The sequence below is a fragment of the Candidatus Pelagibacter communis genome, assembly GCF_001179845.1.
Lineage (GTDB): Bacteria > Pseudomonadota > Alphaproteobacteria > Pelagibacterales > Pelagibacteraceae > Pelagibacter > Pelagibacter ubique_Q.
The window spans coordinates 115,343-164,562 of sequence record NZ_CVSB01000029.1 but is presented as its reverse complement, the minus strand read 5'-3'; the positions used below and the strand labels follow the sequence as shown (position 1 = coordinate 164,562).

At 27.6% G+C, this 49,220-nt stretch carries 60 protein-coding genes, 2 tRNA genes and 1 riboswitch (1 of these 63 cut by a window edge); of the genes, 39 read left to right on the top strand and 23 right to left on the bottom strand.

All coding sequences use genetic code 11. The annotated features are described in order from the left end of the window. Positions 1–1,926 (bottom strand): transglycosylase SLT domain-containing protein (locus tag AMN81_RS03005; protein ID WP_072090645.1); only part of this gene is annotated, 1,926 nt, incomplete at its 3' end. 43 nt (positions 1,927–1,969) lie between these two features. Between AMN81_RS03005 and dapA the strand changes: the two genes are divergently transcribed. The 10 genes from dapA to recO are packed head-to-tail and all read left to right on the top strand — an operon-like array spanning position 1,970 to position 9,297. Then, on the top strand, positions 1,970–2,845 hold the full coding sequence (gene dapA / locus AMN81_RS03000; RefSeq protein WP_072090644.1) for a 4-hydroxy-tetrahydrodipicolinate synthase: 876 nt from the start codon (positions 1,970–1,972) through the stop codon (positions 2,843–2,845). Between the two features lie 4 nt (positions 2,846–2,849). Beyond that, entirely contained in the window at positions 2,850–3,320 is a 471-nt protein-coding gene (gene smpB / locus AMN81_RS02995) for an SsrA-binding protein SmpB (protein ID WP_072090643.1), read from the top strand. Then, positions 3,247–3,804: a 2-amino-4-hydroxy-6-hydroxymethyldihydropteridine diphosphokinase gene (folK, locus tag AMN81_RS02990; RefSeq protein ID WP_256998211.1), complete on the top strand. Its 558-nt coding sequence runs from the start codon at positions 3,247–3,249 to the stop codon at positions 3,802–3,804. Before smpB ends, folK begins: the two co-directional genes overlap by 74 nt. 21 nt (positions 3,805–3,825) lie before the next feature. Continuing rightward, positions 3,826–5,571, top strand: coding sequence for a RelA/SpoT family protein (locus AMN81_RS02985; RefSeq protein WP_072090641.1), 1,746 nt, complete (start codon positions 3,826–3,828; stop codon positions 5,569–5,571). Continuing rightward, positions 5,528–6,115 carry an orotate phosphoribosyltransferase gene (gene pyrE, locus AMN81_RS02980; protein ID WP_072090640.1) on the top strand — a complete coding sequence of 196 codons (588 nt, stop codon included), beginning with the start codon at positions 5,528–5,530 and terminating at the stop codon, positions 6,113–6,115. Before AMN81_RS02985 ends, pyrE begins: the two co-directional genes overlap by 44 nt. Then, on the top strand, positions 6,112–6,831 hold the full coding sequence (locus tag AMN81_RS02975; protein ID WP_072090639.1) for a pyridoxine 5'-phosphate synthase: 720 nt from the start codon (positions 6,112–6,114) through the stop codon (positions 6,829–6,831). The genes pyrE and AMN81_RS02975 overlap by 4 nt, the downstream gene beginning before the upstream one ends. Then, complete coding sequence (gene acpS, locus AMN81_RS02970; RefSeq protein ID WP_072090638.1) at positions 6,832–7,218, top strand: holo-ACP synthase; 387 nt, start codon at positions 6,832–6,834, stop codon at positions 7,216–7,218. Beyond that, positions 7,215–7,952: a signal peptidase I gene (gene lepB, locus AMN81_RS02965; protein WP_072090637.1), complete on the top strand. Its 738-nt coding sequence runs from the start codon at positions 7,215–7,217 to the stop codon at positions 7,950–7,952. Before acpS ends, lepB begins: the two co-directional genes overlap by 4 nt. Continuing rightward, positions 7,952–8,620, top strand: a complete 669-nt coding sequence (rnc, locus tag AMN81_RS02960; protein ID WP_072090636.1) for a ribonuclease III — start codon at positions 7,952–7,954, stop codon at positions 8,618–8,620. The genes lepB and rnc overlap by 1 nt, the downstream gene beginning before the upstream one ends. Beyond that, the gene (recO, locus tag AMN81_RS02955; protein WP_072090635.1) at positions 8,617–9,297 is read left to right on the top strand and encodes a DNA repair protein RecO; all 681 of its coding nucleotides are present in this window, start codon (positions 8,617–8,619) and stop codon (positions 9,295–9,297) included. The genes rnc and recO overlap by 4 nt, the downstream gene beginning before the upstream one ends. Here the strand turns inward: recO and hemB are convergent, their stop codons facing one another. Beyond that, positions 9,298–10,287: a porphobilinogen synthase gene (gene hemB, locus AMN81_RS02950; protein ID WP_072090634.1), complete on the bottom strand. Its 990-nt coding sequence runs from the start codon at positions 10,285–10,287 to the stop codon at positions 9,298–9,300. 87 nt (positions 10,288–10,374) lie between these two features. On the opposite strand from hemB, the gene AMN81_RS02945 reads away from it, so the two are divergent. The 11 genes from AMN81_RS02945 to AMN81_RS02895 all read left to right on the top strand — a co-directional run bounded on the left by AMN81_RS02945 (position 10,375) and on the right by AMN81_RS02895 (position 19,860). After that, positions 10,375–10,965: an aspartyl/asparaginyl beta-hydroxylase domain-containing protein gene (locus AMN81_RS02945; protein ID WP_072090633.1), complete on the top strand. Its 591-nt coding sequence runs from the start codon at positions 10,375–10,377 to the stop codon at positions 10,963–10,965. 1 nt (position 10,966) lies between these two features. Beyond that, positions 10,967–11,392 carry a ribose 5-phosphate isomerase B gene (rpiB, locus tag AMN81_RS02940; RefSeq protein WP_072090632.1) on the top strand — a complete coding sequence of 142 codons (426 nt, stop codon included), beginning with the start codon at positions 10,967–10,969 and terminating at the stop codon, positions 11,390–11,392. 2 nt (positions 11,393–11,394) lie between these two features. Further along, positions 11,395–12,702 (top strand): serine hydroxymethyltransferase, encoded by a 1,308-nt coding sequence (glyA, locus tag AMN81_RS02935; RefSeq protein ID WP_072090631.1) that lies wholly within the window; start codon positions 11,395–11,397, stop codon positions 12,700–12,702. A gap of 3 nt (positions 12,703–12,705) precedes the next feature. Continuing rightward, a complete protein-coding gene (gene nrdR, locus AMN81_RS02930; protein WP_072090630.1) occupies positions 12,706–13,164 on the top strand; it encodes a transcriptional regulator NrdR in 459 nt (152 codons plus the stop codon). Then, positions 13,145–14,248 (top strand): bifunctional diaminohydroxyphosphoribosylaminopyrimidine deaminase/5-amino-6-(5-phosphoribosylamino)uracil reductase RibD, encoded by a 1,104-nt coding sequence (gene ribD, locus AMN81_RS02925; RefSeq protein WP_072090629.1) that lies wholly within the window; start codon positions 13,145–13,147, stop codon positions 14,246–14,248. Before nrdR ends, ribD begins: the two co-directional genes overlap by 20 nt. 5 nt (positions 14,249–14,253) lie before the next feature. Continuing rightward, the gene (locus AMN81_RS02920) at positions 14,254–14,847 is read left to right on the top strand and encodes a riboflavin synthase (RefSeq protein ID WP_072090628.1); all 594 of its coding nucleotides are present in this window, start codon (positions 14,254–14,256) and stop codon (positions 14,845–14,847) included. After that, the gene (gene ribB, locus AMN81_RS02915; RefSeq protein ID WP_072090627.1) at positions 14,834–15,934 is read left to right on the top strand and encodes a 3,4-dihydroxy-2-butanone-4-phosphate synthase; all 1,101 of its coding nucleotides are present in this window, start codon (positions 14,834–14,836) and stop codon (positions 15,932–15,934) included. The genes AMN81_RS02920 and ribB overlap by 14 nt, the downstream gene beginning before the upstream one ends. Beyond that, positions 15,934–16,323 (top strand): 6,7-dimethyl-8-ribityllumazine synthase, encoded by a 390-nt coding sequence (gene ribH / locus AMN81_RS02910; RefSeq protein WP_072090626.1) that lies wholly within the window; start codon positions 15,934–15,936, stop codon positions 16,321–16,323. The genes ribB and ribH overlap by 1 nt, the downstream gene beginning before the upstream one ends. Then, complete coding sequence (locus AMN81_RS02905; RefSeq protein WP_072090625.1) at positions 16,320–16,724, top strand: transcription antitermination factor NusB; 405 nt, start codon at positions 16,320–16,322, stop codon at positions 16,722–16,724. Before ribH ends, AMN81_RS02905 begins: the two co-directional genes overlap by 4 nt. After that, positions 16,717–17,676: a thiamine-phosphate kinase gene (thiL, locus tag AMN81_RS02900; RefSeq protein WP_072090624.1), complete on the top strand. Its 960-nt coding sequence runs from the start codon at positions 16,717–16,719 to the stop codon at positions 17,674–17,676. Before AMN81_RS02905 ends, thiL begins: the two co-directional genes overlap by 8 nt. Positions 17,677–17,754: 78 nt before the next feature. Beyond that, complete coding sequence (locus AMN81_RS02895; RefSeq protein ID WP_072090623.1) at positions 17,755–19,860, top strand: sodium-translocating pyrophosphatase; 2,106 nt, start codon at positions 17,755–17,757, stop codon at positions 19,858–19,860. Positions 19,861–19,920: 60 nt separating this feature from the next. On the opposite strand, the gene bamE is transcribed toward AMN81_RS02895, so the two are convergent. After that, positions 19,921–20,376: an outer membrane protein assembly factor BamE domain-containing protein gene (gene bamE / locus AMN81_RS02890; RefSeq protein WP_072090622.1), complete on the bottom strand. Its 456-nt coding sequence runs from the start codon at positions 20,374–20,376 to the stop codon at positions 19,921–19,923. Here bamE and AMN81_RS02885 point away from each other — a divergent pair. The 6 genes from AMN81_RS02885 to AMN81_RS02860 are packed head-to-tail and all read left to right on the top strand — an operon-like array spanning position 20,375 to position 22,894. Beyond that, entirely contained in the window at positions 20,375–20,842 is a 468-nt protein-coding gene (locus tag AMN81_RS02885) for a ubiquinol-cytochrome C chaperone family protein (RefSeq protein ID WP_072090621.1), read from the top strand. The genes bamE and AMN81_RS02885 overlap by 2 nt on opposite strands. 2 nt (positions 20,843–20,844) lie before the next feature. Beyond that, a complete protein-coding gene (rpmF, locus tag AMN81_RS02880; RefSeq protein ID WP_072090620.1) occupies positions 20,845–21,027 on the top strand; it encodes a 50S ribosomal protein L32 in 183 nt (60 codons plus the stop codon). A gap of 19 nt (positions 21,028–21,046) precedes the next feature. After that, entirely contained in the window at positions 21,047–22,048 is a 1,002-nt protein-coding gene (plsX, locus tag AMN81_RS02875) for a phosphate acyltransferase PlsX (protein ID WP_072090619.1), read from the top strand. Position 22,049: 1 nt separating this feature from the next. Further along, entirely contained in the window at positions 22,050–22,349 is a 300-nt protein-coding gene (locus AMN81_RS02870) for an HU family DNA-binding protein (protein ID WP_072090618.1), read from the top strand. Next, complete coding sequence (locus tag AMN81_RS02865; protein ID WP_072090617.1) at positions 22,342–22,725, top strand: MerR family transcriptional regulator; 384 nt, start codon at positions 22,342–22,344, stop codon at positions 22,723–22,725. The genes AMN81_RS02870 and AMN81_RS02865 overlap by 8 nt, the downstream gene beginning before the upstream one ends. After that, positions 22,703–22,894, top strand: coding sequence for a 50S ribosomal protein L33 (locus AMN81_RS02860; RefSeq protein ID WP_023853780.1), 192 nt, complete (start codon positions 22,703–22,705; stop codon positions 22,892–22,894). Before AMN81_RS02865 ends, AMN81_RS02860 begins: the two co-directional genes overlap by 23 nt. Here AMN81_RS02860 and AMN81_RS02855 read toward each other — a convergent pair whose 3' ends face one another. Next, on the bottom strand, positions 22,895–23,185 hold the full coding sequence (locus AMN81_RS02855) for a chorismate mutase (RefSeq protein ID WP_023853781.1): 291 nt from the start codon (positions 23,183–23,185) through the stop codon (positions 22,895–22,897). It abuts the gene before it with no gap. 88 nt (positions 23,186–23,273) lie between these two features. Here AMN81_RS02855 and AMN81_RS02850 point away from each other — a divergent pair, with 88 nt between their 5' ends. Then, positions 23,274–24,254: a COX15/CtaA family protein gene (locus tag AMN81_RS02850; RefSeq protein WP_256998210.1), complete on the top strand. Its 981-nt coding sequence runs from the start codon at positions 23,274–23,276 to the stop codon at positions 24,252–24,254. Positions 24,255–24,283: 29 nt separating this feature from the next. On the opposite strand, the gene AMN81_RS02845 is transcribed toward AMN81_RS02850, so the two are convergent. After that, positions 24,284–25,612 carry an O-acetylhomoserine aminocarboxypropyltransferase/cysteine synthase family protein gene (locus tag AMN81_RS02845; protein WP_072090615.1) on the bottom strand — a complete coding sequence of 443 codons (1,329 nt, stop codon included), beginning with the start codon at positions 25,610–25,612 and terminating at the stop codon, positions 24,284–24,286. 2 nt (positions 25,613–25,614) lie between these two features. Continuing rightward, positions 25,615–25,681, bottom strand: a riboswitch (SAM riboswitch). Between the two features lie 143 nt (positions 25,682–25,824). Between AMN81_RS02845 and rplM the strand changes: the two genes are divergently transcribed. Genes rplM through AMN81_RS02810 form a run of 7 tightly spaced genes read left to right on the top strand, consistent with a single transcriptional unit; the run spans position 25,825 to position 31,061 of the window. Beyond that, entirely contained in the window at positions 25,825–26,283 is a 459-nt protein-coding gene (gene rplM / locus AMN81_RS02840; RefSeq protein ID WP_072090614.1) for a 50S ribosomal protein L13, read from the top strand. A 1-nt stretch (position 26,284) separates the two neighbouring features. Beyond that, on the top strand, positions 26,285–26,722 hold the full coding sequence (rpsI, locus tag AMN81_RS02835; RefSeq protein ID WP_072090613.1) for a 30S ribosomal protein S9: 438 nt from the start codon (positions 26,285–26,287) through the stop codon (positions 26,720–26,722). Between the two features lie 33 nt (positions 26,723–26,755). Then, complete coding sequence (gene argC / locus AMN81_RS02830) at positions 26,756–27,778, top strand: N-acetyl-gamma-glutamyl-phosphate reductase (RefSeq protein ID WP_072090612.1); 1,023 nt, start codon at positions 26,756–26,758, stop codon at positions 27,776–27,778. Beyond that, positions 27,775–28,002 (top strand): hypothetical protein, encoded by a 228-nt coding sequence (locus AMN81_RS02825; protein ID WP_072090611.1) that lies wholly within the window; start codon positions 27,775–27,777, stop codon positions 28,000–28,002. Before argC ends, AMN81_RS02825 begins: the two co-directional genes overlap by 4 nt. Further along, positions 27,999–29,291: a homoserine dehydrogenase gene (locus tag AMN81_RS02820; protein WP_072090610.1), complete on the top strand. Its 1,293-nt coding sequence runs from the start codon at positions 27,999–28,001 to the stop codon at positions 29,289–29,291. Before AMN81_RS02825 ends, AMN81_RS02820 begins: the two co-directional genes overlap by 4 nt. Beyond that, the gene (locus AMN81_RS02815) at positions 29,291–30,193 is read left to right on the top strand and encodes an AEC family transporter (protein WP_072090609.1); all 903 of its coding nucleotides are present in this window, start codon (positions 29,291–29,293) and stop codon (positions 30,191–30,193) included. Before AMN81_RS02820 ends, AMN81_RS02815 begins: the two co-directional genes overlap by 1 nt. 16 nt (positions 30,194–30,209) lie before the next feature. Next, complete coding sequence (locus AMN81_RS02810; protein WP_072090608.1) at positions 30,210–31,061, top strand: DMT family transporter; 852 nt, start codon at positions 30,210–30,212, stop codon at positions 31,059–31,061. A 545-nt stretch (positions 31,062–31,606) separates the two neighbouring features. Here AMN81_RS02810 and AMN81_RS02805 read toward each other — a convergent pair. Then, on the bottom strand, positions 31,607–31,885 hold the full coding sequence (locus AMN81_RS02805) for a methylated-DNA--[protein]-cysteine S-methyltransferase (RefSeq protein WP_072090607.1): 279 nt from the start codon (positions 31,883–31,885) through the stop codon (positions 31,607–31,609). 80 nt (positions 31,886–31,965) lie between these two features. On the opposite strand from AMN81_RS02805, the gene AMN81_RS02800 reads away from it, so the two are divergent. After that, positions 31,966–32,919: a site-specific integrase gene (locus AMN81_RS02800; protein ID WP_072090606.1), complete on the top strand. Its 954-nt coding sequence runs from the start codon at positions 31,966–31,968 to the stop codon at positions 32,917–32,919. Here the strand turns inward: AMN81_RS02800 and AMN81_RS02795 are convergent. The 10 genes from AMN81_RS02795 to AMN81_RS02750 form a co-directional block, all read right to left on the bottom strand. Beyond that, positions 32,909–33,763 carry a glycosyltransferase family 2 protein gene (locus AMN81_RS02795; protein WP_072090605.1) on the bottom strand — a complete coding sequence of 285 codons (855 nt, stop codon included), beginning with the start codon at positions 33,761–33,763 and terminating at the stop codon, positions 32,909–32,911. The two genes, AMN81_RS02800 and AMN81_RS02795, sit on opposite strands and share 11 nt — an antisense overlap. After that, positions 33,763–35,880, bottom strand: a complete 2,118-nt coding sequence (locus tag AMN81_RS02790; protein ID WP_072090604.1) for a glycosyltransferase — start codon at positions 35,878–35,880, stop codon at positions 33,763–33,765. The genes AMN81_RS02795 and AMN81_RS02790 overlap by 1 nt, the downstream gene beginning before the upstream one ends. Next, positions 35,864–36,109, bottom strand: a complete 246-nt coding sequence (locus AMN81_RS02785; protein ID WP_080986897.1) for a GIY-YIG nuclease family protein — start codon at positions 36,107–36,109, stop codon at positions 35,864–35,866. Before AMN81_RS02785 ends, AMN81_RS02790 begins: the two co-directional genes overlap by 17 nt. Before the next feature lie 24 nt (positions 36,110–36,133). After that, positions 36,134–36,208, bottom strand: a tRNA-Glu gene (locus tag AMN81_RS02780). Between the two features lie 46 nt (positions 36,209–36,254). Beyond that, a complete protein-coding gene (gene glpX, locus AMN81_RS02775; protein WP_072090602.1) occupies positions 36,255–37,196 on the bottom strand; it encodes a class II fructose-bisphosphatase in 942 nt (313 codons plus the stop codon). Next, on the bottom strand, positions 37,196–38,188 hold the full coding sequence (locus AMN81_RS02770) for a putative transporter (RefSeq protein WP_072090601.1): 993 nt from the start codon (positions 38,186–38,188) through the stop codon (positions 37,196–37,198). Before AMN81_RS02770 ends, glpX begins: the two co-directional genes overlap by 1 nt. A 3-nt stretch (positions 38,189–38,191) precedes the next feature. Beyond that, complete coding sequence (locus tag AMN81_RS02765) at positions 38,192–38,473, bottom strand: ETC complex I subunit (RefSeq protein WP_072090600.1); 282 nt, start codon at positions 38,471–38,473, stop codon at positions 38,192–38,194. A 194-nt stretch (positions 38,474–38,667) separates the two neighbouring features. Beyond that, on the bottom strand, positions 38,668–39,486 hold the full coding sequence (locus AMN81_RS02760; protein ID WP_072090599.1) for a PrsW family intramembrane metalloprotease: 819 nt from the start codon (positions 39,484–39,486) through the stop codon (positions 38,668–38,670). 9 nt (positions 39,487–39,495) lie between these two features. Continuing rightward, positions 39,496–40,416, bottom strand: a complete 921-nt coding sequence (locus AMN81_RS02755; protein ID WP_072090598.1) for a DUF2167 domain-containing protein — start codon at positions 40,414–40,416, stop codon at positions 39,496–39,498. Between the two features lie 141 nt (positions 40,417–40,557). Then, positions 40,558–40,634, bottom strand: a tRNA-Pro gene (locus AMN81_RS02750). A 93-nt stretch (positions 40,635–40,727) separates the two neighbouring features. Here AMN81_RS02750 and AMN81_RS02745 point away from each other — a divergent pair. The 3 genes from AMN81_RS02745 to AMN81_RS02735 are packed head-to-tail and all read left to right on the top strand — an operon-like array spanning position 40,728 to position 42,924. Continuing rightward, entirely contained in the window at positions 40,728–41,195 is a 468-nt protein-coding gene (locus AMN81_RS02745) for a zinc-ribbon domain-containing protein (protein WP_072090597.1), read from the top strand. Positions 41,196–41,203: 8 nt separating this feature from the next. Continuing rightward, entirely contained in the window at positions 41,204–42,385 is a 1,182-nt protein-coding gene (gene nhaA, locus AMN81_RS02740) for a Na+/H+ antiporter NhaA (RefSeq protein WP_072090596.1), read from the top strand. Further along, entirely contained in the window at positions 42,382–42,924 is a 543-nt protein-coding gene (locus AMN81_RS02735) for a glutathione peroxidase (RefSeq protein WP_072090595.1), read from the top strand. Before nhaA ends, AMN81_RS02735 begins: the two co-directional genes overlap by 4 nt. Here AMN81_RS02735 and AMN81_RS02730 read toward each other — a convergent pair. The 7 genes in view from AMN81_RS02730 to AMN81_RS02700 are tightly spaced (at most 5 nt apart) and all read right to left on the bottom strand, a layout consistent with a single transcriptional unit that may run on beyond the window. Beyond that, positions 42,919–43,689, bottom strand: coding sequence for an MBL fold metallo-hydrolase (locus AMN81_RS02730; protein WP_072090594.1), 771 nt, complete (start codon positions 43,687–43,689; stop codon positions 42,919–42,921). The two genes, AMN81_RS02735 and AMN81_RS02730, sit on opposite strands and share 6 nt — an antisense overlap. Positions 43,690–43,694: 5 nt before the next feature. Next, positions 43,695–44,456, bottom strand: a complete 762-nt coding sequence (locus AMN81_RS02725) for a TatD family hydrolase (protein WP_072090593.1) — start codon at positions 44,454–44,456, stop codon at positions 43,695–43,697. Further along, positions 44,449–45,990: a methionine--tRNA ligase gene (metG, locus tag AMN81_RS02720; protein WP_072090592.1), complete on the bottom strand. Its 1,542-nt coding sequence runs from the start codon at positions 45,988–45,990 to the stop codon at positions 44,449–44,451. Before metG ends, AMN81_RS02725 begins: the two co-directional genes overlap by 8 nt. After that, on the bottom strand, positions 45,983–46,912 hold the full coding sequence (locus AMN81_RS02715; RefSeq protein ID WP_072090591.1) for an nSTAND3 domain-containing NTPase: 930 nt from the start codon (positions 46,910–46,912) through the stop codon (positions 45,983–45,985). The genes metG and AMN81_RS02715 overlap by 8 nt, the downstream gene beginning before the upstream one ends. Further along, positions 46,909–47,523, bottom strand: coding sequence for a dTMP kinase (gene tmk, locus AMN81_RS02710; RefSeq protein WP_072090590.1), 615 nt, complete (start codon positions 47,521–47,523; stop codon positions 46,909–46,911). The genes AMN81_RS02715 and tmk overlap by 4 nt, the downstream gene beginning before the upstream one ends. Then, the gene (locus AMN81_RS02705; protein ID WP_072090589.1) at positions 47,516–48,667 is read right to left on the bottom strand and encodes a D-alanyl-D-alanine carboxypeptidase family protein; all 1,152 of its coding nucleotides are present in this window, start codon (positions 48,665–48,667) and stop codon (positions 47,516–47,518) included. The genes tmk and AMN81_RS02705 overlap by 8 nt, the downstream gene beginning before the upstream one ends. Further along, positions 48,660–49,220: the 3' portion of an SPOR domain-containing protein gene (locus tag AMN81_RS02700; RefSeq protein ID WP_072090588.1), read on the bottom strand. It continues 201 nt past the right edge of the window; 561 of the gene's 762 nt are visible here — the last part of the coding sequence; its start codon lies off the right edge, out of view; its stop codon occupies positions 48,660–48,662. The genes AMN81_RS02705 and AMN81_RS02700 overlap by 8 nt, the downstream gene beginning before the upstream one ends.

The following is a 49,220-nucleotide window of genomic DNA, read 5'->3' as shown; positions in this document are numbered from 1 at the left end:
TTCTGGATCAGTGGTTAATCTTGATTTTGAATAAGGAAGTTTGGCTTGTTTTGAAACTAATTTTGCTGTGTAAGGCATCAATTGCATTAATCCTTTTGCACCTGCATGACTGTTAGCCTCTAAATCAAATTCACTTTCTTGTCTAATTATAGATAAGATCAAAGCACTTTCTGGAATTTTTCTTTTATTAATATATTTAGGAGTACTAATTATTGGATAATTGTATTTATTATGAAATCTTTTTTGGTAAGAAGCAATTTTTGAAACCTGAATAGCAAAATCATATCTGGTTATACTTGTAGCTAATTCTGCAGCCAAAACTTCACTACCTTTAGCTATATTGTCGTTAGCTAAATGTCTTAAAATATGTTTTGTGTATTTATCTTTCTTTAGTTCATCTAGAAGATAAGAAATTTTTACAAGCTCTTTATTAAAAAATTGAATTCTATATTTTGGATCAATTTCCATATCTTTTTCTAACTCAAATTTTCCATTTGGATTTAATTTTAAAAAAGCTAGCTGACCATAGTAAGTAGTAAGATATTTTGTAGCTTCTCTGTACCAATTATTTGATTGTTCATTTTCGCCTATTTTTTCATAAGCTCTTCCAAGCCAATACGCACCTCTAGATAAACTTATTGGATAACTAACATTTTCATAAAAATTTTTAAAATGATTTTTAGCAGTCAAAGGATCGTTTAAAAAACTTAATGCTATCCATCCACTCATCCATTCAGCAGCCGCATATTCAGATCCTTCAGTCATTCCATGATTGCTTGAAATTTTATATGAAACTTCATATTTCTTTTTATAAAGCAATGCTCTTGAGATAATTTCTCTTTCTTTCCACCATTTATCTGGTCTAACTAAATACTCTTTATCATTTCTTATTTTCAGTAATATTTCAGTTGAAGAATCTACACGTCCTTTTTTTCTTCTCCATTTCAATCGATCATAGTTTAAACCTGCGTCATTCTTAAATTTTTGTGGAACATTTGCTATAGCCTGGTCAACTCCATAGCCTTTACTCATTAAAAGGTATCTTGCGTTATATAAAAGTTCGTAATCTTTTGGAAGGTATCTTATTAATCTTTGTAAATCCCAACGATCTCCGTTCCAAGCCAAATAATCAGCTCGTTTAATATAGTCATCTGCATTTAAATATTTTTTATATTTTTTTCTAAAATATTTTAATTCGGTTTTAGATAAATCTGCTGTTACCCAACCCTCTTTAATTAGTTTTATACCCTTATTTTTGTCTCCAATTAAAATATGGCTTTCTCCAAGTATCATTTTCCCAAAACCACTTAATGGATCTTTTTCTCCAAACCAATTTATTATTTTTTTAGGAGAAACACTTTCTGTTGATAGTTTGTGTTCAGCTAGATATCTAATTCTGTCTATTCTAGGATAATCTGAATTTTTATTTAAAAAAACTTGATAATCGTAAAATGACGCCTGGTTACCAGACGTTAAAAGATGTCTCCATTGTATAAAATTATAAATAGAGTTGTCTTTTGCTTTTTTTGCTATTTTAAGTGCAGATGTCCATTTACTTTTCTGCATTTCTGAAATTGCTTTTTTAGCTAACCCGAAGTCTTTTTTACTAAAATATCTTGAAATCTTTACATTCTTAGCTGTGCTAGTACCAGCTATAGTTGGTTTTTTCTTTGGTATTTTAAAACTCAATTTTTTTTCTTTTAAAACCAACTCTTTTTTAACAATCACTTCTTTGATTTTAACTTCTTTGGTTTTCGTTGGCTTCTTTAATGGCTTAAGGATATTTATAGATATTTTCTTTTGAATTTCTTCTTTACTTAAAATAGGTTTTTTTAAAGGTACAACTGAGTTTATTTCAGCAAAGAGATTATTTGAAAATATCAATATGAATACTGTGAAACCTAAAAATAATATTTTTTTGAGCATAATCTTTTAGTATATGAATCTTTAAACTATGTTATAAGTATTTATGTTCAAAGGATCAAATGTTGCTTTAATTACACCATTTAAAAATAATGGTCTAGATGAGGAAGCATATATAAAATTAATCCATTTCCACATCGATAATGGTACTAATGGACTTGTGCCAGCTGGTACAACTGGTGAATCCCCTACGCTAAGTCATGATGAGCATCAAAGAGTAATAGATTTATGTATAAAAGAAAGTAATGGAAAAATTCCAGTTATTGCTGGTACGGGTTCCAACTCAACTGAGGAGGCCATTTCATTAACCACACATGCAGAAAAAGCAGGAGCTAATGGAGCTTTGATAGTTACACCTTATTACAATAAACCAACCCAAGAAGGCTTGTATCAACATTATAAAGCAATTAACGACAAGTGTGGCATTCCAATTATAATTTATAATATTCCTGGTAGATCTGTGATTGATATGTCAGTGGATACAATGGCCAGACTCTATGAATTAAAAAATATAGTTGGTGTTAAAGATGCAACAGGTGATTTAGATAGAGTTAATCAGACACTAAAAAAAATGGGCAAAGATTTTATTCAATTAACAGGTAATGATGATAATGCTTTTGAATTTAATAAACGTGGTGGGGTAGGTACTATTAGTGTAACAGCTAATATTGCACCTAAACTTTGTTCAGATTTTCAAAAATTCTCCAAATCAGACACCGATAACGAAATGAAAGAAGCAGAAAGATTAGATAAAATATTACAACCAGTTCATCACTCAATGTTTGTTGAGAGCAATCCTAGTCCTGTAAAATATGCTGCAAAACTTTTAGGACTTTGTGATGACAACGTAAGACTACCACTTGTAAAAGTAACAGACGCAACAAAAGAAATTGTAAAAAAGCTCTTCAGTCTGCTAAGTTAATTTAATGAACAAAAAAACCAATCCTGGTTTGAAAATCATTTGTTTAAATAGAAAAGCTAGTTTCAACTATTTTTTCGAAGATCTTTTTGAAGCTGGAATTGTTTTAAAGGGATCAGAGATTAAATCAGTAAGAGAGGGCAAGGTTAATATTGCTGAGTCTTATGCTGTTGAAAAGCGAGGTGAAATAGTTTTAATTAATTCACATATATCTCCATACAAGCAAGCCAGTTACTCTAATCACAACCCAACAGACGATAGAAAATTGCTTCTTAATAAAAAAGAAATAAATAAATTGATAGGTAAAATGCAAAGAGATGGTTTCACATTAGTTCCTACAAAAATGTATTTTAAAAAAGGAAAGGCTAAAATAGAACTAGCTGTTGCAAAAGGGAAAAAGCAATATGATAAAAGAGCAACTAAAAAAAGTAGAGATTGGAATCGTGAAAAGGCAAGATATATTAGAAAATCAAGCTAAAATTGTTTTTTTAGGAATAGGTTCAAATTTAGGTATAAGAAAAAGAAATATAGAAAAAGCAAAATTTTTATTAGCAGAACATAACTTAGATGTTCTCTCGGTATCTAGTTATTATGAAACCCCTTCCTGGCCTGACCCACGAAAACCTAAGTTCTTAAATATAATTTTAAAATTAAAATGTTATTACAGTCCTCAAGAACTATTAAAAATATGTAAATTTATAGAAAATCAATTAGGTAGAAAAAAAGCGAAAAAAAATGCTCCTCGTACATGTGATTTAGATATAATCGATTTTAATAATTTGGTATCAAAAAAAAACTCTAAGATTAATTTACCTCATAAAATGATGCACAAAAGAAACTTTGTGTTATTTCCATTATTTGAGATTCAAAAGAATTGGATCCATCCTGATAAACAAATTGATGTTAAAACCTTGATTTCTCTGCTTCCTAATAGAGACATTAGATCTATTAAACAAATTTGATTTAATGGTATAATATCAATTATGCTTAATTCAAATGAACTTATAAATAAAGTTAAGGATTACAATAAATTTCTTAATCCTGAAAAATTGGATAAAGCATATAATTTTGCTGTTAAAGCACATAAGAGTCAAAAAAGAGCTTCGGGTGATCCTTATTCTGTTCATCCAATTGAGGTAGCAAATATTTTAACTGACTTAAAATTAGATAGCGCTACAATTACAACTGGTCTATTGCATGACACTATAGAAGACACTTTTGCAACTTATGAAACTATCAAACAAGAATTTGGTGATGAGGTTGCTGATTTAGTTGATGGTGTAACAAAAATTTCAGCATTTGAAAATTCAGCTGGAGCTAATTCTAAAGTTGAGAATTTCAGAAAATTAATTTTAGCAACATCAAAAGACATCAGAGTTCTGTTAGTGAAAATTGCCGATCGACTACATAATATGAGGACCATTAAAGCAATTACAAAAGAAGACAAAAGAAAAAGAATAGCTCAAGAAACTATGGAAATTTATGCCCCATTAGCTGATAGAATGGGAATGCATAGAATAAGAGATGAACTTGAGGATTTATCTTTTGAAATTTTAAATAACGATGCAAGAAAATTAATAAAAAAAAGACTTGATGAAATAAAATTGGATAGAAAAGATTTATTTGAAGAACAATCTTTTGAGTTAAGTGAAATATTGAATGATAATGAGATTAATGCAGAGATTCATGGTAGAGAAAAAACACCTTTTTCAATTTGGAGAAAAGTCCAAAAAAAAAGAGTCTCCCTTGAACAAATAACAGACATTATTGGATTTAGGATAATTTTAAAAAACGTAGACGATTGTTACAAAACCCTAGGGATTTTTCATAAAAAATGGAATTGTATACCGGGAAAATTTAAAGATTATATTTCATCTCCAAAAATCAATGGTTATAAATCTATTCATACTTCTGTAATTGGTTCAAATAAAAAACCAATAGAAATTCAAATTAGAACACATGAAATGCACGAATTTGCAGAAAGAGGCGTTGCATCTCATTGGCAGTATAAATCTTCTGAAAAATTTAATTCTTTAAGTTGGAAGGAGTATGATTGGTTAAAAGATCTTGTTGAGATTATAGAAAAAAATGAAAACCCTGAAGACTCATATGAGTATACAAAACTACAAATGTTTCAAGAAAACGTATTTTGTTTCACACCAAAAGGTTCAGTAATTAAATTACCTAAAGACGCAACAGCCATAGATTTTGCATATGCTGTTCATACTAAAATTGGTAATTCAGCAGTTGGTTGTGAAATTAATGGAAACAAAAGTGAATTACAAACTATTTTAAGAAATGGTGATCGAGTAAATATTATAACATCTAAAAATAATTCACCGTCGCTTCACTGGATACCAACAACTAAAACAGGTAAAGCTAGAGCAGCAATAAGAAGATATTGGCACGATAAAGGAGAGCAAAAGGAGGAAAAAACAAAAAAATACAATACTACTCTATGGATGTCATTACCTGATAAGCCAGGTCAATTAGGAGATATAAGCTCACTAATTGGAAGTCATAAATTAAATATATCGAGCTTAGAAATGGTTGGTAAAAATCCCAATTATATTAATTTTAAATTTAAATTAATTATTAGAAACCTTAAGAATTTTACTAATTTTATTGCAGAGCTAAAACAAAAGAGTATAAAATTTAAGATAATTAGACACGAAGAAAAAAGAAATGCTTTCACTCAAAAAATCCTTAAATATTTTAAAAAAAACTAATGCATTATTAGAAGGTCACTTTGTTCTATCCTCAGGTCTACATTCTTCAAAATACATTCAATGTGCAAAACTTTTAAGTTACCCTAATTTAGCTGATAAAATTTGCAAATCCTTAGCAAATAAAATTAAAAAAAAATTTAAAAAAATTGATTTAATATTAGCTCCTGCAATGGGGGGAGTAATTATTGGATATGAAATAGGAAAATTGCTTAAAAAAGAAACAATTTTTTGCGAAAGGGTAAATGGCAAATTTACTCTCAGAAGAGGTTTTAGTATTAAAAAAGGCGCAAGAGTATTAATTATAGAAGATGTAATCACTACAGGAAAATCAAGTTTGGAATGTGTTAAATTGATTAAAAAATCAAAAGCAAAATTAATTGGATTTGCATCTATTATTGATCGATCAACCAAACAATCTTTAAAAATAAAAACTAGAATAACATCTCATTTAAAAATTGATGTTCCAACTTATAAAGCAAATAAATTACCACCAGAACTTAAATCTATACCAATAACAACCCCAGGAAGCAGATTTATTAAGTGAAAAGGTTAGGTGTAAATATAGATCATATTGCAACTCTACGAAACGCTCGTGGAGAGAAACATCCTGATCCACTATACGCAGCCAAAAAAGTTATTAGTTATGGAGCCGATTCCGTTACAATACATTTAAGAGAAGATAGAAGACATATAAATGATATTGATGCAAAAAAAATCTGTGGTTTAAGAAATGTACCTACAAACCTTGAAATTTCTATGAACAAAGAAATTGTTAATAAAGCACTTAAGATAAAACCAAATTTTGTCTGTTTAGTTCCAGAAAACAGAAAAGAAATTACTACCGAAGGAGGTTTAAACATAAAAAACAATCTTAAAAAATTAGAGAAAATTATTAAAAAATTTAAAAAAGCAAAGATAAGAACAAGTTTATTCATTAATCCTTCCTCAAATGACATTAGACTTGCTAAAAAATTAAATGCTGATTGTATTGAAATACATACTGGAAAACTAGCAAACCTAGTTAAATCAAAAAAAAATTATTCTAGCGAATTAAACAGAATTAAAAAAAGTGCAAAATTAGCATCAAGTTTAAATATAGAGGTTCATGCTGGTCATGGTTTAGACTATAAAACCACCAAAATGTTAACAAAAATAATAGATATTGAGGAGTATAATATTGGACATTTTATAATTGGGGAGTCAATATTTGATGGATTTTCAAAAGTAATTAAAAACTTTAAAAAAATTATAAAAAAATAAATGAAAATTCTTGGTATTGGTGTTGATATTGTTGAAAATAAAAGAATTCAAAAATCGATTAAAAATCCTTTATTTAAAAAAAGGATTTATTCATTTAAAGAATTGAAACAATCTAATGCTATAAATAATAAAGTAGCTTTTTTTTCGAAGAGATTTGCTGCAAAAGAAGCATTTTCTAAAGCTCTTGGCACAGGTTTTCGTATGAATTTAAATTTTAAAGATATAGAAGTTGTTAATGACAAAAAAGGAAAGCCTTATTACGTTAAAAATAAAAAAATTAAAAAAATCGTACAAAAGAATTTTAAAACCAAAAATTTTAAATGTTTTTTATCAATTTCGGATGAAAAAAATTATTCAACAGCATTTGCAATTATTCAAACTTCATGAAATTAGATAAAAATTTTTTTTCAGAAAACATAAAAACCTTAATTTATGCATTAATAATTGCAGTTATAATTAGATCACTTTTAGTACAACCATTTTATATTCCATCATCATCTATGGAACCTACTTTATTAGTAGGTGATAGGCTGTTTGTAACAAAATATACCTATGGTTATAGCAAACACTCATTTCCTTTTAGTCCTCCAATATTAAACAAAAGAATTATGTTTAGTGCTCCTGAAAGGGGTGATGTGATTGTATTTAAAACCCCAGCAGATAATCGAACAGATTATATTAAAAGACTAATTGGTTTACCTGGTGATAAAATTCAATTTATAGACTCTAATTTATATTTAAATAATTCTGAAATTCTTAAATCTAAAATTAATAATAAAACTACAATTTTCTGTGGCGACAAAAATATTGATGTTTATAGATTTGAAGAAAAACTTTCAAATGGTAAAAAATTTCATACTGTTTATTTAAAAGATTATACCTATCAAAATTCTGATGTGTTTACTGTACCAAAAGATCATTATTTCTTTTTAGGAGATAACAGAGACTGTTCTAAAGATAGCAGATACTTAACAAGTGTTGGATATGTACATAAAGATAATTTAGTAGGAAAAGCTCAATTTATATTTTTCTCTTCAGATAAAAGAATAGGGAGTTTTATTGAATTTTGGAAATGGCATAAGTCAATAAGATTTAATAGAACTTTTAATAAAATTAATTAATGAAAATTAACTATCAAAGTTTAGAAAAAAAAATTGATTTAAAATTTAAAAATAAAGATCTACTTACCCAAGCTCTTACACATAAAAGCTTTAATCCAAATGAAAATAATGAAAAGATAGAGTTTCTAGGTGATAGAGTTCTTGGCTTGGTGATAGCAAAAAAACTTTTAGAAATTTATCCAGGAGAAAAAGAAGGTATTCTTGATAAAAAATTTGCATCGCTAGTTAATAAAAAAACTTGTCTTGATATAGCAAAAAAAATCAATTTAGCTAGTTATGTAAAAACATTTAACCCAAACAATAAAAAAATAAAAATTGAGGACAAAATTATATCTGATAGCTGTGAAGCATTAATTGGTGCTATTTATCTTGATAAAGGTTTTACAATAGTTGAAAAAACAATTTTAAACTTGTGGCAAGATCATATTGAAAAAAGTGTTGTTACAGAAATAGATGCAAAAACGAAGTTACAGGAATTAACTTTAAAAAACTTTAAAAAATTACCTACTTATAAATTAATTTCAAATACAGGACCAAGACACAAACCCATATTTAAAGTTGGAGTAAAATTGCCCAATACAAAATATTTTATAGCTACTGGAAAATCAAAGAAAGAAGCTGAACAAAATGCTGCTATAGAATGTTTAAAAAATACAAATAAAAAATGAATTGGTCAGACGAAGGATTTTTAATAAGTAAAAATAGATATAATGAAAATTCATTAATTGCTGAATTATTTACAAAAGATAAAGGAAAGATATCTGGAATTATATTTGGTGGTACTTCAAAAAAAATTAAAAATTATCTTCAGCTTGGTAATAAACTCCACGTTAATTACAATTCTAAAAATGAAAACAGAATAGGTTATTTTAAAATTGAAATTTTAAATGCCTATACCCCATTATATTTTGATCATAAGCAAAAGTTATCCTGTATTACGTCTGCTATGAATTTGATTAAAATATTGACAGCAGAGTCTCAATCTAACGATAAAGTTTATTTTATAATTCAAAATTTATTTTTAATTTTAAAAGAAAAAGATTGGATAAAAAAATATATATTTTGGGAATTGGAGTTACTTAAAATATTAGGATATGACTTAGCTCTTGAAAATTTAGTTGAAAAGGATTTAGAAGGTAACAAAACTGTATATTATGCAAGTTCTTTAAATGAAAAAAAATATGTACCTAATTTTTTGATTGAAAAAGATATAGAAGTTAATGATCTTGGGACTTTATTGAACGGTTTAAAATTAGTAGGTGATTATTTGGATAAAACTATATTAAGACCAAATAATTTAAATTATCCAAATAGCAGGTTATTATTTTTAAATACGTTAAAATAATTATTTTATTATTTTATCAATTCTATCAGCGTAATAACTTACTATAGCATTGGCACCAGCTCTCTTAAAAGCAACTAAGCTTTCATATATAGCGTCTTTATTAATTAATTTTTTTGATATGGCTGTTTCAATTAAGCTGTATTCTCCTGATACTTGATAGGCAAATACAGGTAATTTAAATTTTTCTTTAATTGATTTTATTATGTCTAAGTAGGGCATACCTGGTTTAACCATTACCATATCAGCACCTTCTTTAATATCTAATGCAACTTCTCTTAAAGCTTCATCAGAATTTCTATAATCCATCTGATAAGTTTTTTTGTCTCCTTTTAAAGAACCTTTAGATCCGACTGCATCTCTAAAAGGTCCATAAAAGCTTGAAGCATATTTTGCAGCGTACGATAATATTTGAACATTTTGGAATTTGTTTTTATCTAAAGCTTTTCTTATTTTTCCTATTCTGCCATCCATCATGTCTGAAGGAGCCAGTACATCACAACCCATCTCAGCTTGTAGTAATGATTGATTGATCAAAACCTCAATTGTTTCGTCATTTAATATAGTGTTAGATTTGATCAAACCATCATGACCATGTGATGTATAAGGATCTAATGCAACATCGCACATTATCCCGATTTGGTTTTTGTATCTTTTTTTGACTTCTTGTATCGCTTTACAAACTAAATTATTTTCATTCAGTGATTCTGTTCCCAATTCATCCTTTTTTGAATTTTGAGTCTTTGGGAAAAGAGCTATCATTGGTATTCCTAATTTTATTGCTTTATCCACAATTTGGCTCAATCTATTTATCGAATAACGGTAAACATTTGGCATAGAGCTAATCTGTTGTTTTTTGTTTGATCCCTCAGTTAGAAATACAGGCAATATAAAATCATTAGAGCTTAGAGTATTCTCTTGTATTAACTTTCTGCTCCACGTCTCTTTTCGATTGCGTCTAAGTCTCAATGAAGGATATTTTCCAGTAATCATATTTTAATTTTCTTTAAAAATGCGACAAATGTAATATACAAATATAGCTTAAATAGAGTATTAAACAATTAAAGGGTAAAATACACAATGACACTGGATTTTCAAGACTTTCACAAACAAGATATCAAATTTGATATTAACGAACTACAAAAAGCTTATAAAGAGGTTTTGAAAATTAAAAATTTTGAAGGTCCAGAGGGTATTTCTAATTTTGGAGCTATTTCTTTGACTCAAATTCCTGGAGACCCAGATTCTATTAAAGGACATAAAGCTAGAGGAATTTTTTGGACCAAACCAGATTCAACAGGTAAAGAAGTTCTAAGAGACGAGACTATAGATGAGTCAGCTTATTCTGAATTTATTGATGAATACAAAAATACATATTTCAAAGAAGTATTTGATGTACTGTCATCAAAATACAAATTAGGAAGAATTAGAATTTTATTAAAACAACCAAGATCAACTTTAAGTTGGCACAGAGATCCAGAACCAAGATTACATATACCAATAATCACAAATCCTGGATGTCATATGGTTATTGATAATGTTGCAAAACATATGCCTGCCGATGGTTCAGTTTGGGTAACAAATAATACTAAATATCACAATGCATTTAATGGTGGTGAAGAGGACAGGATACATTTAGTTGCTTGTGTTTTAGACTACAAATTTAATTAATTTGAAAAAAATATTTATTTCATCAGATCACGCTGGATTTAAATTAAAAGAAACAATCAAAGATTATCTAAGGAATAAAAGAGTAAAATTTGAGGATCTTGGTCCTAAAGATGATAGCAGTGTTGATTATCCTGATTATGCACATAAGGTTGCTAAAAAAGTTAAATCAAGCAGGAGTAATGTTGGTATTTTAGTGTGTGGATCTGGGACTGGTATGAATATTGCGGCAAATAAGCATAAAAATATTCGCGCTGCACAATGTTTTAATCTAAAATCAACGAAATTATCCAGATTGCATAACGATGCAAACATCATTACATTAGGTTCTAGGTTGATAACTAAAAAAAATGCTTTGAAATTTGTAAGTGTTTTTTTAAATACAAAATTCGAGGGTGGTAGACACTCAAGAAGAGTTAAGAAAATATAATTATGTCGAGCGAAAAAAATTATTTAAATGATAGCTATAAAAGCTTCTTCGAAGACAGTTTATCGTTAAAAGATCCAGAACTTTATAAAGCAATTAAAGATGAATTGATTAGACAGCAACAACATATAGAGTTAATTGCGTCTGAAAATATAGTATCTCAAGCAGTATTAGAGGCGCAAGGATCGGTTTTAACTAATAAATATGCCGAAGGTTATCCTGGTAAAAGATATTATAATGGTTGCGAGCATGTTGATGTAGCAGAAAACCTTGCCATTGAAAGATTAAAAAAATTATTTAATTGTAAATTTGCAAATGCTCAACCACACTCAGGAGCACAAGCTAATGGAGCTGTATTTTTAGCTTTGTTAAGCCCGGGCGATACATTTATGGGTATGAGTTTAAATTCAGGTGGTCACATTACTCATGGATTAAAAATTTCAATGTCTGGTAAATGGTTTAATGCAGTTGGCTATGATGTAGATAAACAATCTGAATTGATAGATTATGATAATGTTGAAAAATTAGCATTAGAACACAAACCTAAACTAATCATTGCAGGCGGAAGTGCTTATTCTAGAGTAATTGACTTTAAAAGATTTAGAGAAATAGCAGATAAAGTTGGAGCATATCTAATGGTTGATATGGCTCACTTCTCAGGATTAGTTGCTGGTAAAGGATATCCTAACCCTTGTGATTATGCACATGTGGTTACATCAACAACTCACAAAGTATTTAGAAGCGCAAGAGGAGGCATAATTTTAACTAATCATGAAGATCTTGCTAAAAAATTTAACACAGCCGTTTTTCCTGGTTATCAGGGAGGACCGCTAATGCATATTATTGCTGCAAAGGCAGCTGGTTTTCTTGAAGCACTACAACCAGAATTTCAAGATTATATTAAATCTGTTTTAGCAAACGCAAAAATGTTGGCAGAAACTTTAAAAAATAATGGATTTAAAATTTATTCAGATGGAACAGATACACATTTAATGCTGGTTGATTTGAGACCTTATAATGTAAAAGGTAATCTTGCGGCAGAGAGTTTGTCTAGAGCAAACATTACATGTAACAAAAACGGTATTCCATTTGATACAGAAAAACCCATGATAACATCTGGAATAAGATTAGGAACTCAAGCTGCTACAACTCGTGGATTTGGTTTAAATGAGTTTAAAACAGTGGGTGAATTAATAACAAAAACTCTAAAAGGTTTATCTGATAATCCGACAGATAATAGTAAAATAGAAAACGAAGTAAAAAATGAAGTTATTTCTTTAACTTCATCATTTCCGATATATAAGAACTTATAATAGATGATTTGTTCAATATGTAAAAAAGGGGAGACCTCTGTTGTCGACTCGAGGCCAACTGAAGATGGCACAGCTATAAGAAGAAGAAGATTATGCGTCTGCGGAGCTCGTTTTACAACTTTTGAAAGAGTACAGTTCAGAGAGCTAATGGTTGTTAAAAAAAATGGAAGAAAATCAGGATTTGATAGAGATAAATTATCTAAATCTATTTATATTGCTCTTAAAAAAAGACCTATTGATACAGAAACAATAGAAAAATTTATTAGTAATATTTCAAGATCTTTGGAAGAACTTGGCCAAAGTGAAATATCTACTAATACAATTGGAACTATGGTTATGGATGGATTAAAAGATTTAGACCCAGTTGGATATGTAAGATTTGCATCTGTATATAGAAACTTTAGAGAAGAAAAAGATTTCGTACAATTCGTGGACAAGCTTGATGTCTACAAAAAAAGATAAATTTTCATCAAAAGATAAATTTTATATGGAATTAGCCTTAGACTTGGCTAAATCTCGTCATGGACAGACCGGATCAAATCCTTCTGTAGGTTGTGTTATTGTCAAAAATGATAAAATTATTTCCATAGGACAAACCTCATTTAATGGAAGACCACACGCTGAATTTAATGCGATTAAAAATAGTTTTGAAGAATTAGAAGGTTCAAAAATGTATGTTACTTTAGAGCCATGTTGTCATCATGGATTAACACCACCATGCACTGATGCGATAATAAAATCAAAAATTTCTGAGGTTATTTATGCTGTTACTGACATAGATAAAAGAGTAAGAAACAAAAGTTTTAAAATTTTAAAGTCAAAAAAAATAATTGTAAAAAAAGGTTTATTAAAAAGTAAAATTGAAAGTTTTTATTTACCTTATTTTTTTAATAGAGAGAAAAAATTACCCTTCGTTACTGGCAAAATAGCTATTTCAAAAAATAATATTATTTACAGTAAGAACCAAAAAAAGATTACAAATTCTTACTCAGATCAGTTTACACATATATTGAGATATCAAAATGATAGTTTGATGATTACTTACAAAACACTAAATAAAGATAATCCAAAATTAAATTGTCGTTTGAAGGGTTTCGAAAAATTTTCTCCAAAAAGAATTATTTTAGATAATAAGTTAAATTCTAAAATAAACAGTTATATAATTAAATCCTCTAATAACAAAAATACTCTAATTTTTTATAATAAAGCTGACAAATCAAAAATTACAAAATTTAAAAGAAAAGGAATTCATCTAATTAAATCTAAAATTGATAGAAACAACAGATTTGACATTAAATTAATTTTGAAAAAATTACATAATTATGGATGCAGAAATTTGTTAATTGAAGGGGGGGACAAATTAACAAATTCACTGATTAAGAATAAAATTTTTAATAAATTTTATTTGTACAAAAGTCCAAAAAACCTATCTAAAAACTTCGAATATTTGAAATTTAGTAGTCAAAATATATTAAATCAAAAATATAAAACAAAAATTAATCTAAATCTCAATTTACGAAAAGACCGAATAACACTATATAGTTAGAAAAAATGTTTAACGGAATAATTTATAACCAAGGTACTATTACTAAAATCATTAAAAGACCTAAAGGTCTTAACATTTTTGTTAAAAGTAATGTTAAAGTATCAAATAAAGACATAGGTTTGTCTGTTGCCTGTGATGGTGTTTGTCTAACTTTAATTTCATATAAATCCAAAATTATGGAATTTTATCTTTCGAAAGAAACGATAATTCGATCAAAATTCAAATTTTTAAAAATAAAAGATAAAATAAATTTAGAATTACCTTTAAAATATGGGACAAAAATTTCAGGACATATTTGTCAAGGACATGTTGATACTGTTGGTAAAGTATTAAGTATTAAAAAAATAGATAAATCATTTCTCTTTGACTTTGATTTGCCAAAAAAGGAAAGAAAACACTTAATAGAAAAAGCATCAATCTGTGTGAATGGTATTTCTCTTACAATTTCAAAAGTGACTAAAAAAGGTTTCCAAATTTGGATTATCCCTCACACCTACAAAGAAACGAATTTATCAACTTTAAAAAAATCTAGTTTAGTCAACATAGAGATAGATATCTTGTCTAAATACGTTAGGAATTATTTTAATGGAAAAAAATAATTTTGCGTCAATAGAGTCAATTATAAGCGTAGCCAAAAAAGGTGGTATGTTTATTTTAGTAGATGATGAAAAAAGAGAAAATGAAGGAGATTTAGTTATTTCAACATCAGACTCAAATGCAAAGAACATTAACTTCATGGCAAAATACGGTCGAGGCTTAATTTGTTTAGCTCTTGATTCACTTCAAGCAAAAAGATTAAATTTATCTTTAATGTCTCCAGTAAATCAATCAAGAAACAAGACAGCATTTACAATTTCTATTGAAGCAAAAAAAGGAATAACAACTGGTATATCAGCTAAAGATAGAGCGAAAACAATCAAAATTGCTTCAAAAAAAAATGTAAATAAAAATGAAATTGTATCACCTGGTCACGTGTTTCCAATTATAGCTAAAGATGGTGGAGTGCTTGTTAGAGCAGGGCATACTGAAGCGTCAGTTGATATATCTAAATTAGCAAAAAAAAATAACTCTGCTGTAATTTGTGAAATTATGAATGAAGATGGAACAATGGCTAAAGGTCAGGATTTATTCAATTTTGCAAAAAAACATAAATTAAAAATTGGAAAGATAGAAGATCTGATCGCATATAGACTAAAAAAAGAAAAACTTATTAAACTTAAAAAGCAAAGCAAGATTGATGTAAAAAATCAAAAATACAATATTAGAATTTATGAGAATCTTTTAGATGGTTCAGAGCACTTTGCATTAATAAAAGGTAAAATAAAAAAAGGTATTACTCCAAGAGTAAGAGTAATTTCATCTAATGTCGTCCAAAACTATCTAATAAACCAATCACTACCAAACTCATTTAACAAGACTTTAAATTATTTTAAAAAATATCAAAATTGCGTTTTAGTTTTTATCAAAGATTCAAATTTAAAATCAGTAACTCAGACTTTAAAAGATTATAAAAACAAAGACTTCTATAAAAAGGGAAATGACAAGTTAATAAGAAATTATGGTATTGGAGCTCAAATTATTAAAGACTTAAAAATTAAAAACATGATATTAATCACCAAATCACCAAAAAAAGTTATTGGTCTTGATGGTTATGGTATAAAAATTACAAAACAGGAATTAATTTGATGAAAAAAAAATATTTAATCGTTGTAGCGGATTATTATAAAGATATTGCTGATGGTCTAATAAGCAGTGCTTTAAAAAAAATTCAAAAAAAAAATATAATAAAAATTATTAAAGTGCCCGGTGCTTTTGAAATTCCAGTTACAATCTCAAAAAATTTAAAAAAATATGATGGTTTTTTAGCTTTAGGATGTGTAATTAAAGGTCAAACGCCTCATTTCGATTTCATTTCGCAAGCATCAACAGATGCAATAATGAAATTATCTATAGATAGTAAAAAACCTATCGGAAATGGAATAATTACCTGTCTAAATATGGCTCAAGCAAGAGCAAGAAGAAAAAAGGGTGCTGAAGCTGCAGAAGCTGTAATTTCAGTTTTGTCTCAAAAATGAGAACTCATTATAATCCAAAAAATAACCCTAGGGTTATAATTATTCAGAAATTATATGGTAAATTTTATAATGAAGATGATGATTTAGATTTTCCAAAACACAGATTTAAAAAATTTATTAAAGATATTGTTTTAGGAACAATAGAAAGAAACGATCTTATTTTAGATGAATTAAATAATAAATTAGGTGATGAATTTGTATTTGAAAAATTAGATAAAATTTTTCAAACAATTTTAAAAGCAGCAACTTATGAGTTTATGTATAAACCAAATTTATCAATTAATATAATCATTAAAGAATATTTAAATTCATCTAATTTTTTCCTTGAAGGTTCACAAACAAAATATCTTAATGCTTTATTAGACAATGTTGGAAAAAAATTAAGATCTAAAAATGCATGAATTTGATCTAATAAATAATTATTTTTTTAAAATAGCTAAAAAAAATAAATCTGCTCTTAATCTAAATGACGATGTTTTTTTTGATAAAAAAAGAGGTGTTGTTATATCTGTTGATACATACAATATTGGTACGCATTTTTATGATTTTAAATACCCAGATTTAGTAATTAAAAAAATATTAAGGTCATCAATTTCTGATTTAATTTGTAAAGGAGTAACACCAAAGTTTTATTTTATTTCTGGTTCTGGTAATAAAAAAACCTTTACAAAAAATAATTTATATAAAATTTCAAAATCACTTAAATCAGAACAAAATAAATTTAATATTGATTTATGTGGTGGAGACACAACTTTTTCAAATAAACTAAGTTTCACAATCATTTCATTAGGATATTCGAATAAAATAATTTATCGTAATAAAGCTAAATTAAATGATGACATTTATGTTACTGGAAATTTGGGTGATAGTTATTTAGGTCTTAAAGTATTGAGTAATAAAACTAAATTCAAAAAAAAAGACAAATTATTCTTTGTAGATAAATATTACAAACCAGACTTACCTTTGAATTTAACAAAATATTTATTAAAATTTGCTAATAGCTCTATTGATGTTTCAGATGGATTACTTGATGATTTATCAAAAATGATTAATAGACAAAGTTTATCATTTCACTTATTTGAAAATAAAATACCTGTTTCCAATAAATTGAATAATTTAATTAAAAAACAAAGATTAAATAAAATTAACCTAATTTCTAAGGGAGATGATTATCAGGTATTGTTTACTGCAGATATTAAGAAAGCTAGAATCATTCAAAAATCTTCTAAAACAGCTGGAATTAAAATAACTAAAATTGGTAAAATTGTATCTGGTAAAGATAGATCTTTGATATTCGATGAAAAAGGCAAGCAAATACGAGCTAAAACCAAAGGTTATATTCATCGGTTTTAGAAGTTAATCGTTGTCTTTTCTATCTTTTTTTGTATTGTGCGGGCTTAAAAATTTAACAACCAACAACTTAAGGTTAATATGAGCGGAACAGTCGAAACAATACTATTATACACAATTGGAGCTGGTTTATTATCTATCGTCTATGGATTTTTAACTGGTAAAAACATTCTTAATTCAAGTGCAGGAAATGCAAAAATGCAAGATATTGCATCTGCAATTCAAATTGGTGCAAAAGCATATTTAGCAAGACAATATAAAACTATTGCTATTGTTGGTGCTGTAGTTTTGGTAATCGTAAGTATTGCATTTAGTCCACTAGTAGGTCTTGGTTATCTAATAGGTGCTGCATTATCAGGTATTGCGGGGTACGTAGGAATGTTAGTTTCTGTAGAAGCAAATGTCAGAACAGCAGAAGCATCTAGAAAAGGTTTAGCTCAAGGTCTTTCAGTTGCTTTTAAATCTGGTGCTGTAACTGGAATGTTGGTAGCTGGTTTAGCATTATTATCTATTGCAGTTTATTATTATATATTATTGAAATCTAATGTTGATGAAAGAGAAATTGTAAATGCTTTAGTTGCATTAGGTTTTGGTGCTTCTCTAATTTCTATCTTTGCAAGATTAGGTGGTGGAATTTTTACAAAAGGTGCTGATGTTGGTGCTGACTTAGTTGGAAAAGTTGAAGCTGGAATTCCAGAAGATGATCCTAGAAACCCTGCTGTTATAGCAGATAACGTTGGTGACAACGTAGGAGATTGTGCTGGTATGGCTGCTGATTTATTTGAAACATATGCTGTTACAATTGTTGCTACAATGGTTTTATCTTCAATTTTTTTTGTAGGTGATCTTAATATGATGATTTACCCTTTATCAATTGGCGCTGCATGTTTGTTAACATCTATTGTTGGAACATTTTTCGTTAAACTTGGAAGAAGTAATAACGTTATGAATGCTTTGTATAAAGGATTTGTTGTCTCTGCAGTAGCATCTTTAGTAATTTTATGGCCGGTTACAGATCATGTGATTGGTTTTGCAAATGAATATACTGTAAATGATAAGACTTTTAATGGAATGGATCTATATTATTGTGGTGTAATAGGGTTAGTTATTACTGGATTATTAATCTGGATTACTGAATACTATACAGGAACAAGTTATAGACCAGTTAAATCAGTTGCACTATCATCAACGACTGGTCATGGTACAAACGTTATTCAAGGATTAGCAGTTTCTATGGAAGCAACTGCTATACCAGCATTAATAATAGTTGCAGGTATTCTTATTACAAATTCTATCGCTGGACTTTTTGGTATTGCAATCGCAGTAACTACTATGCTTGCTCTAGCTGGGATGGTTGTAGCTTTAGATGCATACGGGCCTGTTACTGATAACGCTGGGGGTATAGCTGAGATGTCTAATCTGGATAAAAAAGTTAGAAAAACAACTGATGCTTTAGACGCTGTAGGTAATACTACAAAAGCTGTTACAAAAGGTTATGCAATTGGATCTGCTGGCTTAGGTGCTTTAGTTTTATTCGCTGCTTACACAGAGGATATCAAGCATTTTTCAAAAGAAGCAGGATCTGCATTAGAAGGTATAGTAGTTACTTTTGATTTATCTAACCCTTATGTAGTTGTTGGTTTATTAATTGGTGGAATGTTACCTTATCTTTTTGGTTCAATGGGAATGCAAGCTGTTGGGAGAGCAGGTGGTGCAGTTGTAGTTGAAGTAAGAAGGCAATTTAAAAAATTCCCTGGTATCATGAAAAGAAAACAAAAACCTGATTATGCTAAATTAGTAGATTTACTTACTGTTGCTGCTATCAAGGAAATGATTATACCTTCATTGTTACCAGTCTTATCTCCTGTCGTTTTATATTTTATAATTTTATCAATAGGTGGACAGGTTGCTGCACTAGCTGCTGTTGGTGCGATGTTACTTGGTGTCATTATTACTGGCTTGTTTGTAGCGGTATCAATGACTGCAGGTGGTGGCGCTTGGGATAATGCAAAAAAATATATTGAGGATGGAAATCATGGTGGAAAAGGTTCAGAGGCTCATAAAGCTGCAGTAACAGGAGATACTGTTGGAGATCCATACAAAGATACTGCAGGACCCGCAGTAAATCCAATGATTAAGATTACTAATATAGTCGCATTATTATTATTAGCAGTTATCGCTGGTTAATATAAAAAACAAATAAATGAACGAATGACTTATTAATTTAAGTCATTCGCTCAAATAAAATTATTTCTTATTTCTTTTTGTACTATCGATTTTCTGTCTCAGACTTGATAAAACACCATAAACAAAACTATCTTTATCAGACATTTTTGTTTCATTTTTATTAAAATTAATTTTATTTAAATCGTTAATATCATAAAATTTCTTATTTTTTAAAATTCCCTTTTTATCTATTTCAAGAACAAGCACATTGTTTGTTAAAACAATTTCTTTACCAAGTTTAAATAATGATGATTTAGATTTTCGGTTTTCAATATAAATCCATAAATCATTTTCTAATATACTTTCTGTAGATGGAGCACCTAGTATTTTTATTATGTCATTTTTATTACTTTTATTAATTGATAATTTTTTTTGTTTTTTCTCTAAAAAAGCAACACCATGATAATTATCAATTGGATTTATGCTACAACTTGCTGCTACTAATATTATAAAAATTATATAAAATAGTTTGTACATGCGCGATAAATATATTTATATTTATAACAATTTGATTAATTACACTAGAAATAAAGATTTGTATAAGTCTTTAAATCGTAAAGATAATTTTTCTGACCGATTAACCTTATTTTTATTACATTTTTCTTTTTTTATTATGAATTTTAAAGATGAAAAAAACAAAGTTATTTTACAGGAAATATATGACTTTAATTTTAGACAATTAGAACTCAGTATTAGAGAAATAGGTTATGGAGATCAATCGATAAATAAAAAAATGAAAGATTATGTAAATTTATTTCATTCAATGATTTCAGAAATTCACTTCTGGAATAGCCTATCTAGATCTGAAAAAAAAGAGAAGTTTTCAATTTTTTTAAGCGATTTTAGCCAAATTGATCATTTGTTAGATTATTTTGAGATATTTAACAAAGATTTATCAAAAAAAACTTTGAATTCTTATTTAAAAAGTGTAAGTAACCCATAATTATGGCTGTACCAAAACGTAAACAAACCCCTTCCAGAACTGGAATGAGAAGAGCTCAGACTATGAAATTTTCAACTAAAAATATAGTTGAGGATAAAAAATCAGGGGAATATAGACTTTCTCATCATCTTGACCTTAAATCAGGAATGTATAAAGGAAGACAAGTTTTAGATCCAAAAGAATAATATAATATAATCGATTAAAATGTCAGATCTGATTAAAATTGCAGTTGATGCAATGGGTGGTGATGGGTCACCAAAGAAAATAATAGATGGTATTATTTTAAATCATTCTGCAAATAAAAATAATTTTTTTAAAATTTTTGGAGACAAGAATAAGATAAATCCCTTAATTAAAGGAAAAATACCTACAGAATTTTTTGAAATAATTCATACAGAAAAAAAAATTGAAAGTACTGATAGTCCTCTAGAGGGTGCAAAAAGAGGGAAAGACACTAGTATGTGGCTTGCCATTCAAAGTGTTAAAGATAAAGAAGCAGATATAGTTATATCAGCTGGTAACACAGGTGCATTATTAGTTGTATCGAAATTGAATTTAAAAATGATAGAAAATATAGACAAACCAGCTTTATCTGCTTTATGGCCAAATAAAAAGGGTATGAGTGTTGTATTAGATTTAGGTGCTAACATTGAATGTAGTTCTAAAAATTTATCAGACTTTTCAATTATGGGAGCCTCTTTGTACACTTCACTATATCCTAATGACAAACCTAATGTTGCTTTATTAAACATTGGTTCAGAAGAATTGAAAGGAAATGAAACCATAAAAGAAACTTATCAATTACTTAATGATAAAAAATCAAGTAATTACAATTTTTCAGGCTACATTGAAGGCAATCATCTTATGGATGGAGAGGTTAATGTAATAGTTTCAGACGGTTTTACAGGAAATGTTGCTTTAAAAACAGCAGAGGGTACTGCGAATTTTATAACCAGTGAATTAAAAAATGCTATGACAGGTACATTAATAGGTAAAATTTCATCTTTATTAAATATATCAAACTTAAGGAAATTTAAAAAAAGACTAGATCCAAGATTATATAATGGAGCTATTTTTATCGGATTAGACTCTCCAGTTGTCAAAAGTCATGGAGGAACAGACTATATAGGCTTTTCGAACTCTTTAGATGTTTGTCATAGAATTGTAAAAGGTAATTTGATAGAAAAGATCAAGCAAAATATTTAATATGAGAATAAATTTAACTAAAAGAGACTTAGTTAATTTAGTTTATATGCAGCTTGGTTTTTCAAAACAAATATCAGAAAATTTAATTGAAGATTTTTTATTAACGATCGTATCTAATATTAAAGACGAAAAAAAATTAAAATTATCTAAATTTGGTACTTTTTCTATAAGACAAAAAAAATCTAGAATTGGAAGAAATCCTAAGACAAAAGAAACAAAAGTAATTTCTAGTAGGGATGTTGTTTTGTTTAAACCATCAAAAGAATTTAAAGAATTTATTAATTTGAAGGATAATGGATAAATCAGACAGTGCTTACAAAACTATTGGTGAAGTAGCTAGAATATTAAATTTTAAATCAAATGATAAGGGAGCTTTACCAACTCATGTCATAAGGTTTTGGGAAACTCAATTTAAACAAATTAAACCAAAGATATTAAATTCAAATAGAAGATATTATGATGAGAAAACTATAAATCTTCTTAAAAAAGTTAAATTTTTACTTAAAGAGCAGGGTATGACGATAAATGGTGTAAAAAAAATATTAAATAATGAAGATTCTTTAAAGCTTGACGAAATTGCAGATAAATCTATAAGAACTGAAAAATTAAGAAATAAGTTATTGAAAATTTCAAATAAATTAAAAGAATTAAAAAATGGCAAAAAAAACACACGTTAAAGTAAGAATGGTTCCAGAGGCAAAACCAGATAGTCCTTATTTCTATTATGTTAAAAAACCAGCTGGTGGTGAGAAAGCTAAAGTTAAACTTTCAGCAAAAAAATATAATCCAGATACCAGAAAACACGAGATGTTTGTGGAAAAAAAACTTCCACCACATAGTAAATAATTATTTTTTCTTAAAGTTTCTTTTTTCATAATCGATATAAGACAAAATCATATTTTTCCATATACGATTAGTGATTTTAGGATCAATTTTTAATTTCTTGGATTTTGAATGAATTTTTTTAAGTATAAAATTGATACGTTTTTTATCTACTATTTCTTTTTTAAATTCTTTAAGTTTTAAAACTTCTTTTACAAGATTTGTTCTGTATTTAATCAAGGATAACAGTTTATTATCCAACTTATCTAATTTAGATCTTATTATTTCTAATTTTTTTTTGTTTTTAGGCGACATTTAATTTATTGGTTTAATTAATAATTATTATATTTATCTAATCATGTACAGTCAGAATTATTCTTTAAATTCTCAATTAAAAATATGGATGATCACTTTATTATTAATGATCGTGCTTATAATTTTAGTAGGGGGCCTAACAAGATTAACTGACTCTGGTCTATCTATTACTACCTGGGAACTTTTTGTTGGCACATTACCTCCTTTAACAAGTGATCAATGGATAGAATATTTTGATCTTTATAAAACAATACCTGAATACAAAGAGCAAAATTTTAATATGACTTTAAATGAATTTAAGATAATTTTTTGGTGGGAATGGGCACATCGTCAATTGGGTAGATTAATTGGTTTGACTGTGCTTTTGCCCATGATCTATTTTACAATTAAAAATGGTTTTTGGATTTTAAAAGAATATTCACTAATTTTTTTATTAGTGTTTTTTCAAGGATTTATGGGATGGTATATGGTTTCAAGTGGTTTGGTTGATAGAGTTGATGTTAGCCATTATAGATTATCAATACATTTATTTATTGCTTTTGTAATTTTGTCTTTAGTTTTCTGGAAATTTTTAAAACTAACAAATATAAAAATTAATCATATTAATATTAAATTAAATTCAATTAAATTTTTTCTTTTATTATTATTTTTGCAATTAATAATTGGAGCATTTGTGTCGGGGATGGATGCAGGAAAAATTTATAATACTTGGCCCTTAATGGGCTCATCATATTTCCCAGATGACAGTGTAATCAATGATTTGTTTAATCTTACTGTGTTTGATGATCAATCACTTGTTCAATTTATTCATAGAAATTTAGCATATTTAATTGTCATAATATATTTTTACATGCTTTATTTTGTTTTAAAAAATGGAAATACAAATTTAAGAATTCCAATCTTCATTATTGGAATTTCTTTATTGTTTCAAATTGTTTTGGGAGTTCTTACAATTTTATCTGGAGTAAAAATGCTTTATGCATCTGTACACCAGATAAATTCTGTTTTTATAATACTTTCAACATTGTATTTTCTTTTTATTACAAAATATAAAGAGAATGTTTATTAGTTTCTATTCGTAGACATATAAAACTCAAACTAACTAACAGCTTTTAAATTACCTTTAGAGGATTTATCTAAAGCTTGATCTAAATCATCAATAATATCATCTATGTGTTCTAGACCTATGCAAAGTCTCACATACCCTGGTGTTACTCCAGCTGCAGTTAGTTCATCTTCTGTTAACTGACTGTGTGTAGTTGTAGCAGGGTGAATAGCTAGACTTCTTGCATCACCAATATTAGCAACATGGTAAAACATTTTTAAAGATTCAATAAACCTTTTTCCAGCATCTATTCCTCCAGCTAATTCAATACCAACTAATGCACCATTTCCATTTTTTAGATATTTTGTTGCACGACTTGATATTTCTTTCTCATGTTCGGTAGCGTAAATTACTCTATTAATTGCTTTATGTTTTTTTAAGTAATCAACTACTTTAGCCGCGTTTTCACAATGTTGTTTCATTCTTAAAGCAACAGTTTCTAAACCTTGAATTACGCCAAATGCATTATCAGGTGATAGGGCAGAACCAAGATCTCTAAGCAATGTAACTCTTGCTCTAACTGCAAAAGATACATTTGCTCCTGTTAATTCTGGTACTGCTTTACCCCAAACAACACCACCATAACTAGCATCAGGTTCGTTAAATAATGGTTGTCTTTTAGCATCTGCAGTCCAGTCAAAATTACCACCATCAACTAGAGCGCCACCAACAACTGTTCCATGTCCAGCTATATACTTTGTAAGTGAATAAACAACTACTGCAGCACCATGTTCAATTGGTTTACAAATAACTGGTGCAGCTGTGTTATCCATTATTAATGGTATATTATGTTTTCTACCAATATCAGAAACTTCCTTGATTGGAAAAACCCTTAAATATGGATTTGGTAATGTTTCGCCATAAAAAGCTCTTGTTTTGTCATCAACAGCTTTCTCAAAGTTTTTAGGATCTGAAGGATCAGCATACCTAACTTCAATTCCAAGTTTACTCAAAGTGTGTGTAAACAAGGATACAGTTCCACCATATAAATCCGTTGAACTAACTATGTTATCACCAGCTTGTGCAACATTTAAGATTGCAAAAGTAGATGCCGTTTGTCCTGAAGAAACCGTAAGACTTGCTAGACCTCCTTCAAGTGCTGACAATCTTTTTTCTAGAACATCATTAGTAGGATTCATGATTCGAGTGTAAATATTTCCAAACTCTTTTAGAGCAAAGAGATTTGCTGCGTGCTCTGTGCTATTAAATTGATATGATGTCGTTCTATATATTGGTACAGCTACAGAATTTGTTGCTGGATCGCTTCTATAGTCACCACCGTGTATAGCTATAGTTTCTGGATTATTTCTTTTTGTACTCATTTTTACTCCTTTTTTAGTGCTTTAACTTTATGTAAGGCGCACAATACAGATCAAATGCCTACCAATTTGCAATGTTATGAAAAATTCCTTTTTAGCAGTTATAAGCCCGCAATAGGATCAAATCGGCAAGTAAGTTATAGCATATAAGCTACATAATTCAAGGTAAATATAAAATTGACTTTGTAATTATTAATAGTATTAATCCTCGCACAATGACAAAATTCACTAAAAAAGACCAATTAACTTCATCTTGGTATGAAATAGACGCAAAGAATGCAGTAGTTGGAAGATTAGCAACTATTGTATCTAATATAATTAGAGGAAAAAATAAAACAACATATACACCTCATATGGATGATGGTGACTTTGTTGTAGTTAAAAATATTGAACAAGCAAAATTTACTGGAAAAAAATTTCAGGATAAAAAATATTACAGACACACTGGCCACCCAGGTGGAATTAAAGTTACAACGCCAGAAAAACTTCATGAAAAAAAACCTGGAGAAACTTTAAAAATGGCTGTTAAAAGAATGCTACCAGGCGGAGTACTGGGTAGAAAACAATTAACAAAATTAAAAATATACGCAGGTAATGAGCATCCTCATTCTGCACAAAATCCGACTGTAATAGAGTTAGATAAATTAAATAGTAAAAATATAGCTAGAAACTAAGATGGAAAACACTCAATCAGCACCAAAATCTCCAAAATTAAAATTAGATTTTAAAGACAGTAAATATGCTACTGGCAGAAGAAAAACATCAATTGCAAAAGTTTGGTTAAAAAAAGGTTCTGGTAAAATTTACGTAAATGGTAAATTATTTAGTGAATATTTTGCTGACGAAACTCATAAAATGCAAATTACAAGACCTTTTGAAATTATTAATCAGGCTACTGATTACGATGTAAGATGCAGTGTAAAAGGAGGAGGACCTACTGGCCAAGCAGGGGCTATGGTTCATGGTATTTCAAAAGCTTTAGTATTATTTGATGAAAATCTAAAAGCCACCTTAAAAACAGAGAAACTTACTACCAGAGACTCAAGAGCAGTTGAAAGAAAAAAACCTGGTAGAAGAAAAGCTAGAAGAAGCTTCCAATTCTCTAAAAGATAATTTTTTTTTAATTTTTAACTGTTATAATAAAAAATGCCTAAGCTTAACGCATTAGTTGCTGGATCAACTGGATATATTGGTGTTCAATTAATTAAATTATTAGTTAAACACAAATATATTAATATTAAATACCTTTGTGGAAACTCTTCTGTGGGTAAACATGTCAAATTTTACGATAAATCTTTATCTAAATATAAATTACCAAAAATTTTAAAATTTAATAAAAAACTATTAAAAGACGTTCATGTTATTTTTACAGCACTTCCAAATGGGGAAGCACAGGATATATCCAAACATTTAAGCAAAAATCATACTTTAATAGATCTTGCTGCAGATTTTAGATTAGAAAAAGCTTCTGATTATTTAAAGTGGTATAAACAAAAACATCGAGCAACTAATTTAATAAAAAAAAGTATTTATTTGCTTCCAGAAATTAATAGAAAAGAGATTAAAAAATATAATATTATTTCATGTCCAGGATGTTATCCAACATCAATATTGCTTCCTCTATTTCCTTTATTTAAGAAAAATTTAATTAAATTAAATAATATAATAATTGATTCAAAATCTGGATATTCAGGCGCTGGTAGAGGAGTTCACAAAAAGTATAAAGATAAAAATCTATATGAATCTTTAAGTGCATATGGAGTTGGTTATCATCGTCACAATTCTGAAATAGATCAAATGTTAAGAAAATTTACTAAGAAAAAATTTGAATTTAGTTTTACTCCTCATTTATCACCAATGTTCAGAGGTATTTTGAGTACTATATATGTTGATTTAGAAAACAATATTTCACAAGCTAAAGTATTAAAAACATTAACTAGTTTTTATCAAAATGAGAGTTTTGTAAAAATATTAAAACCTGACTCTTTGTTAAGTACCAATGAAGTAATAAATACTAATAACTGTTATATTTCTGTGTGCAAATCTAAATATAGTAATAAAATTATCATTCTATCTGCTATCGATAATTTGATTAAGGGTGGAGCAGGTCAAGCTGTGCAAAATTTAAATAATAAATTTAATTTTCCTGAAAAGACTGGTTTAAAATGAGAAAATTTATAATAATTTTTTTTTCATTAATATTAGCCAATTGTTCTTTAAACAAAGATTCTCAATATTGGACAGAAAATTCTATTGAAAATAAAAATAATCAAAAAAAAATAAATCAAATATTAAAAAAGGCAGACGATATAACGTCAATGACTTTAGAGGAATATGAGATTTATATAGATGACTATACAAAAAAAAGTAAATATCCGGATATAAGTAAATGAGTAAATTAATTAATATTGCAGTAGTAGGACTTGGTCAGGTTGGCAATTATTTGCTAAATGAACTAAACACAAAAAAGAAAGATATTGAACTTAAAACAGGCAAGAAAATTAATGTGGTGGCTGTTTCTGCTAGAAATATTAATAAAAAAAGAAAATTCAAAGTTAATAAAAAAATATTTTACAAAAATCCTTTAGAAATTTTTAAGAAAAATAATATTGATATATTATTTGAAGCTATAGGTTTATCAGATGGAATTTCTAAAAAAGTTGTAGAAACTGCTTTAAAAAGTAAAATCCATGTTATTACACCTAATAAAGCTTTAATATCAAAACACGGCAATGAGTTAGCAAAACTTGCAGAAAAAAATAAAGTTAATTTGGAATTTGAAGCATCAGTTGCTGGAGGTATCCCGATATTAAGATCTATTAAAGAAGGATTAGCAACAAATAAAATATCAAAGGTTTATGGAATTCTTAACGGCACTTCAAATTACATTTTATCTGAAATGGAAAATTCAAATGAAAATTTTGCTGACGTTTTAAAAAAAGCACAGATACTTGGTTATGCCGAACCTGGTAATCCTAAATTAGACTTAAACGGATTTGACGCATTTGCCAAAGTAAGAATTTTATCTGCTTTAGCTTTTAATAGTAAAATTTCAAAACATAAATGCTTAATGGAAGGAATAGAAAAAATAGAATTGAAAGACATTAAAATTGCAAATCAATTAGATTTAAGAATAAAGCTTCTTGGTATTTCTGAGTTAAAGAATAATCAACTTTTTGAGACTGTTCATCCATGCTTAGTTAGTAAAAAATCCTATATAGGTAATGTAAATGGTGTAATGAATGCAGTTATTTTGCAAGGTAAACCAGTTGGTGAAAGTGTATTACAAGGTGAAGGAGCAGGACCTGGCCCTACATCATCATCATTACTTTCTGATTTGTTATCTATTTTACGTGGTAATATAAAGAAACCTTTTGGTGTTACTGTTTCAAAGCTTAAATCTTTAAAACCATACAATGTAAACAATTACGTTAATTCATTATATTTAAGGTTTGAAGTAAAAGATAAACCCGGTGTATTATCCCAAATAACTAATCGTCTAGCTAAATATAAAATATCTGTAAAAAGATTGATTCAGACACCTGATAAGAAAAACAACAAAGCAACAATTGTTATAATTACACATAAAACATCGGAAATTAACTGCCATAATTGCTTATCGATATTTAAGAAAAACAAAAATATATTAAAAACACCAACCTTAATTAGATTGCTTGGTTAATGGAAATTTATTTAAAACTTTTTGAAGTTTTATTTCCAGTTTTTTTTATAGTCGGTATTGGATACTACTTAGGTAAAAAAAATCCAAACTTTGATAACTCTTTTATAACCAGTTTTGCTTCAAATGTAGGTACACCAGCAATGGTTATTTACGCTATAACCTCAACAGGTATATCTTTCGATATTTATGCTAGTTATTTTATTTATTACTTAATAGCAATTATTGGTTTTACTTTAACTGGAATAATAATTTTATACTTATTAAAAACTAAAGACATCATAAGAGAGGTGCCAGTTTTTATCTTGCCAAATAATGGGAATATGGGCATACCGATATGTCTTTTTGCATATGGTTCCCAAGGTCTTGGAATTGCTGCATCTATATCTTCATTAATCATTTTACTACACTTTACTCTTGGTGTTTTTCTTGCTGATAGAAAATTTGATTTTAAAATTTTGATTAAAAATCCACCTTTTTATGCAATAATTTTTTCTGTTGGTTTTTTGTATTTTGATTTAGAAATGCCAAAGGCTATCATTAATCTTACTGAGCTGTTAACTTATACTGCTATTGTTTTAATACTTATGTCTTTAGGTATAGCATTAACAAAGTTAAAAGTATTTTCTCTAACTAACTCAATAATTTCTTCAATTGGAAGAGTAATAATTGGTCCAATAATTGGTTTTATCATAATAATATATTTTGATTTATCAGGGTTTGGTGCAGGTGTTATATTAATTCAATCAGCCATGCCTAGTGCAATATTAAATTATCTTATTGGTTTAATGTATTCACCTAAGGAAATAGTTGATAACATTGCTAGTACCATTGTTGTCTCTACATTAATGTCGTTTATCACAGTTCCGCTTGTTGTATTCTTTGCTTTAAAATACTTCTATTAAGAGATATCTTTCTTTTATGAAGGCTATAATTTTAAACGCATCTGCCTGGATGATTGTTCCTGTTATGGATGCTTTTGCTAAGTATTTAAGCTCATCTATGGATGTATTGCAGATTACATGGGCTAGGTACTTTTTTACTGTAGTCTTTACGTTGTCCTTAATGCTTATCTTTTATAGACAATCATTAGTTTGGACAAAAAAACCAGCACTTCAATTAATAAGAGGATTAATTTTTGTTTTTTCTACTTACTTATTTTTTTATGCAATATCCGAAATTTCTCTTCCAAAAGCTTTAACCCTAGCTTTTGTAGCTCCAATTTGCGTTACAGCCTTATCTCCATTTTTTTTAAATGAGAAAGTAGGGGTGAAAAGATGGACTGCTGTATCATTAGGATTTATTGGAACTTTAATTGTAATTAGACCTGGCTTTATTGAGCTTAATTTAGCTACAATGGCAGCTTTAGGTAATGGAATTTGCTATGGATTTTACCTTATAATCACAAGAAAGCTCAGCACTTCTGATAACCCACTCTTAACGCTTTTACTCTCAGGTTTGATAGGTACTATCATTATTAGTCTATTTATGCCTTCTGTTTGGGTTAATCCTACTTCAAATCAATGGATTTTAATGGCCTTAATCGGCCTTATAGCCTCTGTAGCGCATCTTTTCCTTATATTATCACTGAAATACGCTGATGCCTCTAAATTAGCTCCTTTGGGCTATACAGAGATTATTACAAATATACTCATTAGCTACTATTTCTTCCATGAACTACCTGATAATTGGACATATTTAGGACTGTTCATTATTGTTCTTAGTGGCTTATACATTTCTAGAAGAGAATATTTGCTCACTAAGCCTAAATAATAGTAAATAAATAAGTACTATTATATAATGTATTACATTAATATACAGACATAAACTATTGTAATAATTAAATAATTTTATTATTTAATAAATTATAAAATAACATATTATTATTAAAAAAATTAAATATATCAAAAATTAAAGGATTAATTTCAATACTTTCGAGTGAAAAAAGACAAATATGACAAGTATAAAAATCTAAAATCAGCAATATGCATCAGAAGTGTTTAATATCAAGGGTTTTTAAGGGTTTTGAATTTATATAATTGAAATAAATTTTAAAATAGATGAGTAGGGTAGTAGAAATTCACATAAAATTGATGAGATTTTGGGCATTAAATTAGCACTGATATTATTGAAAACTAGAGCAATGCAGTTATAGAATATATGTTTTAAACGGCCATAGAGGTGCTTTATTTAAGTATATCTTCATATATAGTACAACTGAAGGATGCATAATACTATTTATGCAAAAATACCCTTAAAAATTAAAAAAATGTTGATTTTACAAGTGTTTTTGATCATAAAATAGTCTTAAAAAGATGCTAAATGTCAACTTTTTCAGATCTCAATAAACGCAGCTTTGTTTTAATTCCGCCTTTTCCTGAGTATCCACCAAGGTCTCCATCGGACCGAATTACTCTATGACAGGGTATTTTTGGGGCATATGGGTTTTTTCCACACGCATTTGCAACAGCACGGGCTGATTTAGGTCTTTTTATAGCAATCGCGACCTGTTTATAGGTTTTTACTTGTCCTTTCGGTATTGTTTTTAGATATTTCCAAACTTTCTGCTGAAATTTAGTTCCTTCAAGTAACTTCATGATTATTAATTTATCTTATTGACATTAAAATTCACTTAATATATTACTAACGATAATTAATTGTTATCAATAGTAATTATATGAATGAACTGACAACAGATCTAAAATTGCTTCATGAAGAAACTCTAAATAACCTTAAAAGTTCTAAGGCTAATAACACTTTAAGAGCATATAAATCTGACTTTAAAGACTTCGGAGATTTTTGTGCAAAGCATGGGTTAAATCCATTACCAACAGAGCCAAAAATAATTTCCTTATATTTAACCCATCTTTCTAAAAACTCAAAAATAAGCACTTTAAGACGAAGATTGGTGTCAATAAGCATGGTTCATAGACTCAAAGGGCATTATTTAGACACTAAACATCCAATTATTGTTGAAAATTTAATGGGAATAAGAAGGGTTAAAGGAAGTATTCAGAAAGGAAAAAAACCATTATTAATCAATTATTTAAAATTAATTATTAATGTAATTAATGAACAAAAAACTGAGGAAATAAAAAAACTTCGAGACAAATCAATAATCTTAATTGGTTTTGGAGGAGGTTTTAGAAGATCCGAAATAATTTCAATTGATCATGAGGATTTAGAATTTGTTTCTGAAGGTCTTAAAATCACTATTAAAAGATCAAAAACTGACCAATTTGGAGAAGGAATGATTAAAGGACTACCCTACTTCGATAATAAAATTTACTGTCCTGCTACAAATCTAAAAAAATGGTTAGAAATTTCTAAAATTAAGTCAGGACCTATTTTTAGAAGATTTTCTAAAGGTTTATTATTAACAGACAAAAGATTAACTGATCAATCTGTGGTTTTATTGATGAAAGAATATTTGAAGTTAGCAGGTATTGAAAATAAAAATTTTTCAGGCCATAGTTTAAGATCGGGATTTGCAACAGTTGCTGCTGATTCAGGAGCTGATGAACGAAGCATAATGGCTATGACAGGTCATAAAACAACACAAATGGTTAGAAGATATATTAGAGAAGCAAATATATTTAAAAATAATGCATTAGATAAAATTAAAATTTAAATTTATAAAATAAAAATTTTAATTTATTTATTACCAATGCAATAAACATTGAAATATTGTATTTTGGTTCATCCAACATACCCTTGTAAGGAATAATTGAATTATTTCCTTTTAAATAATATTTTCTGAAAAATTTAGGATTAAAACCATATTTCAATAAAAATATTTTTGTACCATCATTCAGTTTAACTTTATTATTTCTAGTTGTTAAAGAGTTAAAGTGATATACTTTAAATTTTGATATCCCCTTAAAAATTCTTACATTTTCTAACCATAACTTCATACAAAAATCAGGATCTGATCCATCTCCTGGATTGAATTCTTCACTAAATCCACCAATTTTATCCCATAATTCTCTGTGAATTAAATGAGGAGCCCAATGGGAACTTTGTAAATCAGGTGTATCGTCATCAATACAAAATTTTAAGAACTTATTTTCATCAAAATTTTCTAAAGTATCTCCACAATTATAATTTATTAGACCAAATCTTGTAGATACATTTGTACCAGATAAATAATAAAAATTATTTTTTTGTTTATTAATTTCATCAATTAAATATTTATCCCAATTTTTACAAAAATACATATCATCATGAGCATATAATAAAAAATCTGAAGTACTTAATTTATAAGCATTATTCATTGAACTGCACAATCCAATATTTTCATTGCTATGAGTGAATTTGAAATTATTTTTTGTGATATATTCTAAGGTACCATCTGAGCCATCGTTAACATGAATAACAATCTCATGTTCAAACAATGAGTTTTTTTTTAAAGAATTAAGAAAAAATTTTAAATAAGATAAATTATTAAATGTTGGTATCAATATTGATATTTTCATCAATATAATATTGTTTTATTACCTAAAGATTTATCGATAATATATTTAGTGGTTTTTAATTCATTAAATAACTTAAAATATTTTTTTTTACCATTTCTTGCAATTTTAATTCTTGATTTTTCATTTTTTTTATAAAATTTTATTTTTTCAGACAAATCATTAATTCCATTATAGAAAATAATCTCATTATTATTAAAAAAATCATTCATTTGTGTTTTTTTATCTATAAATGTTAAAAGACCATTACCCATTAATGAAGCTATTCTATTGCTAGAATAATATTTTGTAGGCAAACCCCTACTAAGGTTCAGTCCCATTTTAGAGTTTACAAGTGCTTTATAAAAATTGTCACCCCATATAGGTTCTTTGTTAGCAAAACCATAAAAATCGTAATTAATATCATCAATTTTTTTTATTAAATTATTTAAAAAATTAATCCTGCTATCCGTCTTCCCCTTTTTAAGTTTTGCTCTGTTAACACCGTGACTCATTGCATAAAATATATCTCTAGTTGGATTCAAATTATAAACATCAAAACATTCAATATTACTGTCAACAGGAACAAAGAAAAAATGTAAATTTTTAACTTTCGAATTTTGTTTTTTAAATATACTTGGGTCTGTAGTAATAAAGTTGTGATCAACAAGATTTGCATAATAAGATATATTTTTAATATTTGTTTTCGAATAATCCAAACTTGGCATAATAGGATCTTCATTCCATTGAGATATAATCAGATTCTTATTAATAGACCTAAACTTATCTATTGTTTCTAAATCTACATTTTTAGTATGACCAAAGAATAAAAAATCTGGATTGTAATTCTTAAAAGTTTCAATTAAAAATTCTTGAAATTTTGTTGAACTGTTTTTTAATGAAAAGTTTCTATTTTGTCTAACAAAATCTCTGTCACTAATTTCTAAAACATCATGACCATTTCTTATAAATCCATTAGTAAATTTTTTACCAAGTGAGATATTATATAACCTATGATTTAATTTTTGACCTGTATTGTAAATGTTTATAATTCTAAGTTTATTTCTTATAAAGTTAAGATTAAACTTTTGAACACAGTTTTCTCTAATCTTATCGATTAATTTTGAATTTTCTTTTATTTGATGTTTAACTTTTTTGAAACCATCATATTGAATTTTCTTTCTATATTTCTCATTTTTAATTAATTTTTTGATTTTTAAATATAATTCGTAAGAATTTAATTTTTTTAAAATAACACAATGATCTGTTGTTTCGGGTAATCCACCTCTATTTGAAATGATTGTAGCACATGCCCTAGATGAAGATTCTAAGGCTGTTCTACCAAAAGGCTCTTCCCATCTTGAGGGAACAACTGCTATTTCAGATTTATTTAAAAACTCTAAAACCTTTTTATGTTTTAAGAAACCTAATTCTATATGATTGTGATGATTTATTACAGGTCTACTTCTACTTTCATCGCCGATCGAATATGCTTTCCAATCTTTAAATTCATTAAGTATTTTAATAACCGCATCTTTGTATATATCATATCCTTTTGACTCATTTAATTTACCTACAAATGTAATTTTTTTTTCTTTTTTAAAAATTTTTTTTTCTCTATGTATACTTGGGTATACTACTTCAGTTTTATTAATTAATTTTTTATCTAAATTTAAGAAAAAACGATTTTGCACCCATTTACTTACAAATATTATTTTATCTATTTCATCTAATAATTTTAATCTTTCATTGACGGTCTTAGATCCATTCATCGATAGAGGATCATTATGAAAATACATTATATATTTTGTATTAATTTCATTCTTTAAAAAGTTAAAAACTAGAGGTCGATTATGAATTTCTATAATATCAAAATTAATATTTTGTGTTTTTTTTATAAAATTTTTACAGTATTCATTTGTTGAGCTAGAAAATTTTGACTTAAGATTGCTTATGTTAATATTTATGTAATTTTTTGTTAAATAATCTTTACCTTTTGTGTTTCCAAAAATATAATTTTGATTTTTAAATTTTGAAAATTTATAAAAATCGCATACCCATATAGCAGCAGCCTGAGCCTTATTGAATGTATAATTTTCTTTATATGGTAATATAGTAGCAATTTTAAGATCTTTGCTCATAATAATCTTGTAATATAGTTAAACGTTTTTTTCTATTTTTTTTAAGCTCATATTCAAATTTTAATGCTTTAGATTTAGTCTTAAAAATCTTTTTGAAAATTAATATCCATTTATATCCTCTAGTTGATTTTGCACCCTTACCTAAATTATGTTTTATTAATCTTCTTTTATAGTTAATACTGTATCCAACATAAGTTTTAACTTTTTTATGAGAAATGCTTTTAAGCATATATACATAATGAGGCATGTTTTTTGGCGGTCCCTAGGGGAATCGAACCCCTCTTTCGAGGATGAAAACCACGTGTCCTAACCGATAGACGAAGGGACCAAAAGCTGCTTTTTATTGTAAATTAGATAATTAATCAAGTATATCATCAAATATTTTGTTTCAATTTAATTACCTCTTTTAATCCAGTAGATTTGTGAGTGACCAATGTTTCTGAAACAAAAAAATCATCTTCAATTTTAATACCTGAAACTAAATCACCAGAAGTTATTCCCGTTGCACAAAAAATTGAATCACCTGAAACTATTTCATTAATTTCATATTTTTTTGATAAATTTTTTATACCCATTTTTTTTGCTCTAGTTATATCTTCATTAGTCTTAAATAAAAATCTTCCTTGAAAACTGCAATCATAAGCATCTAATGCAGCAGCAGCCAAAACACCCTCTGGCCCACCACCAATTCCTAAAAATATATCTACATTAAACTTATCATCTGTTACCATTAAAGCTCCAGATACATCACCATCGGTGATTAACTTTAGTTTTACTCCTAGATCAGTGAGTTCATTTATAATTTTTTTATGCCTTGGTCTGTCCAATAGACATGCTGTTAAATTTTCAGGTTTCTTATTTAAATAATCACTTAGATTTGAAATATTTTTTTTAATAGAATAATCAAGATCAACAACATTTTTTTCTTTAACCCTTGTTGAGATTTTATCCATATAAGTTTCTGGTGCGTTAAATAAATTGTTTTTTTCTGATATTGCAATAACAGATAATGCTCCTGGTAGATTATTAGCAGCAAAATTTGTTCCTTCCAAAGGATCAACAGCTATGTCTAATTCAGGACCATTTTTACTTCCAAGTTTTTCTCCAATATAAAGCATTGGTGCATCATCCAATTCACCTTCGCCTATGACTATTCTACCTTGAATATCCATTTTGTTAAGTTCTGACCTCATTGAGTCAACTGCAGCTTTATCTGCTGCAATTTTATCTTTTTTTCCAACTAGGTATGAGGATGATAGTGCAGCTTTTGATGATACATTAATCAACTGATCAACAAATTTTTTATCTATAGCCATTAAGCTTTTTCATCGGTAAATTCTTCATATTTAATTTTAGATTCAAATTCTCTTAAACGCTTGTATACGCTAGCAAGCTCAATGATTGTAGGCCATGCTTTTAATATATATTGCATTGATCCCTCTACTCGTCCAAATGCTCTTATTATTTGCTGCATCACCCCAAGGGTTACTGCGCCAGCAACTATAGCAGGTGCTAAGAAAACATAAGCCGACAAAACGTTAGCTTGTAAATAAGCTATTCTTCCAATATTAAAATACAAATATCTAATGTAACTCAAAAAATGAATACTTCTTACACCATCAAATAATTCTTCAATAGTTTTTGGTCGTACTGTTCCATCGTCTTCTGCAATTACAAGTATTTTTCTATAAGCCGCCTCTTTTTTTTGGAGATCGTACTCAACTCCAACCAATCTTAAAATTAAACCTAGTAAAATTAGAAAAATTGTTCCTCCAACTGACCAAATTAAAGCACCAACAATTAAACCATAATCCCAATCACCAAAAAAGAATATTGGTATTCCTATACTTAATCCAAATAAGATAGGCATAAATTCAACAAGTATCATTACAGCTTCAATTAAGCTCGTTCCTAAAGACTCCATTATTCTAGAAAACTTTATTGTATCCTCTTGAACTCTTTGAGCCGCTCCTTCAATTTTTCGGGCTTTATCATAAACACTGTGATACCACTCGACCATAGCTGTCCTCCATCTAAACAAATAGTGTGAAGTAAAAAAGCTGACTATTACTGCAACACCAACATAAATTGCTGCCAATGTTATAAAAGACAATAAACTTGACCAATATTCTGCTATTGTAATTGAGTTTGGAGCACCAAGTGCTTTTTGAATCATGTCATAAAATTCACCAAACCATTCGTTAATTTTAACATCTATTTTAACCTGGATCCAAAGAGATGATAGAATAATAGCTGAACCAATCCATGACCAAAGGAACCAATTTCGTTGTGTAAAAAATCTAAACATTATTTACTTTAAAAAATTATCAGCGTAGGATTTCTTTACAGTTTTTCTTTTTCGAGGTTCAATTAATTCAAAATCTATCTTCTTTTTTTTTGCATAATTAATTGCCAATTCCTTTGAAGAAAATTCTAATTTTAATTCTGTATATGTATCGGATGAACTCTCCCAACCCATTAAAGGATTTTTTGTTGGATCTTTAGTTTTAAATTCTAAAATCCATTTACTATTTTTTGCTAATCCAGATTGCATTGGATTTTTATTTGGAATGTAAATTATAGCTTTTTTCATAAATGATGGTCGGAGTGGCAGGATTCGAACTTATAATCTTGAACTCCAATTTATTAAGTGTTTATACCAATTCATCTAATAATTGAATTAGAAAAATTGACATTTTTCCCATAAAATAATCGTTAATTGGTGAGTGATATATCAAATTGAGTTATCGTTTACCCTCTCAAAATCCTCTCGATAGCTATTACTTATCAATAAAGTACAAAATTAACAAAATAATTAAATGAAAATAAAATAAAACCACTTACAAGGATAGAAAATATAATATCACTGTGCTTTGGGATAGTTTTAGAAAATCTATTATTTTGAAATTTTTGTAAATTTCTCTCTTTCCTGAAAACAAAATAGGCTCTAATAATAAAAACTATTAGCAGAATATAGATCCAATAAGTAGAAAAATTATTAGATGATAAAATTAGATTATAAAGACCATGTAAACAAATAGGAAAAAATAAAGCTAAAAATAAAAAAAGTTTCTTATTTATTTTATCAAAAATAGCTTCGATAAGAAAGAAACCCATAAAAACTCCTGTCAAGGCATGAAGGGGAACTGCAGAAAAAGCTCTTATTAAAGCAATATCTTTTGCAAATGCTAAGCTCACTTTAGATCCTGAGATTACGTATTCCCAGTTTTCATAAACAGCAAATCCAATAGATGCTGCTACACTATAAACAAGAGCATCCATGGGTTCATTAAATTCATTTAAATACAAACAATAGTAGATGACGATTAAAAACTTAAGAGTTTCCTCTAAAAATGCTGCTCTTATAAATGACATATAAAAATGATTAGACTCAGTTCCAAAGTTTGTTGTTTCTAAATAACCCTCGAAAAAAGGAATTAATATCATTAAAGGAAAGCTGATACCTGCCCCTAATAATAAAGTTATAAAAACAATTCTAGGAGGTTCTGGAAAATAATCTCTCTTATAAATATAAAAAAAAATAATTATAGCAGGAAGTATAGCGTAAAGAGATAATATTATAGTGTTTTGTTCAGATCCAAACAAATGATATCCTTAATCATCTTTTTTTTTAGCTCTTCTTTTAGGTTTTGAAGTATTATTTGACTGTTCATTGTCTCCACCTCCAAATAATTTTCCTAAAAAAGCTAGAGGTGCTAACAAAATCCACCAAAATTTTTTAAGAAGTAATAGAATACCTCCTGCAGCTGCCGCTCCCCCACTACTTTTCAAAGCCTTTACGCCTAAAGATGTTGCAACTAATGCTCCTATACCAGCTGCAGCTATCTTATCTCCTGATTTATAGTCTTTATAAGTATAACCTTCAGTAAAAGAGGTATCTAAACTTGCACTTTTAGCGAGATCTGCATTTTTTCTTGTATCCGATAAATCTCCAAAAACAAAAGTTTGATCGATATAACCTTCTCGACCTAGAATTATATTCTTGCTTTCCATTGATGTAGAATCATTATTCCAAATAACTTTATATGAGTAAGTAACAAGATTTTTTTCTTTATCTAAACTTGGCTTATAAATCCAATTAATTTGTTTAGCATAAGATAATCCATCTCCTTGATCTGTGTTGGCATCTCTTAAACCTTGTATAAGTTCTTCTGGTGAAACATCAGACCAATCATCAATTTTAACATAACCATTGTTTTCAGGTTTAGTTATTGTGTATGAATAATTATCACCAAAAACACGTATTGCATCCATTCCTTCAGTTCTTCCATATGCCCACCAATCATATTGATCAATATCCTGACCAAGTAGATACAACTCGTTTTCATAAATTTTTAAGTTTGCATTAGAACCTGGTATTTTTATAGAAGTATTTTTTCCATCTTCATTATACCATTTGAGGGTATTAATTTTTTCATTCCATTCGGTGTCTGTAAGTTTTTTTTTTTCAATCGCGTTTAGCTGTGTGCTAAAAAGAAAAATAATAGAAAATAAATATAAAAATATTCTTTTCATGAAATTACGTTATCAAATAATTAATTATAAAACTATCAATTTGTCACTAATAATAATTGTATTTATCCTCCCTTTTATCCTCCCTTTTATCCTCCAGTTTAGGTTAATGATTAAATAAATATTGAATATAAATACTTTTAATGGTCGGAGTGGCAGGATTCGAACCTGCGACCCTCTGGTCCCAAACCAGATGCGCTACCAGGCTGCGCTACACTCCGATCCGAGTACTAATACAGCAGTTATTGATAATTTCAATGTATAAAGAAGCCAAAATTAAAGAAATTTGGTTAAAATCTGGTATATAACGAAGCATGATAATCACTTGTCCAAATTGCAACAAGCAATTCAAAATTGATAATTCTTTAATATCTGATGAAGGCCGAGACTTGCAATGTGGGTCATGCAATCATATTTGGTTTTATAAAATCGAAGAAGAAAATAATGAAGTATTAAACTTGAATGATGAAATTGTTAAAGAAGAAATTGAGACTGAAGCTGAAAAAAAAGAAGAAAATATTACAACTGAAATAAATTACAAAAAAAAAGAAAAAACTTCAGAAAAGCAAAAAAATAATAATGCATCTAAAAATACATCAACCAAGGTTAGTAAGTTTTTCTCTTATTTAATTGTATTTATTATATCTTTTGTAGCATTAATTATATTGCTAGATACTCTAAAAACTCCATTAATTAATGTATTTCCAGCATTAGAAATCATATTATTTAACCTTTTTGAAACATTGCAAGATATAAAACTATTTATTATAGACCTAATTTAATTTTTTTTATGATTAATTATATCTCTAAACCTTTTAGATGGTTTTTTAAATTAGAAGCCGCTAGTGGTCTTGTTCTTTTGTTTGCTGCAATAATTGCATTATTTATAAGTAATTCTGGACTAGCAGATTTATATTTTAACACTTTAAATAAATATTTATTTATAGGTATAAATAATTTTGGATTAAAATTATCTGTATTACATTGGATTAATGATGCCTTGATGGCAATTTTTTTTTTCTTTGTTACTTTAGAAATTAAAAGAGAATTTTTACAAGGTGAGCTTTCAAATATAAAGCAAGCTTTATTACCAATAATAGCAGCTGTGGGAGGAATGCTAGTTCCTGCATTATTTTATGTTTTTATAAATTTAGGTGATAGCGAAACTTTGAATGGATGGGCCATACCGTCAGCTACCGATATAGCTTTTTCTTTGGGAGTTTTATCCTTGTTAGGAAAAAGGGTTCCTTTATCATTAAAAGTATTTTTAACAGCATTAGCTATAATTGATGATTTGGGAGCCATAGTAATTATTGCCCTTTTCTACTCTGGTGATTTAAGCATTAAATATTTAACTTTAATGTTATTAGCTTTTATTGTTTTGTTGTTAATCAACAAATTCAATATTAAAAAATTCTTACCTTATTTAGTTGTTGGTTTATTTCTTTGGGATTTCACCCATAACTCAGGGATCCATGCTACTATTGCTGGAGTTTTGTTAGCCATGACAATTCCGCATAGAAAAAAAGAAAAAGATTTTTCTTTATTAATAAAAATAGAACATGCAATTAGTCCATATGTTGCTTTTGGAATAATGCCATTATTTGCATTTGCAAATGCTGGAGTATCTCTCGAAGGTTTGTCGTTCGCTTCATTACTTGATAAGGTTCCCCTTGGAATCGTATTAGGACTATTCCTTGGTAAACAACTAGGTGTTTTTGTCTTCTCATATGTGTCAATAAAATTGAAAGTGGCTCAAATGCCAAATGATACAAGTTGGTATAATTTTTATGGAGTAGGAGTTCTTACTGGGATTGGTTTTACAATGAGTTTATTTGTTGGAAATTTAGCTTTTGTAGAAAACATGCAATATATGGATGGTGTAAAAATTGGCGTATTAACTGGATCGTTGTTGTCAACTTTATTTGGTTATTTTTTAATATTACTCACACCCAATAAACCTAATAAATGAGAAAAGTAATATTTTTATTTTCTATAATTATGTTTTTTTTTAAAACTTCAGCAACTGCTAACTACGAAAAAAAAATTTATGATTTTAGTATTGAGAGTATAACTGGCGAAACAATAAATTTTAAAGATTACAAAAATAAAGTTATTTTAGTTGTAAATACAGCAAGTTACTGTGGATTTACAAAACAATATGATGAATTACAAGAATTGTGGGATTTATATAAAGAAAAAGGTTTAATTGTTCTTGGTGTTCCATCTAATTCGTTTAATCAAGAAAAAAATAATAATGCTGATATTAAAGAATTTTGTGAAGTAAATTTTAATATTAACTTTCCTCTTACCACATTAACTGAGGTTAAAGGCAAAGATGCTCATGAACTTTTTAAATGGGCAAAAGAAAATCATGGTAAGTCGGCAGAACCTAAATGGAATTTTCATAAAATTTTAATTAATAAAGAGGGTAAAGTTCAAGATACATTCGCATCATTTACAAAACCAACTTCAAAAAAAATAATTAAAGCTATAGAAAATAGCTTATAAGTTTATTGTCAATCCATCATATGCTGGTACAACATTTCTAGGTAATTTTTTTTTTAGCATTTTGTAATCTAGATCTGTATGTAAATTAGTTAAGATTGAATGTTTTGGTTTAAATATTTCAATCATTTCAATTGATTTTGCCAAATTAAAATGTGAAGGATGAAATCTATACCACAAGCAATCAATTATTAAATAATTTATATTTTTAAAATATTTAAAATCTTTGTTATAAATTTTACTAACATCGCTTATATAAGCAATTTTATTATCAATTATAAAACAGTTAGATTTAACATTTCCATGTTCTACTAAAATAGTTTTAATCTTAATTTTTTTTTTATTATTTATTACATGTAAATTTTTACTAAGTTTATTTAGTTTCAATGTAGCTGGATATTCTTTTGAAAATTTATCAAAACAATATGAAAAACTATTTTTTAAATATTTAGAAGTAGATTGATCTGCATAAATATCAATTGGTTTTTTTCTATTTATAAAAAAGGCTCTAAGATCATTAATCCCATGTGTCTGATCACCGTGCATATGAGAGTATAAAACTTTGTTAATTTTTTTTATTTTATGCCTTAAAAGTTGTTGTCGTAAGTCAGGAGATGTATCTATAAGAATGTTTTCATCTGTAGTTTTTATTAAAGCTGAACATCTTGTTCTATAATTTTTTTTATTATTTGGATCACAATTTCCAAAGAAACCATCTGGTCTTGGTACACCCATTGAACTACCACATCCTAAAATAATGAATTGCATTAATTTCAATTAAAAAATAGTTTATTAAAGTTATCTGTAGTTTTTTTGATAAAATTCTCTTTGGATATATTTTTAATTTCAGCTAATTTTGTAGCGGTATAATCAATAAATGATGGTTCATTTTTTTTGCCTCTTTTAGGAACGGGTGCTAAAAAAGGACTATCAGTCTCAATTAAGATATTGTCCATTGGAATAGATTTAAACGTATCTTGTAAATCTAATGAGTTTTTAAAAGTAATGATACCACTTGCTGAAAAGTATGAATTTAAAGTCATTAGTTTTTCTGAGAATTCTTTAGATCCAGTAAAACAATGCATTAAAATTTTAAGGTTTTCATTTTTGTATTCATTTAAAATCTCAAAAGTTTCTTTTTCTGCATCTCTTGAATGAACAATTAATGGAACATTGGTTTTTATGGATGCATCTATATGTTCTTTAAAACTTGCTATTTGCTTGTCTTTTTCACTATTGTTGTAATAAAAATCTAACCCAGTTTCTCCAATTCCAATAATTTTTGAGTTTTCATTGAGACTTTCAATGATTTGTTTTGAATTGATAATATCCGTGGAGCTTTCATGAGGATGAATACCAATAGTACCATAGATCATCTCATCTTTATTAATTAATTCTTTTACCCTAGAAAAACTTTCAAACGAAGTTGAGATAGTTAATAATTTTTCTATACCCACTTCTTTTGATCTTTGTATTACATTATCTAAATCACTTAATAATGGTTCATGATCTAGATGGCAGTGTGAGTCAATCATTGTCTTTTTCTATTTTTTTAAAAAGTATATCTATTTTATTAATATTATTACCTTTGGTTAAATATTCATTATTAGAAACTGAATCTAATTTTATATTTTTTTCTTCAATGTCAAAAATCTTTAATGCCTTTAAAGATGACTCAGGAATAATTGGATATAGTAAAAAACTTATTTTTCTAACAATTTCTAAGGTAGTATAAACGATAGTATTTAATCTAATTATATCGTCTTTCTTTTTCCATGGTTCTTGATCATTAAAATATTTGTTAGCTTCAAAAAGTGAATTTACAATATAATCAATGTAAAAATTAATATTTTGATTGTCAATTTGAGACCTGATATTATCTAAATTATCTTTATACTTATTTAGTATTAATAAATCCTCATCATGAAATTTAACTTCTAATGGAATTTTTCCATTACAATTTTTTATTGCAAAAGCGGTTACACGTTGACATAAATTTCCATAATTGTTAGCTAGATCACTATTAATACAATCCTCTAGTCTTTCTTGAGATATATTTCCATCGTTACCAAAAGAAACTTCTTTAATTAAATAGTATCTTAAAGGATCTAGACCATACTCCTTAATTATTTCAAGCGGATCAAGAATATTTCCTTTAGATTTAGACATTTTTTCTTCCCCTGATAATATCCATCCATGGCCATAAACTCTCTTTGGTAAATCAATTCTTGCTGCTAATAAAAAAGCAGGCCAATAAACAGCATGGAATCTTAGTATATCTTTTCCAATTAAATGTATTGAGGCTGGCCAAAATTTTTTAAATAAATCATCATCTGTATTAGGATAATTTAATGCACTTAAATAATTTGTTAAAGCATCGAGCCAAACATATATCACGTGTTTTTTATTATTCGGAACAGGTATGCCCCATGAAAAACTTTTTCTACTAACAGAAAGATCTTTAAGACCACTCTTTACAAAACTAATAACTTCATTTTTCCTAGATTGAGGAGCAATAAAATCTGGATTAGATTCATAGTATTCTAATAACGGTTTTTCCCACTTTGAAAGTCTAAAAAAATAAGATTCTTCTTCAATCCATTCAACAGGAGATTTTGATGATATAGCAATTTTTTTTCCGTCTAATTCCTCAATTTCGTCTTCGTTATAAAAGGCCTCATCTGATACTGAATACCATCCAGAATAGTTTGATAAGTATATATCGTCATTTTTCTCAAGTTCATTCCAAAGATATTGAACTGTTTTTTTATGTCTATCTTCTGTAGTTCTTATAAAATCAGTATTAGATAAATTTAAAGTATCCGAAAGATCTCTAAAGGTTTGACTAATTTGATCACAAAAAGCTAGAGGATCCTTCCTTGCTTTTTCCGCAGATCTTTGAATTTTTAATCCATGTTCATCTGTACCAGTAAGAAAATGAACATGATAATCATCAATTATTTTAAATCTTGCAAAAAAATCAGCGATAATGCTTGAATATGCATGACCCATATGAGGCTTAGCTGATGGGTAGTATATAGGCGTTGTAATATAATAATTTTTATCCATTTAGTATTTTATCCTCAAATTCCATAAACAATGTTTCCTCATCTAAATTATAAGTTCTAGTATTATTAATTTTTTCTAAAAAATAATGGTATGACTTTAGTAAATTAATATTTTTGCTAGATATATTGTTTCTAAAATAAAGTTCAATAAAAGAATAAATGATTTCAATAATTGATTTATCTTTTTTATAAATTTTATTTTTAATTATGGTTGTTAGTGTTGTGTTTAAATCAAAATTAACAAGATCTAAGTCATATTCCTCAGATAAGTTAATTAATTTAAATAATTTTCCAGGAGTTGCATAATAATCAAATAACTTGTTATTGATAATAGTATTTATGTCATTGTTTAGTAATTGATTAACAGTTCTAATTGACTGATCTTTTGTTAAAAAAATTTTGAAATTTAAACATCTGGATTTAAGAGTTGGTAGTACTCTTTTATTGTTATTAATTAAAATAAAATTTATGTTTTCATTAGGTTCTTCTAAAATTTTTAACAAAGCATTAATAGAATTTAAGTTTAATAATTCAATATTATCAATTAAAACAAATCTCTTTTTATTATTAAACGAGGATTTATTTAGATTTATTATCAATTCCCTAATTTGATTTATATCAATATTTTTTTTTTCCTCTAAGACATCAATTAAGTAAAAATTTGGATTAGATTTATTTTGTATAAGTTTGTATGACTTATTATCTGGATTAATTTTATTTTTTTCAAAATCATATGGATGTTCTTCATTTTCCGACAATACAAGATTAATTAAATGATATGCTAGTGTTGATTTTCCAATACCTTTTTCACCAGATAAAAGAATTTTATTAGGCAAAGTATCATTTTTATATAATTTATATAATTGATTAAAAACTTCTTTGTGCTCAAATAAATTTATTTGAGTTAGGGGATTTAAATTCATTTAATTAATTTTTTAATTTGATTAATTATTAAATCTTCATTTGTTTTTATATCTAAATTAGAATCAATTATTTTGTATGTTTTTTTATTCGATTTAGCTAATTTCAAAAAACCTTTTTGAACTTTATTATAAAAATTCATATCAAACTGATCATATCGATTGAGAGATTTTCTATTTTTTAATCTTTGAAATAGATTTTTTTTATTTACAATATTTAAGAAAGTAAAGTTGACTTTAATATTTTTTAATAAAAATCTATTTATGATATTTATGATGTTTAAATCAACACCCATACCATAATGCTGATATGCTATAGTTGAGTCTGTAAATCTATCAATCAAAATAATTTTTTTTTTGTATGTTTTTTTTATAAGATTTATATTTTCACTACGCGCTGCTAAATATAAAAGTAAATCAGTATATATGTTAAAATTAGATTTTTTATTTAAAATTAATCTCCTTATTTTTTCAGAATTAAGACTTCCACCTGGTTCTCTTATCTTTATATAATTAATTTTCTTTTTATCTAAATATTTAGATACTTTATTTATATGATGACTTTTGCCACTACCCTCTATACCCTCAAAAACAATGATGGGTTTTTTAGACATCACCCCAAATTAAATAATTTATTGATTTTATTAATCTTGTAAAAAAATTAACTTTTTTAATTTCTTTCGATGAAAGTAAATCATACTCACCAATGAGTTCTTGATCATAAACAACTCTTAAAGTGGCTATTTTTTGATCTTTTTCAATTGGTGCTTCGACTGGTCCATCATACTTAACAACAACTTTTAAAAGTTTTTTTTTCGCTTTTTTGATTGTTTTATAAATATCTTCCTTTGTATATGCTTCCACACTATTCTCTTTTCCTAACCAAACATCAATTTTGTGTAATGGTTTATTAGCTTTAGCTATTTCTACAAGATCATAGTTGGTAAGACCAAATGTAAGTAATTTTGTGCTCTCTTTAGATCTAGCGTTTTTTGAATTAAAACCACTTCCTACAGCAATCAATCTTCTGCCATTTCTATCTATTGATGATGCTAAAGAATATTTTTCAACTGCTAAATAACCAGTTTTTATACCATCTGCTCCAAGATTTTTATAAAGCAAAGGATTTCTATTTCCTTGTGTTATTGGATCACCCCCTGTTCTATCCCACGTAAATTCTTTTTCAGCAAACATTTTGTAAAATTCAGGATGTTCTTTAATTAAATATCTAGACATTTTTAAAATATCTCTAACAGTTGAGTAATTGTTGGGGTCATTTATTCCCGATGAATTAGAAAAATTTGTATTATCCATCCCTAATTCTTTTGCTTTAGCAGTCATTAAAATTGCAAATTCTTCTTCAGTACCTGCTATACCTTCGGCTAATGCAATACATGCATCATTACCAGAAGCAACAATAATACCTCTTAATAAATTTTCTACAGAGACCTGATCACCTACCATTATAAACATCGATGAATATCCAGATGTAGATAATCTCCAAGCTCGCTCAGATATTATAAATTTTTCGTCTAAACTAAGATCGCCTGATTTTATTAAATCAAAAGCAATAATTGCTGTCATTATTTTTGTCATAGAAGCTGGATAAATTGAAATATCTGGCTCTTTTTCATAGAGAATTTCTCCAGAATGATAATCTTGTAATATTGCAGTTCTTGCCTTTACATCAAAATTAGCTTTTGAAACGCCTGCTAATGAAAAACTAAAAAAAATTACAATTAATAATATTCTAAACATCTTTTAATATCTCTATATTTTCAAAATTTAATACTTTTATTTCGTTAAATGTTTTTTCTAGTTTTTTTATATCATTAAATGGACCCAATAATACCCTATATTTAGTTTTAGATAATTTCTTAATTACAGATCTTTTTATATTTGTCTCATCTTTTATTCTATTAACCATATTTTCTGCTGAGTCTCGGTAATAAAAATCTGCAATCTTTATTGAATATAAAAATTTATGTTTTTTTATTTTGACTTCTTTAGTCTTTTCTTTGCCTAGATTATCTATTGTAATTCCGTCAACAGGAGCTTTTTCAGCTACACTTTTCTCTTCATCAAAAGTCTTTGCCTTTTTAGCTACAAATGTTGAACTTTTTGAGATTAAAACAAGATCGATATAAGGCTCTTTAGCGTCAAGTGATAACTCCTCAGCAATTCGTTGCGTAATTACAGAGTTATAAAAAGTAGAGAATTTAACGTTATTAGAGATTACTTCTGCTATAATTGATTTATCATTAATAGGATTGGTAATTTTAACAAATGAATTTTTTTTAATTTTATTATG

Excerpts from the sequence above, each read along its gene's own strand:
- dapA (WP_072090644.1), top strand. The coding sequence starts at position 1,970 with ATGTTCAAAGGATCAAATGTTGCTTTAATTACACCATTTAAAAATAAT.
- smpB (WP_072090643.1), top strand. The coding sequence starts at position 2,850 with ATGAACAAAAAAACCAATCCTGGTTTGAAAATCATTTGTTTAAATAGA.
- folK (WP_256998211.1), top strand. The coding sequence starts at position 3,247 with ATGATAAAAGAGCAACTAAAAAAAGTAGAGATTGGAATCGTGAAAAGG.
- AMN81_RS02985 (WP_072090641.1), top strand. The coding sequence starts at position 3,826 with ATGCTTAATTCAAATGAACTTATAAATAAAGTTAAGGATTACAATAAA.
- pyrE (WP_072090640.1), top strand. The coding sequence starts at position 5,528 with ATGCTTTCACTCAAAAAATCCTTAAATATTTTAAAAAAAACTAATGCA.
- acpS (WP_072090638.1), top strand. The coding sequence starts at position 6,832 with ATGAAAATTCTTGGTATTGGTGTTGATATTGTTGAAAATAAAAGAATT.
- lepB (WP_072090637.1), top strand. The coding sequence starts at position 7,215 with ATGAAATTAGATAAAAATTTTTTTTCAGAAAACATAAAAACCTTAATT.
- rnc (WP_072090636.1), top strand. The coding sequence starts at position 7,952 with ATGAAAATTAACTATCAAAGTTTAGAAAAAAAAATTGATTTAAAATTT.
- recO (WP_072090635.1), top strand. The coding sequence starts at position 8,617 with ATGAATTGGTCAGACGAAGGATTTTTAATAAGTAAAAATAGATATAAT.
- hemB (WP_072090634.1), bottom strand. The coding sequence starts at position 10,287 with ATGATTACTGGAAAATATCCTTCATTGAGACTTAGACGCAATCGAAAA.
- AMN81_RS02945 (WP_072090633.1), top strand. The coding sequence starts at position 10,375 with ATGACACTGGATTTTCAAGACTTTCACAAACAAGATATCAAATTTGAT.
- glyA (WP_072090631.1), top strand. The coding sequence starts at position 11,395 with ATGTCGAGCGAAAAAAATTATTTAAATGATAGCTATAAAAGCTTCTTC.
- nrdR (WP_072090630.1), top strand. The coding sequence starts at position 12,706 with ATGATTTGTTCAATATGTAAAAAAGGGGAGACCTCTGTTGTCGACTCG.
- ribD (WP_072090629.1), top strand. The coding sequence starts at position 13,145 with ATGTCTACAAAAAAAGATAAATTTTCATCAAAAGATAAATTTTATATG.
- AMN81_RS02920 (WP_072090628.1), top strand. The coding sequence starts at position 14,254 with ATGTTTAACGGAATAATTTATAACCAAGGTACTATTACTAAAATCATT.
- ribB (WP_072090627.1), top strand. The coding sequence starts at position 14,834 with ATGGAAAAAAATAATTTTGCGTCAATAGAGTCAATTATAAGCGTAGCC.
- ribH (WP_072090626.1), top strand. The coding sequence starts at position 15,934 with ATGAAAAAAAAATATTTAATCGTTGTAGCGGATTATTATAAAGATATT.
- AMN81_RS02905 (WP_072090625.1), top strand. The coding sequence starts at position 16,320 with ATGAGAACTCATTATAATCCAAAAAATAACCCTAGGGTTATAATTATT.
- thiL (WP_072090624.1), top strand. The coding sequence starts at position 16,717 with ATGCATGAATTTGATCTAATAAATAATTATTTTTTTAAAATAGCTAAA.
- AMN81_RS02895 (WP_072090623.1), top strand. The coding sequence starts at position 17,755 with ATGAGCGGAACAGTCGAAACAATACTATTATACACAATTGGAGCTGGT.
- AMN81_RS02885 (WP_072090621.1), top strand. The coding sequence starts at position 20,375 with ATGCGCGATAAATATATTTATATTTATAACAATTTGATTAATTACACT.
- bamE (WP_072090622.1), bottom strand. The coding sequence starts at position 20,376 with ATGTACAAACTATTTTATATAATTTTTATAATATTAGTAGCAGCAAGT.
- rpmF (WP_072090620.1), top strand. The coding sequence starts at position 20,845 with ATGGCTGTACCAAAACGTAAACAAACCCCTTCCAGAACTGGAATGAGA.
- plsX (WP_072090619.1), top strand. The coding sequence starts at position 21,047 with ATGTCAGATCTGATTAAAATTGCAGTTGATGCAATGGGTGGTGATGGG.
- AMN81_RS02870 (WP_072090618.1), top strand. The coding sequence starts at position 22,050 with ATGAGAATAAATTTAACTAAAAGAGACTTAGTTAATTTAGTTTATATG.
- AMN81_RS02865 (WP_072090617.1), top strand. The coding sequence starts at position 22,342 with ATGGATAAATCAGACAGTGCTTACAAAACTATTGGTGAAGTAGCTAGA.
- AMN81_RS02860 (WP_023853780.1), top strand. The coding sequence starts at position 22,703 with ATGGCAAAAAAAACACACGTTAAAGTAAGAATGGTTCCAGAGGCAAAA.
- AMN81_RS02855 (WP_023853781.1), bottom strand. The coding sequence starts at position 23,185 with ATGTCGCCTAAAAACAAAAAAAAATTAGAAATAATAAGATCTAAATTA.
- AMN81_RS02850 (WP_256998210.1), top strand. The coding sequence starts at position 23,274 with ATGATCACTTTATTATTAATGATCGTGCTTATAATTTTAGTAGGGGGC.
- AMN81_RS02845 (WP_072090615.1), bottom strand. The coding sequence starts at position 25,612 with ATGAGTACAAAAAGAAATAATCCAGAAACTATAGCTATACACGGTGGT.
- rplM (WP_072090614.1), top strand. The coding sequence starts at position 25,825 with ATGACAAAATTCACTAAAAAAGACCAATTAACTTCATCTTGGTATGAA.
- rpsI (WP_072090613.1), top strand. The coding sequence starts at position 26,285 with ATGGAAAACACTCAATCAGCACCAAAATCTCCAAAATTAAAATTAGAT.
- argC (WP_072090612.1), top strand. The coding sequence starts at position 26,756 with ATGCCTAAGCTTAACGCATTAGTTGCTGGATCAACTGGATATATTGGT.
- AMN81_RS02825 (WP_072090611.1), top strand. The coding sequence starts at position 27,775 with ATGAGAAAATTTATAATAATTTTTTTTTCATTAATATTAGCCAATTGT.
- AMN81_RS02820 (WP_072090610.1), top strand. The coding sequence starts at position 27,999 with ATGAGTAAATTAATTAATATTGCAGTAGTAGGACTTGGTCAGGTTGGC.
- AMN81_RS02815 (WP_072090609.1), top strand. The coding sequence starts at position 29,291 with ATGGAAATTTATTTAAAACTTTTTGAAGTTTTATTTCCAGTTTTTTTT.
- AMN81_RS02810 (WP_072090608.1), top strand. The coding sequence starts at position 30,210 with ATGAAGGCTATAATTTTAAACGCATCTGCCTGGATGATTGTTCCTGTT.
- AMN81_RS02805 (WP_072090607.1), bottom strand. The coding sequence starts at position 31,885 with ATGAAGTTACTTGAAGGAACTAAATTTCAGCAGAAAGTTTGGAAATAT.
- AMN81_RS02800 (WP_072090606.1), top strand. The coding sequence starts at position 31,966 with ATGAATGAACTGACAACAGATCTAAAATTGCTTCATGAAGAAACTCTA.
- AMN81_RS02795 (WP_072090605.1), bottom strand. The coding sequence starts at position 33,763 with ATGAAAATATCAATATTGATACCAACATTTAATAATTTATCTTATTTA.
- AMN81_RS02790 (WP_072090604.1), bottom strand. The coding sequence starts at position 35,880 with ATGAGCAAAGATCTTAAAATTGCTACTATATTACCATATAAAGAAAAT.
- AMN81_RS02785 (WP_080986897.1), bottom strand. The coding sequence starts at position 36,109 with ATGCTTAAAAGCATTTCTCATAAAAAAGTTAAAACTTATGTTGGATAC.
- glpX (WP_072090602.1), bottom strand. The coding sequence starts at position 37,196 with ATGGCTATAGATAAAAAATTTGTTGATCAGTTGATTAATGTATCATCA.
- AMN81_RS02770 (WP_072090601.1), bottom strand. The coding sequence starts at position 38,188 with ATGTTTAGATTTTTTACACAACGAAATTGGTTCCTTTGGTCATGGATT.
- AMN81_RS02765 (WP_072090600.1), bottom strand. The coding sequence starts at position 38,473 with ATGAAAAAAGCTATAATTTACATTCCAAATAAAAATCCAATGCAATCT.
- AMN81_RS02755 (WP_072090598.1), bottom strand. The coding sequence starts at position 40,416 with ATGAAAAGAATATTTTTATATTTATTTTCTATTATTTTTCTTTTTAGC.
- AMN81_RS02745 (WP_072090597.1), top strand. The coding sequence starts at position 40,728 with ATGATAATCACTTGTCCAAATTGCAACAAGCAATTCAAAATTGATAAT.
- nhaA (WP_072090596.1), top strand. The coding sequence starts at position 41,204 with ATGATTAATTATATCTCTAAACCTTTTAGATGGTTTTTTAAATTAGAA.
- AMN81_RS02735 (WP_072090595.1), top strand. The coding sequence starts at position 42,382 with ATGAGAAAAGTAATATTTTTATTTTCTATAATTATGTTTTTTTTTAAA.
- AMN81_RS02730 (WP_072090594.1), bottom strand. The coding sequence starts at position 43,689 with ATGCAATTCATTATTTTAGGATGTGGTAGTTCAATGGGTGTACCAAGA.
- AMN81_RS02725 (WP_072090593.1), bottom strand. The coding sequence starts at position 44,456 with ATGATTGACTCACACTGCCATCTAGATCATGAACCATTATTAAGTGAT.
- metG (WP_072090592.1), bottom strand. The coding sequence starts at position 45,990 with ATGGATAAAAATTATTATATTACAACGCCTATATACTACCCATCAGCT.
- AMN81_RS02715 (WP_072090591.1), bottom strand. The coding sequence starts at position 46,912 with ATGAATTTAAATCCCCTAACTCAAATAAATTTATTTGAGCACAAAGAA.
- tmk (WP_072090590.1), bottom strand. The coding sequence starts at position 47,523 with ATGTCTAAAAAACCCATCATTGTTTTTGAGGGTATAGAGGGTAGTGGC.
- AMN81_RS02705 (WP_072090589.1), bottom strand. The coding sequence starts at position 48,667 with ATGTTTAGAATATTATTAATTGTAATTTTTTTTAGTTTTTCATTAGCA.